The organism is Rhodococcus sp. 852002-51564_SCH6189132-a, from assembly GCF_001665495.1.
Taxonomy (GTDB): Bacteria; Actinomycetota; Actinomycetes; order Mycobacteriales; family Mycobacteriaceae; genus Rhodococcus; species Rhodococcus pyridinivorans.
Genome location: NZ_LZMJ01000057.1, coordinates 1 through 57550 on the forward strand (window position 1 = coordinate 1; position 57550 = coordinate 57550).

The following is a 57550-nucleotide window of genomic DNA, read 5'->3' on the forward strand; positions in this document are numbered from 1 at the left end:
ACCCCCGCGCTCGGGGGGCCCCCCCGGGCCGCCGCCGATGTGGTGTCGCGCGGGGGCCCCGGGGTGTCCGGTGGCCGCCGTCGTGCGTACTCGGGTCAGATGCTCTCGTCGTCCACCGGCGGGTGGCCCGTCGGAAGCGGACTGTCGATGTGGTCGGCCGCGACGAGACGATCCCCGCGCAGCGACAACACCCACATGCTCGCCTTCCGGTTCCGCGCCGGAGGCAGCGCGAGACCGTCGCGCTCGGCCCACCACTCCAGCAGCGGCGGGATCACCTTGCCCTGACTGCAGATCACGGGAGTGCCGGGACCGGACGCGATCTCCAACGCCCGCTTGCGGCCGCGGTCCGGATCGGCGCGGTACTCCTCCTCCGACAGGGACGGCGCGATCGCGATCTCGAGTCCGTGCCGGGAGGCGAACGGTTCGACCGTGGCGATGCACCGGGTGCGGTCGGCGGACACCACGCTGTCGCCGCCGAATGCCGTCAACTGCGGAACGAGAGCCTCGGCCTGCGCCCGTCCGGACGCATCGAGGGGCCGGTAACGGTCGTCGCCCTTGTACTTCTTCCGACTTCCGGCCTTGGCGTGCCGCACGATCAGCGCCGTGGTCGTGTCCAACGGCACCCGGCGGAACCGGCGCAGGACGCTGCGGTCCATCGGGTAGGACAACAGGTCGAATGCCTCTTCGGGGGACACCCAACGCAATTCGTCCACCTCGTCGTTGGGCGCGAACCGCCCGTCGAGGCAGCGCGCCGCCCAGTAGTCCACCCGCTTGAGTTTGCGGTGCCCTGGAACGGGGTAGACGACCTTCCCGAGGCTGCGGCCGAGCGCGGCGCGGAATCCGGTCTCCTCCTCGATCTCCCGCACCGCGGCGATCACGGCCGTCTCACCCGCGTCGAGTTTGCCCTTGGGGAAGGACCAGTCGTCGTAGCGCGGACGATGCACGAGCGCGACCTGCGCATCGTGCGGAGCGTCGTCCGCCGCAGGACGCCACAGGACGGCGCCCGCCGCGAAGATGTTGGCCTTCACGGGCTTGTCGCGTGATTCGGTCAACGTTCCCTCCACCTCAGGACGCGCGGCTACGCATGAGTTCGACCTGGTGGTCGCGGGCAGCGGTTCCCGGCTCCGGGGACGCCGTCCACGTGCCGTCGCCCTCGAGAGTCCAGCAGCGGGTGACCGGGTCGAGCGCGGAATCGAAGATGCCGTCCAACTGCGCTGCGAGCCGGGCGTTCTTCACCTGCACCATCACTTCGACGCGACGGTCGAGGTTGCGGTGCATCATGTCGGCGCTGCCGATCCAGTACTCGTCGCTGCCCCGGAAATGGAACAACCGCGAGTGTTCGAGGAACCGCCCCAGAATCGAGCGCACCGTGATGTTCTCGCTCAGGCCGGGCACACCGGGCTTGAGGGCGCAGATCCCGCGCACGACCACCTCGGTCCGTACCCCCGCCCGCGACGCGCGGTAGAGCGCGTCGATCACCTGCTCGTCGACGAGGGCGTTGGCCTTGAGCCGGATCCCGCTGGGGCGACCGGCCTCGTGGTGCTCGATCTCACGCTCGACGCGTTCGATGATGCCCTTGCGGACCCCGTGCGGTGCGACGAGCAGATTGCGGTACTGCGCCTTCCGGGAGTATCCGGTGAGGGTGTTGAACAGGTCGGTGAGGTCGGCGCCGATCTCGGGGGACGATGTCAGCAGGCCGACGTCCTCGTAGAGACGAGCGGTCTTCGGGTTGTAGTTGCCGGTGCCGATGTGGCAGTAACGGCGGATCGTCGAACCCTCGCGCCGCACGACCAGGCAGGTCTTGCAGTGCGTCTTGAGACCCACGAGTCCGTATACGACGTGGACACCGGCCTGTTCGAGTTTGCGTGCCCACTTGATGTTGGCCTGCTCGTCGAAGCGCGCCTTGATCTCCACGAGCGCGACGACCTGCTTGCCCGCTTCGGCAGCGGCGATCAGGGCGTTGACGATGGGGGAGTCGCCCGACGTCCGGTACAGCGTCTGCTTGATGGCGAGGACCTGGCTGTCGGCTGCGGCCTGCTCGATGAACCGTTGCACGCTCGTGGAGAACGAGTCGTACGGATGGTGGACGAGGATGTCGCCTTCGCGCAGGGTGGAGAACACGCTCTTCGGTGTCTCACGCTCGCCGAAGGCGGGATGGGTCGCCGGCACGAAGGGGGCGTCCTTGAGATCCGGCCGGTCGACGGCGTGCACCTGCCACAGCGACGACAGATCGAGCAGGCCGGGCAACTGGACGACATCCACCCGATCGACGTCGAGTTCGCGCAGCAGGAGGTCGAGCATGTGTTCGGTCATGTCGTCCGACACCTCGAGGCGCACGGGAGAACCGAAGCGCCGCCGGGCGAGTTCGCGTTCGAGGGCCTGGAGGAGATCTTCGTCGCGGTCCTCCTCGACCTCGAAGTCGGCGTTGCGGGTGACGCGGAAGGCGTGGTGCTCGACGATCTCCATACCCGGGAACAACACGTCGAGGTGCGCGGCGATCAGCTCTTCGAGAGGGAGGAAGGCCGGCAGCCCGTGCGACGAACCCGCGCGATCGACCCGGACGAACCGGTCGACGTTGTCGGGCACCTTCACACGCGCGAAGTGTTCACCGGACGACTGTGAATCCTTGACCGTGACAGCGAGGTTGAGGGACAGGCCGCTGATGTAGGGGAAGGGATGGGCGGGATCGACCGCGAGCGGCGTCAGGACCGGGAAGACCTGCTCGGCGAAATACTGTGTCAGCCGTCGACGTTCGTCCTCGGTCAGATCCGCCCATCGGATGATCGAGATGCCCTCGGCCGCCAGGGCGGGCATGACCGAGTCGAGGAAGACCTGCGCCTGGCGCCCGGCGAGTTCGCGCGTGCTCGACGCGATGAGCGCGAGCTGGGCCCGCGGGGACAGGCCGTCCGCGGACCGGACCGACAACCCCGTCTCGGCGCGACGTTTCAGCCCGGCGACCCGCACCATGTAGAACTCGTCGAGATTCGACGCGAAGATCGCGAGGAACTTGGCGCGTTCGAGCAACGGCTGCGAGGTGTCCTCCGCGAGCGCGAGAACGCGGGCGTTGAAATCGAGCCAGCTCTGTTCGCGGTTGAGATAGCGGTCGACGGGAAGCGTGTTGTCGTGATCGGTCCTCGACTGCAGTCCCGTCGCGGCCGGAGGGGCGCTGGTGGCGGTCGCTACGCGACCGGCGGGTCGTGCGGCACCGGATGGTGCCGCGTGCTCGGAACTCGTGGGATCGGGGGAATCGCCGTTGGTCACGAGTTCATTGTTGCAGAGCGACGGCTCCCTGCAGCGCTGTCGCACGGGTGGCACAGGGGGAACTCGACCGTGTCGAGCACGGCCGCGGTGGCCGGTCCGACGCCGAGTTGCAGTGCGGCGGCAAGATCGTCCGGTGTGTCCACATCGAGTCGCAGTCCGGGGAGGGCGTCCGGTACCGGGTACGCACCGGCATCGATGTGGCGACCGGCCGATCCCGGACCGAACGACAGTGGCGGCAGGGTGCCGCTCACGCAGTGCAGCAACGCCGTCGTACCGCTCGCCGTGTGGTCGACGACCACGGCCGTTCCGGTCCGCCGCGCAGTCTCGCGTGCGAGCACGAAATCCTCGGGCCGCAGGGACGGAAGGTCGGCCTGCAACGCCACGAGTTCGGCGCCGGGTGCGTGCTCCCGCGCCCGGCGGGCCGCTGCGAGCAGTGCGGAGTTCAGTGGGTCGGGGGAGTCGGGACGCACCGGATCGGGGAGGACGTCCGCGCCGCAGTCCAGCGCCGCGGCCGCGACCCGCTCGTCGGCGGTGACGACGGTGACCGTCACGTCTCCGGCGGACAGCGCCGCCGTCACGGTGTCCTGCAGCATCGCAAGCACCAGTGATTCCCGTGCTGCCGGGTCGAGGACGTGCGAGAGCCGCGACTTCGCCAGGCCGAGGGCCTTGACGGGAACGAGCACGTGCGTCGCGGGCATTGCCCGATTGTGCCATCAGTATCGAATCGCACGGTCGCGCCAGGTGACGAACCGCACGACCGCCCGGTGCGACCGGGTCGTGTGCGGTCCGTCCTCCGACCCGGCGCGGTGTCGGTGGAGCCTGCGCGATACTGGGTGCGACCGTGGGTGGTGACCGCCCGGACCGAACCGGTCGCGACCGCCCGCTCCAGGCCGATCGCGAGCGTGAGTGCCGGGCATCGGATGAGAGTGAGGATGGCGTGACCACAGCAGCAGTTCTGGGCGCGGGTTCGTGGGGGACGGCGTACGCCAAGGTGCTGGCCGACGCCGGAACGGACGTGACGATCTGGGCGCGGCGCGAGGAGGTGGCGCGCGGCATCGCGGAGCGGCACGAGAACTCCGACTATCTGCCCGGTGTGGAACTGCCGCACTCGCTGAAGGCGACGGCCGATCATCGGGTGGCCCTAGAGGGCGCCGATTTCGTGGTCCTCGCCGTCCCGAGCCAGACCCTGCGCACCAATCTCGAGGCGTGGAAGGCGGATATCGGACCGGACGTGACACTTCTCAGTCTCGCCAAGGGAATCGAGAGCGGCACCCTGATGCGCATGAGTCAGGTGATCGGTCAGGTCACCGGCGCCGAGCAGAATCGCATCGCCGTGCTGTCCGGCCCCAACCTCGCCCGTGAGATCGCCGAGGGACAACCGGCCGCGACCGTCATCGCGTGCCCCGATTCCACCCGCGCCATGGAGATCCAGAAGTCCTGCGCCACAAAGTATTTTCGACCGTACACCAATTCCGACGTCATCGGCTGCGAGGTCGGCGGCGCCTGCAAGAACGTCATTGCCCTCGCGTGCGGCATGGCCGCCGGGGTCGGGCTCGGTGAGAACACCGTCGCGAGCATCATCACCCGCGGTCTCGCCGAGATCACCCGGCTCGGAACCGCCCTCGGGGCCAAGCCGGCCACGCTCGCCGGTCTCGCCGGTGTCGGCGATCTCGTCGCCACATGTACGTCCCCGTTGTCCCGCAACCGTTCGTTCGGCGAACGACTCGGCCGCGGTGAGTCCCTCGAGAGCGCGCAGGAGGCCACCCACGGTCAGGTGGCCGAAGGGGTCAAGTCGTGCACCTCGGTCCGCGCCCTCGCAGCGAGTTACGACGTCGAGATGCCGCTCACCGACGCCGTGCACCGCGTGTGCCACGAAGGCATGTCGGTGCAGGACGCGATCGGGCAGCTGCTCGGACGCCGGATCAAGCCGGAATGAGTGGCATGACGGGCGATTCGACTCGCTGTGTGAAGGCAGTTGCACACGAGGGTGTTCCGGGCTCCCCGCTGCAGGCGGGACCGGTCTTCGCGGCGCCGTATCTCCTCGGGGAGGACGAGCGCGACGACGTCGACACCTATGCGCGGGCCTCGAATCCCGGCTGGCGCGCACTCGAATCGGCGCTCGCCGACCTCGAGCACGCCTCGGCCGCCCGCGTCGTCGGCTCGGGAATGTCGGCGATCACGGTCGCCCTGCGATCCCTCGTGGCCCCGGGCGGCACGGTCGTCGTCCCCTCCGACGGTTACTACCAGGTGCGCGCGTACGCGCAGGAATTCCTGGCGCCGCACGGAGTGAAGGTCGTCGAGATGTCGGTCGCGGAGTTCGGTGACGGCACCCTGACCGACGTTCTGGTGACCGCTCCCGACAATTCCGTCGTATTGGTCGAGACCCCGTCGAATCCAGGCCTCGACACTGTCGACCTGCGCGCGATCGCGACCGCGTGCCACGTCTCCGACGCGCTCCTGCTCGTCGACAACACCACCGCCACACCCCTGGGCCAGCTGCCCCTCGACCTCGGCGCCGACGTCGTGGTGGCCAGCGGGACGAAATCGCTCAGCGGACACAGTGACCTGCTGTTCGGATACATCGCCGTCGCCGATCCCGAACTGCTGCCCGCGATCGACCGGGAACGACTGTTGTCGGGAACCGTGCTGGGACCCTTCGAGACCTGGCTCGCGCACCGCAGCCTCGGCACCGCCGGACTGCGCTTCGAACGGCAGTGCGCCAACGCGCTCGCCGTCGCCGGGATGCTGCTCGAGCACGCCGCTGTCACGGACGTCCGCTATCCCGGACTCGCCGGCGACCCCGCCCACGCCGTGGCGGCCGGCCAGATGAGCCGCTTCGGCCCCCTCGTCACCTTCCGGCTACCCGGCCGCGACGAGGTGCACCGCTTCGTCCGCGCGGCCACGCTCGTCGCACCCGCCACCAGCTTCGGCGGTATCCACACGACAGCGGATCGTCGCGCACGATGGGGCGATGCGGTGCCGGAGGGATTCGTCCGGTTGTCGTGCGGAATCGAGGACACCGCGGATCTGCTCGCCGATCTCGACGCGGCGCTGAAGGAGACGACCCTCCACCGAGGGAGACCGGAGCCCGCGGAGACATAGCAGGGTGTCCGGCCCCACCCGCGTAGGACTCGCTCGACACGCGGAGATCGCCACCCGGTACGGTTCGACACGTGAGTACGCCCCGAACCCGGGTGGCCGTCGTCTTCGGTGGTCGCAGCAACGAACATTCCGTCTCCTGCATCTCGGCAGGGAGCATCCTGCGCAACCTGGATCCGGAGAAGTACGAGGTCGTGCCCATCGGCATCACTCCCGAGGGCGCATGGGTCCTCGGCGACGCGGACCCCGCCGGCCTCGCCGCGGCCGGTCGCGAACTGCCCGTCGTCGCCGGCGACGGCTCCGATCTCGTCCTCACCGCGGATCCGACCCGCGGTGGCGACATCGTCGCCCTCGACGAGGGCTCCTACGGCCGGGTGCTCGCCTCGGTCGACGTGGTGTTCCCGGTCCTGCACGGCGCCTACGGCGAGGACGGCACCATCCAGGGTCTGCTCGAACTCGCGGACATCCCGTACGTCGGTCCCGGGGTTCTTGCCAGCGCCGCCGGGATGGACAAGGAGTTCACCAAGAAACTGCTCGCAGCCGAAGGCCTGCCCGTCGGCTTCCAGATCGTCCTGCGTCCCGGCACCGCGACCCTCACCGAGGAGCAGAAGACCCGCCTCGGCCTGCCCGTCTTCGTCAAGCCCGCCCGCGGCGGATCGTCCATCGGCATCAGTCGCGTGGCCGACTGGGCCGCCTTCGACGACGCCGTCGCGAAGGCCCGGCAGCACGACCCCAAGGTCATCGTCGAGTCCGCGATCATCGGCCGCGAGGTGGAGTGCGGCGTGCTCGAGTTCCCGGACGGCGACGTCCGCGCGAGTGTCGTCGCCGAGATCCGCATGCCCGACACCTCCGGCGACCACGAGGCGTTCTACGACTTCGACACGAAGTACCTCGACGACGTCTGCGAGTTCGACGTCCCGGCCAAGCTCGACGAAGAGACCTCCGACCGGATCCGCGAACTCGCGGTCCGGGCGTTCCGCGCCCTCGACTGCCACGGCCTGTCCCGCGTCGACTTCTTCGTCACCGAGGACGGACCGGTGATCAACGAGATCAACACGATGCCCGGATTCACCTCCATCTCGATGTATCCGAGGATGTGGGAGGCCACCGGAGTGGAGTACGCCGAGCTGCTGTCGATCCTGGTGGAGACGGCGCTGGCGCGGGGCACCGGCCTGCGCTGACGGCACACGGCCTGTCGGCTTCCGCGAGGACCCGACTAGGCTGGATACATGACTGCCGTGACCCCCGACTCAGCTGCGACCGACGCCGGCACGGACACCCGTGAGGCCGTCCACGAAGCCGCGCGTCGCGCCCGCGTGGCCTCCCGTCGTCTCGCGTTGCTCACCACCACCGAGAAGGACGCGGCTCTGCACGCCGCGGCCGACGCTCTGCTCGCCGCCGCCGACACCGTCCTCGCCGCGAACGCGGAGGACATCGAGGCCGCCCGCGCCGGTGGCACCGAAGAGGCCATCCTCGACCGCCTGCGCCTGACCTCCGCCCGGATCGACGGGATCGCCGCCGGCCTGCGCCAGGTGGCCGGACTGCCCGACCCGATCGGCGGCGTCGTCCGCGGCTCGACGCTGCCGAACGGTCTCGAGCTGCGCCAGGTGCGCGTCCCGCTCGGCGTGGTCGGCATGGTCTACGAAGCACGGCCCAACGTCACGGTCGACGCATTCGGTCTCGCCCTGAAGTCCGGCAACGCCGCGCTGCTGCGCGGCTCGTCGTCCGCGGCCCGCTCCAACGCCGCGCTCGTCGAGGTGCTGCGCGCCTCGCTCGAGAGCCGGGGCATCCCCGCCGATGCCGTGCAGCTGCTGCCGAGCGCCGACCGCTCGTCCGTCACGCATCTGATCCAGGCCCGAGGCCTGGTCGACGTCGTGATCCCGCGCGGTGGCGCCGGTCTGATCGCCGCGGTGGTGCGCGACGCGACCGTCCCCACGATCGAGACGGGCACCGGCAACTGCCACGTCTACGTCCACTCCGCGGCCGATCTGGAGATGGCGGAGAAGATCGTGATCAACGCGAAGACCCGCCGGCCCAGCGTGTGCAACACCGCCGAGACGATCCTCGTCGACAAGGCGATCGCCGACACCGCCGTCCCGAAGCTCCTGCAGGCATTCCAGCAACACAGCGTCACGGTCCACGGCGACCTGCCCGGCCTCGTGCCCGCGACCGAACAGGACTGGTCGGACGAGTACCTCTCGCTCGACGTCGCCCTCGCCGTGGTCGACGACCTCGACGCCGCCGTCGACCACATCGACCGTTACGGCACCGGTCACACCGAGGCGATCGTCACCTCGGACCTCGCTGCTGCGCGGGAGTTCACGACGCGCGTGGACGCCGCAGCCGTTATGGTCAACGCTTCGACGGCGTTCACGGACGGTGAGCAGTTCGGATTCGGCGCGGAGATCGGGATCTCCACCCAGAAGCTGCACGCCCGCGGTCCGATGGGTCTGCCCGAGCTGACGTCGACGAAGTGGGTGGTGTGGGGCGACGGCCACACCCGCCCCGCCTGATCGAGACCGGCCCGACGAAAGGAACCAGCGTGGATCGTGCGCTGCCCACCACCCCGCCGATCTTCGCGGACGTCCAGGACGTCGTCGATCGTCTGGCCGGTACCGGTTATCTCGCCGACAAGTCCACCGCGACCGCGGTGTTCCTCGCCGATCGCCTCGGCAAGCCGTTGCTGATCGAGGGACCCGCGGGCGTGGGCAAGACCGAGCTCGCCCGTGCCGTCGCCGAAACCTCCGAGGCCGAACTCGTGCGCCTGCAGTGCTACGAGGGCGTCGACGAATCCCGCGCGCTGTACGAGTGGAACCACGCCAAGCAGATCCTGCGCATCCAGTCGGCAGGAGCGACCGCCGCGGCGGGCGAGTCGTGGGACCGCACCAAGGAGGACGTCTTCTCCGAGGAGTTCCTGCTGTCGCGGCCGCTGCTCACCGCGATCCGCCGCGAGGATCCGACCGTGCTGCTCGTCGACGAGGTCGACAAGGCCGACGTGGAGATCGAAGGCCTGCTGCTCGAGGTGCTCAGCGACTTCGCGGTCACGGTGCCCGAGCTCGGCACCATCCGGGCCACCCGCAAGCCGTTCGCGGTGCTCACCTCGAACGCCACCCGCGAGTTGTCCGAAGCGCTCAAGCGCCGGTGCCTGTTCCTGCACCTGGACTTCCCCGACGCCGACCTCGAACGACGCATCCTCGCCAGCCGGGTCCCCGATCTGCCCGACGCGCTCGCCGACCAGCTCGTGCGCACGGTCCGCGTGCTCCGCGGCATGCAGCTCAAGAAGGTGCCGTCGGTGGCCGAGACGATCGACTGGGGTCGCACCCTGCTCGCACTGGGGCTCGACACCCTCGACGACACCGCGCTGCGCAGCACGCTCGGCGTGATCCTCAAGCACCAGTCCGACCAGATCCGCGCTGCCGCCGAGCTCCGGTTGAACTGACATGGCCGCCGCGCACCTTCCCGGATCCGAGGCGCCCCCGGCACCCCACGGACTGCCCGGGCACCTGGTCGGATTCGTCGAGGCGCTGCGCCGCCGCGGCATCGCGGTCGGGCCGTCCGAGACGGTCGACGCCGGACGGGTCATGACGGTGCTCGATCTCCTCGATCGGGAGGCCCTCCGCGAAGGCCTCGCGTGCACCCTGCTCCGCCGGTCCACACACCGGCCGACCTTCGACGCCCTGTTCGACCTGTGGTTCCCGCCAGCGATCGGACGCCGCGAGTCCACCGACCCTCAGGTGAGCATCCCGCGCACCCCGACGGGGGAGGTCGACTTCGAAGCCCTGCGCGACCTCATCGCCGAGCTGCTGTCCGACGAGTCGCCGGAGGCACTCGAGGCCTCCGAGATGCTCGTCTCCGCCATCGTCGAGGAACTCGGCCAGTATGCGTCGTCGAACGGCCCTTCCTTCTCGGCCTATCAGGCGCTGCGCGACGTCTCCCCGGACACCCTGCTCACGAAGATCCTCGAGGGACTGCTCGGCAACAGCACCCGCGAGGAACGCGACGACGCCGCCTACGAGAGCGAGGTCGCGCGGCGCACCGCCGCCCAGCGCATCGCCGATTTCCGGGCGATGGTCGAACGGGAGACCCGCCGACGCACCGCCGAGCAGCTCGGCCGCGAACGCGTCGAGAAGTACGGGGTGCCCAAGCTCGCCGAGGAGGTCGACTTCCTGCGCGCGTCCGACGCGGAACTCGTCGCGCTGCGCCGCAGCGTCATGCCGCTCGCGCGTCTGCTCGCGAGCCGTCTCGCGGCGCGCCGCCGGCGCGCTCGTGCCGGCGCCATCGACCTGCGGCGCACACTGCGCAAGTCCATGTCGACCGGTGGCGTGCCCATCGACCTGGTCAACCGCAAGCCCCGTCCGGCGCGTCCCGAACTCGTCGTGCTCTGCGACGTCTCCGGTTCCGTCGCCGGCTTCTCGCACTTCACGCTGCTGCTCGTGCACGCCCTGCGCGAGCAGTTCTCCCGAGTGCGCGTGTTCGCGTTCATCGACACCGCCGACGAGGTCACCCACTATTTCGCCGCAGGGTCCGATCTGGGCGAGTCCATGTCGCGGATGCTGAAGGAAGCGGAGCTGATCACCTACGACGGTCACTCCGACTACGGACACGCCCTCGGCAGCTTCGCGGATAACCATGCGCATGCCCTCACCAGCCGTAGCTCGCTGCTGATCCTCGGCGACGGCCGCACGAACTACCGCAATCCGAACCTCGAGGTCCTCGAACATCTCGTGTCCGTCGCACGGCACGCGCACTGGCTCAATCCCGAGCCGAAGGGACAATGGGGTTCGGGGGATTCGGCCGCCAGGGTCTACAGCGAGGTCGTCACGATGCACGAGTGCCGGTCGGCGCAGCAGCTCGCAACGGTGGTGGCGAGTCTGCTCCCCGTGTGAACCCGTAAGCTGGACAACCGTGCATCAGCCAACGGATCGGCCCTCGGCCCCCAGGCGCCGCCTGGGCGTCATGGGTGGAACGTTCGACCCGATCCACCACGGACACCTCGTGGCGGCCAGCGAGGTCGCCGCGAGCTTCGACCTGGACGAAGTGATCTTCGTGCCCACCGGGCAACCCTGGCAGAAGACCGGACGCGACGTCAGCCCCGCCGAGGACCGCTACCTGATGACGGTGATCGCGACCGCATCCAACCCGCGGTTCTCCGTCAGCCGTGTCGACATCGATCGACGCAAACCCACCTACACCGTCGACACGCTGCGAGATCTCAGCAAGCAGTATCCCGACGCGGAGCTGTACTTCATCACCGGCGCGGACGCCCTGGGATCGATCCTGTCCTGGCAGGACTGGCAGACCCTGTTCGACCTCGCCCGCTTCGTCGGGGTGTCCCGGCCCGGATACGACCTGCACGCCGAACACCTGGCACCGCATCTGGACGAACTCCCGGCCGAGGCGGTGAGCCTGGTCGAGATCCCCGCACTGGCGATCTCCTCCACGGACTGCCGCAGGAGGGCTCGCGAGAACCGGCCGGTCTGGTACCTGGTGCCCGACGGAGTGGTGCAGTACATCAGCAAACGCCGGCTCTACCGCACGAATACGCACCCCGACGGAGATCCCGTCCCGGTGTTCGACGGAAACACCCCCGGCACCATCGAGAGAAAGAGCACGCAGTGAGCGCAACGGCAGAAGCCACGGAGATGGCCCGAATCGCAGCCCTGGCCGCCGACGAGAAACTCGCCACCGACGTCGTGGTGCTCGACGTGTCCGAGCAACTGGTGATCACCGATTGCTTCGTCATCGCGTCCGCACCCAACGAGCGTCAGGTCAACGCCATCGTCGACAACGTCGAGGAGAAGCTGCGCGAGGCCGGCCACAAGCCCGTCCGCCGCGAGGGCACCCGCGAGGGACGGTGGACGTTGCTCGACTACGTCGACGTCGTGGTGCACATCCAGCACGAGGACGAGCGCAACTTCTATGCCCTCGACCGCCTGTGGAAGGACTGCCCGACCATCGAGGTCGATGGTGTGGGTGGCCCCCGTTCGGCGATCGACGCCGCCGACTCGCCGGAGGACGTGTGAGTCGTCCGGAGGAGGGTTCGCAGAGCCCGCGGGTGCGGCAGCTGGTGCTGCTGCGCCACGGCCAGACCGAGTACAACGCCACGCGGCGGATGCAGGGCCAGCTCGACACCGACCTCTCCGAGCTCGGCCGGCAGCAGGCGCTCGCCGTCGCCGACGCGATCGCCCGGTTCGATCCGCTCGCCGTCGTCTCGTCCGATCTGCGCCGCGCCTACGACACGGCGACCGCGCTCGGCGATCGCATCGGGCTGCCGGTCGCGATCGACACGCGGCTGCGCGAGACGCATCTCGGCGAATGGCAGGGCCTGACCCACACCGAGGTCGACGCCGTGGCCCCGGGCGCGCGCAGCGCGTGGCGCGCCGACGCGACCTGGGCACCGCCGGGAGGCGAGAACCGGATCGACGTCGCGCGGCGCAGCATGGCCGTCGTCGGCGAACTGCTCGACAAGTACGAGGACTGGAGCGATCGGCCCATCGTGCTGGTCGCACACGGGGGTCTGATCGCCGCGCTCACCGCCGCCCTGCTCGACCTGCCCGTCGATCGGTGGTCCGTCCTCGGCGGTCTCGGGAACACCGGATGGGTGCAGCTCAGCGGATACGGCGAGGTGCCGTCCTGGCGCCTCGACGTCTGGAACGCGTCGGCCACGGTGGCGCCCGATGACGTCCTCTGAACCCACGCCGATCGGAACCGACGCCGCCCCGCAGCGCCCGGTCCTGCTGGTGATCGGTGACTCCCTGAGCTACTACGGCCCGAAGGGCGGCCTGCCCGCCGACCATCCGCAGATCTGGCCCAACCTGGTCGCGGCCGAACTCGGATGGGACGTCGAGCTCGTCGCTCGGATCGGGTGGACCACACGCGACGCGTGGTGGGCCATGACCCAGGACCCGCGGGTGTGGGCCGCGATCCCGCACGCCGGAGCCGTCGTCCTGGCCGTGGGCGGGATGGACACCCTCCCGTCCCCGCTGCCCACCGCACTGCGGGAGGGCCTGCGCTACATCCGCCCGCCGGCCTTGCGTCGCGCGGCGCGTAACGCCTACGGGTGGTTGCAGCCGCGACTGTCACCGCTCGGGCGACCGGTGGCGCTCCCACCCCGGGTCAGCGTCGAGTACCTCGAAACGATCAGGGACGCATTGGCATACATGCGCCCCGATCTGCCCGTCATCGGCACCATGCCGTCGGTGCACCGCAGCGAGCAGTACCGGTCGGTGCATGCCGGCCGGCTCCCCGCGGCACGCGCGATCACCCGCTGGGCGGCCGAGAAGTCGGTTCCCCTCGTCGATCTCGCCGAAGCGGTGCGGGAGAACGTCTTCTCCGACGACGCCAATCCCGACGGGATCCACTGGGGTTGGGAAGGACACCGCCGTGTCGCCGCCGCTGTCGGCGACGCGGTCCGGATCGTGCATCGGGATGCGGAAGTCCCGGTGGAGGGCCTACGGTAGGCGTCGTGTCCGTCGTCGTCGTCACAGATTCGTCGAGTTGTATCGACCCTGAACTGGTCCGTCGGTACGACATCCGTGTTGTGCCACTGCACATCATCGCGGGCGGACGCGACCTCCGCGAGGGCGTCGACGAGTTGCCGGAGGACCTGTCGACCGTGACGACCTCCGGTCCGTCTCCCGCAGAACTGACCGACGCCTATACCGAGGCGCTCGAGGACAGTGGAGGAGACGGCGTCGTAGCCGTGCACCTCTCGCGGGTGCTGTCCGGGACATGGGACGCAGCCCGGCACGCCGCCGAATCGCTGGGCGACCGGATCCGGCTCGTCGATTCGCGGAACACCGCCATGGGTTCGGGTTTCGCCGTCCTCGAAGCGGTGCGCGCCGCACGGGCCGGAGAAGACCTGGCCCGGGTGTACGAGCGGGCCGTGGAGGTCGCGGCGTCCGCCCGGACCCTGCTCGTCGTCGACCGGCTCGACCACCTCCGTCGCGGTGGTCGGATCGGCACGGCCACAGCGCTGTTGGGTACCGCGCTCGCGATGAAGCCCGTGCTGCACATCTCCGACGGCAAGCTCGTCCTGCGGGAGAAGACCCGCACGATGACCAAGGCGATGGCCAAGCTCGTCGACGGAGCCGCGACCGATGTGGGCGACGAACCGCTCGTCGCGGTGCACCACCGCGGGGCACCCGAGCGGGCGCGCAGCCTCGTCGATCAGCTCGCACAGCGCCTTCCGGAAGGCACCGAGATCGTCGTGTCCGAACTCGACGCGGTTCTCGGCGCGCACGTCGGGCCGGGTGCGGTCGGTGTGGTCGTCGCCTCCGCGGCGACCGGTGTCTCCGAGGACTGACCACCTACACCACCTCCCGGCCCGGATGATGCCGGTGGAGGCCCCATCCGGGCATTCATCCACAGGGGTGCGGGTCATCCACAACCCCGTCCGGATCGGTGCAGGCACGGAATCCGGCGGTCGCGGCCGCGGTTAGCGTCGCGGCATGGCGAGCAGTGACCATCGTGATCTCGCGCGCACCCGCCTCGGCGCGATCACGCGTTCCTCGGCGATGCCCGCGGAACCGCCCTGGACCGACGACAGGTCGGCGAACGACCACCCCTGGGCGGATCCGGACAACGGCGACGAACCCCTCCACAGCGGTCCCGGCCGGGAACGATTCGTCGATCGGCTGACCGCCGCGCGATGGGACACGGGACGACGGGGAACCGCTGCTCTCGCCGCGATCGGAGTGCTCGCCGCCGCAGTGGCACTCGTCGTCGTGTGGCGCGACCGGCCGGTCCCCGAACCGGTACCGCCGCTGCCGAGAGTCGAAGTCGTGGACACGGCAGAGCCGTCCGCCGCGAGGGAGACGGACACGGCACAGCCGGATTCCGCTGAGTTCGTCGTCAGCGTCGTGGGTGCGGTGACACGTCCCGGGCTCGTGCGGCTGCCGGCGGGATCCCGTGTGGCCGACGCGCTCGACGCTGCCGGTGGTGCTGCCGACGGCGCCGACCTCATCGGCCTGAATCTGGCCCGGCGGGTCGCCGACGGTGATCAGATCGTCGTGGGAATCGCCCCGCCCCAACCTGTTCCGCAGGCCAGTGGAATCGTCGGGGCGCAGACACCGGGCGATGCTCCACCGGAGGCAGGCGGGCTGGTGGATCTCAACACCGCCGACGAGACTGCGCTCGACGCGCTGCCGGGCGTCGGTCCCGTCACGGCAGCGGCGATCGTCTCGTGGCGCGATACCAACGGACCGTTCACGGACGTCGAACAACTCGGTGAGGTCGACGGGATCGGACCGGCGCGACTCGCGAGGCTGCGTGAACTGGTGACGGTGTGACCGGACGGAACGACGGGTCCGACGCCGCAACGGTTCTCGATGCCCGGCTGGTGCCGTGCGCGCTGGCCGCGTGGGCCGTGACGCTTCTGGGCTTGTACACGGGATGGCGGATCGTGATCGTCGTGGCGGTCGCGGCCGTCGTCGGGTGCTCCGTGACGGTCCGTCTCGTCGCGACCGGTCGCATCCCACGCGGAGGTGCGCGGATCCTCCTCGCCGCACTGGCCGTCGTCGCGGGATTCGGACCGGCCGCCGGCCTCCGGATGTGGGCCGCCGACCAGCACCCGATCGCCTCCGCAGCGGAGAAGGGATCCTGGGCCGGCGTCGTCCTCCTCCCCACCGACGACCCGCGGCACATCCGGGCTGCGGCATTCGACGACACACCCCGGGTACGCATCCCGGCCAGGCTCGAGCACGTGACGGTCGGTGGGCGATCCATGGACACCGGGGGATCGGTGGTGGTGCTCGCCCCGGCCGACTCGTGGGGAGATCTCCTGCCCGGGCAGTCGGTCACCGCACGCGTGCGGGCGGCGCCGCACACCGGGCCGGGCACCACGGTGGCGGTGCTCCACGCGGAGAACGCACCCATGGTCGTCGGCCCGCCCCCGGTGTGGCAGCGATGGGCTGGCACGGTACGCGACCGGCTCGCGCACGTGGGTTCCGCGGTGCTTCCCGCCGACCGGGCCGGCCTGCTACCCGGTCTCGTGGTGGGCGACACCACGGCGCTGACCGACGAGGTGCGGGAGGACTTCCGGGTGGCCGGACTGACGCATCTGACGGCCGTGTCCGGAGCCAACGTCAGCATCGTCCTCGGAGCGGTACTGCTCCTCGTGCGCGCGGTAGGACTCGGACCGCGTTCCGGGACCATCCTCGCCGCGACGGCTCTCGTCGCCTTCGTCGTCGTGGTCCGTCCGTCGGCGAGTGTGGTGCGCGCGGCCGCGATGGGATCGATCGGGTTACTGGCATTCGTGACGGGTCGTGAGCGACAGGCACTTCCCGCCCTGTGCACCGCGGTGGGCGTACTGCTCGTACTCCTGCCCGACCTCGCCGTCGACGTCGGGTTCGCGCTGTCGGTGTCCGCGACGGCGGCACTGATCGTCGCCGCGCCACCTGTCGTGACCCGGCTCGTGGATCGCGGGTGGCCGCGTCCCATCGCGGAGGTCGCGGCAATGTCGCTGGTCGCGTTCGTGGCGACCGCACCTCTCGTCGCGGCGGTGAGCGGGACCGTGAGTGTCGTGTCGGTCGCGGCCAATGTCCTCGTCGCCCCGGTACTTGCGCCGCTGACGGTCCTCGGTTCGCTGGTCGCGGTGGGCGCCTCCGTCGTCCCGTGGGTTGGGGAGGTGCTCGCGCGCGGCACCGGGCCGTTCCTGTGGTGGCTGATCACGGTGGCCGACCGGGCGGCATCGTTGCCGTCGGCCGAGCTCGAGGTGCCGGACGGGCCGGTGGGGGCAGTGGTCGCGGCGGTGCTGGTCGCGGTGGCGTGGTCGGTGGCTCGTCACCGGCGGGTGCGGATCACGGCTCTCGTGATTGCGGTGGCCGTCGCGGCGGTGTGGCTGCCGGTGCGGATGCTGCGACCGGGCTGGCCCGGAGCCGAATGGGTACTCGTCGCATGCGATGTCGGTCAGGGCGATGCTCTGGTGCTGGCGACGGGGGACGGGCGCGCGGTCGTCGTCGACACCGGACCCGAACCGGAACCCGTCGATCGGTGCCTGCGCCGGTTGAGGATTCGCCGTATCGCACTGCTCGTCGTGTCGCACCTGCACGCCGACCACGCGGGTGGGATCCGCGGTGTCCTCACCGGGCGCTCGGTCGAGATGGTCGTGGTCGGGCCGGGTGCTGCCGGTGACGACGCGGCGGGTGTGCTCGACGCGGCGACCGGGACCGGTGTCGTGGTGCGGGAAGTGGGTGCCGGTGCGACCCTGCGTGCGGGCGATCTCGACATCCGGGTGCTGGGCCCGGCCGGGCGACGGACAGGCGGTTCCGAGAACGACAACTCGCTCGTCCTGGCGGTCGACACCGTCGTGGGCCGGGTCCTGTTGCCGGGAGACGCGGAGGAGGCCGCGCTCGACGCACTCGTGCGGTCGGGCACCGACGTGCGTGCGGACGTGTTGAAGGTGCCGCACCACGGCTCGCGCACCACACCCGCACGCTTCCTCACCGCTGTGCGGCCGAGCGTCGCCCTCGTCAGCGCCGGGCGAGACAACCTGTTCGGGCATCCCCATCCCGAGATCGTCTCCACCCTGACCGGAATCGGGGCGCGGGTCCTGCGGACCGACCTGCACGGCGACGTTGCAGTGCTCCGTGCCGCCTCCGGGGCGCTCGCGGTGGTGTCGGACGTGCGTGGCACGATCGAACCGTGAGCGACGCGTCCCTGCATCTGATCCTCGGTGAGGAAGAACTGCTCGTCGACCGTGCCGTCGCGAAGATCGTGTCCGATGTCCGCACGCGCAGCGAAACTCCCGGCGATCTCCCCGTCTCCAGGCTCCGCGCCGGCGACGCGGGCGTACCCGAACTCGCCGAGCTGCTGAGTCCGTCGCTGTTCGCGGAAGAACGCATCGTGATCCTCGAATCCACCGCCGACGCCGGGAAGGACGCCGCGGCGCTGATCCTCGATGTCGCGGGCGATCCGCCTCCGGGCGTGACACTGGTGATCCTCCACAGCGGCGGGGGACGCACCAAGGCGATGGTGCCCGCGCTGCGCAAGCGCGGCGCCGAGGAGCACATGTGTGCCGCTCCCGCGAAGGCGGGGGAGAAGGCGGCGTGGGTGCGGACGTTCGTCCACAAGGAGTTCCAGGCCGCAGGGGTGCGAGTCTCGGGCGATGTCGAACAGCTCGTCATCGAGGCGGTGGGTTCCGACCTGCGCGAACTCGCTGCGGCGTGCAGCCAGCTCGTGGCCGACACCGGCGGCAAGATCGATGCTGCGGCCGTGCGACGCTACTACTCGGGCAAGGCCGAGGTGTCGGGATTCGACGTAGCCGAGAAGGCCGTGGCCGGCGATACGGCCGGTGCGCTCGAAGCGCTACGGTGGGCGATGCACCGCGGTGTCGCCCACGTGCTGCTCGCCGATGCTCTCGCCGACGCCGTGCACACGATCGCCCGGGTCGGCTCGGCCGGTCGCGGCGACCCGTTCTCCCTCGCGTCGTCGCTGGGTATGCCGCCGTGGAAGGTGAAGAAGGCGCAGGCGCAGGCGCGCACGTGGGCGCCGGCGTCGATCGGGACCGCACTCACGGTGGTCGCTGCGCTCAACGCCGACGTCAAGGGAGCCGCGGCCGATCCGGACTACGCCCTCGAGCACGCCGTGCGGATCATCTCCGAGCTGGCGGCCTGAGGCTTCTCCGCCGTGCCCGTGCCCGTGCTCGTGCCCGCGGCCGATTCCGGGCGGGCGGCATCATTTCTGTCGTTCAACGCCACGAAGGCCGTCCCCGGCGGGGGACGGCCTTCGTGAAGCAGAGCCTGCGTCTACTACCTCGGAGCGATGAACTCAGAGCTTGTTGGCAAGCTTCGCGAGAGCAGACTTCTTGTTGGCAGCCTGATTGGGGTGGATGACACCCTTGCTGGCAGCCTTGTCGAGCTGACGGCTCGTGGCGACGAGGAGCTCGTTGACCTTGTCCTTGTCGCCAGCGGCCGCAGCCTCGCGGAACGAACGGATCGCCGTACGAAGCGACGACTTCACCGACTGATTCCGGAGTCGGTTGCGCTCGTTGGTGCGAATCCGCTTCACCTGGGACTTGATGTTGGCCACGCGTAAAATCCTGTCGTCTTGCTGGTAGCTGGTAGGAAAGCTCTGGGTGCATCTGAGCACCGATGGACAAGGTTACCAAGAACGGATCGCAAAGCCCAAACCGGCGGTCGAATCACCCTTCTCACCGGCCTGATCGTTTCGGCCAGGACTACGCGCACCTGACTGTTGTTGTTGCGTGCCGCCGCGGGAGGGCATCTACATGGGCGGACACGCCACGGTGCACGATGTCGTTGTCGAGGTCACGGCGCATGCGTAATCTCCCTCACAGCGCGAACGACGAGTTCGCGGCTGCGGTGCATCGACTCGAAGTGTTCTACCACCGGGTTCCGCCTGCGAGCGGGACCGCGAACATCGAGGTGACCCATGGAACCCCCACGCGATCCCGAGTCCCGAATCGACGAAGATCTCGCACGCCAGACCTCCCTGGAAATCAGAGACCCCGGTGAGTTCTCCGACCTGCGGAAGTACGTGGCGGAGGCGATCGGAACCTTCCTCCTGGTGTTCTCCGCGGTGGGTACCGCGGTGTTCGCCGGAACCTATGTCGGTCAGCTCGGCGTCGCACTGGCGTTCGGCCTGACCCTGCTGTTCCTCGTGTACACCATCGGCCCGATCTCCGGGTGTCACGTGAACCCGGCGGTGACGCTCGGGCAGCTCATCGTCGGTCACGTGACGCCGGTGCGCGCCGTGGGTTACTGGATCGCGCAGGTCGTCGGCGGTCTGGTCGCCGGTCTGACGCTCTACGCGGTGGCGTCGTCGTTGCCGAGCTACGACCGTGCCGCCGACGGCCTCGGGGCGAACGGCTGGGGCGCGCACAGCCCCTCGGCGGTGCACGGTCCGCTCGGCGGCGTGCTCGAGAACGGCTACGGCATCGGCGCGATGATCGTCGTCGAGGTCCTGCTCACGGCCGTGCTCGTCTTCGTGGTGCTGGGTGCGACCGATCAGGTGGCCGACGCGCCGATCGCCGGCATCGCCATCGGCTTCACTCTCGCGGTGATCCACCTGATCTCGATCCCGATCGACAACACGTCGGTCAATCCCGCCCGTAGCCTCGCCGTCGCCTTCTACCAGGACGGTGCGCTCGGGCAGCTGTGGGCATTCATCGTGTTCCCGCTCATCGGCGGAGCGCTCGGAGCGCTCGTCTACACCTTCCTCTTCGGGCGGCGGTACGGGCTCCGGGCCTCCTGAGGGCCTGCGGTCAGGGCGCGGCCCGATTCAGCTCCAGCCGAAATCGGTACGGAGCCGGGTCGCGACCTGACCGAATCGAGCGCGGGGGAGGATCGCGCCTTCGCGGCGGATGCTGTCCTCGGGGACGTCGAGCACGCGATCGAGGCGCACCCAGCTCGGGCGGTTCTCCGCGTCCCACGGTCCGGAGCCGATTCCGAGCCAGTCGCGGTGACCGTCGCGGTCGGAGTTCGACGAGAGCATCAGCCCGAGCAGCGTCCTGTCGTCGCGGCCCACGACGAGCACCGGGCGGTCCTTGCCCTCCGTCGGATCTTCTTCATAGGCCACCCAGGTCCACACGATCTCGCCCGGATCGGCGCGACCGTCGAGGTCGGGGGAGTACTCGAGGCGGCGGGCACGCTGCGCCGTGGGCGTGGTGCGCGACGCCACCGGGCGACCGGGGGCCGGACGCTTCGTGCCGGACTGGGTCTTCGCGGCACCTGGCTTCGGCGCCGTGGTCCCGGACGCGCCGGGCTTCGGTGCCGCAGTGGTACCGCTCCCCGAGGTTCCGCTCGCTGCGCCGGTCCGGCCGGCCGCGTTCAACGCGGCGCGCGCCTTGTCGAGCGCCCCGGACTGCTGCAACTGCTGGTAGATCTTCGGACCCTGGTCGACGGCGAGACGCCCCAGCTGCCTGCCCAACTTCTTCCATGTACCGGCCACGGGAACCGAGCTTAACCGGACCTGACCCGGGCGAAATCCCGGCCGTCGCCCGACTTGGATATTCTGCAGGGTGACCGCGGTCTGCTGGCCGCTGCCAGTCCGAGTCAGGAGCACGACATCAGCACCTTCGCCGACACCACGTTCACGGACCCCGCAAAGATCCGGAACTTCTGCATCATCGCGCACATCGACCACGGAAAGTCGACGCTCGCGGACCGGATGCTGCAGCTCACCGGGGTGGTCGAGGAGCGGCAGATGCGCGCCCAGTACCTCGACCGCATGGACATCGAGCGCGAGCGTGGCATCACGATCAAGGCGCAGAACGTACGTCTGCCGTGGAAGCTCGACGGCGAAGACTATGTGATGCACCTGATCGACACCCCGGGCCACGTCGACTTCACCTACGAGGTCTCCCGCGCGCTCGAGGCGTGCGAGGGCGCGGTCCTGCTCGTCGACGCCGCGCAGGGCATCGAGGCGCAGACCCTCGCCAATCTCTACCTTGCGCTCGACAAGGACCTGACGATCATCCCGGTCCTCAACAAGATCGACCTGCCCGCGGCCGATCCCGACCGCTATGCCGGTGAGATCGCGAACATCATCGGCTGTGAGCCGTCCGACGTGCTCCGGGTCTCCGGCAAGACCGGCGAGGGCGTCCCCGAACTCATCGACGCCGTGATCCGCCAGGTGCCGCCGCCGGTCGGTGACGCCGACGCGCCCGCCCGCGCCATGATCTTCGACTCCGTCTACGACACCTACCGCGGCGTCGTGACGTACGTGCGTGTGGTCGACGGCAAGATCGTGCCCCGCGAGAAGATCAAGATGATGTCGACGGGCACGACCCACGAACTGCTCGAGGTCGGCATCGTCTCGCCCGAACCCAAGGCCACCGCCGGTCTCGGCGTCGGCGAGGTGGGCTATCTCATCACCGGCGTGAAGGACGTGCGCCAGTCGAAGGTCGGTGACACCGTCACCACCGCCCGCCACGGTGCGGAGGAGCCGCTCACCGGCTACCGCGAACCGCGCCCGATGGTCTACTCCGGTCTGTACCCGGTCGACGGCTCCGACTACCCGGTGCTGCGCGACGCGCTCGACAAGCTCCAGCTCAACGACGCCGCGCTCACCTACGAGCCCGAGACGTCCGTCGCTCTCGGGTTCGGTTTCCGCTGCGGCTTCCTCGGTCTGCTGCACATGGAGATCACCCGCGAGCGCCTCGAGCGCGAGTTCGGCCTCGACCTGATCTCCACGGCTCCCAACGTCGTCTACCGCGTCGTGCTCGAAGGCGGCCAGGAAGTCGTCGTGACGAACCCGTCCGACTGGCCCGAGGGCAAGGCTCGCGAGATCTACGAACCGATCGTCAAGTGCACCATCATCGCGCCGAGCGAGTTCATCGGTTCGATCATGGAGCTGTGCCAGTCGCGGCGCGGTGAGCTCGGCGGTATGGACTACCTGTCCGAGACCCGCGTCGAGCTGCGGTACACGCTGCCGATGGCCGAGATCATCTTCGACTTCTTCGACTCGCTGAAGTCGCGCACCCGCGGCTACGCCTCGATGGACTACGAGGAGGCCGGAGAGCAGGAGGCCGCGCTGGTCAAGGTCGACATCCTGTTGCAGGGCGAGGCCGTCGACGCATTCAGCGCGATCGTCCACAAGGACGCCGCGGCCGCCTACGGCAACAAGATGACGACCAAGCTCAAGGAACTCATCCCGCGGCAGCAGTTCGAGGTGCCCGTCCAGGCCGCGATCGGCTCGAAGATCATCGCCCGCGAGAACATCCGGGCGATCCGCAAGGACGTTCTCGCCAAGTGCTACGGCGGCGACATCAGCCGTAAGCGCAAGCTGCTCGAGAAGCAGAAGGAAGGCAAGAAGCGGATGAAGACCATCGGCCGCGTCGACGTTCCGCAGGAGGCGTTCGTCGCCGCGTTGTCGTCCGAGGCCTCGTCCGACAAGCCGAAGAAGTAGTCGCTCCTGCTGCGACGCCCACCGGAAGGATTCGCGTGCTCGACACCTGGCTCACCCGTGAACTCGGAATCTCCGTTCCTCTGCTGGGTGCGCCCATGGGTGGCCGGGCCGGTGGGCGGCTCGCCGGCGAGGTGACGCGGGCCGGCGGACTCGGCCTGATCGGTGCCGCCCGGTACAACACCGCCGAGTGGATCGAGGGCGAGGTGCGCACCGCCCGCGAGATCGGTGGTGGGGCCGTAGGATTCGGTCTGATGACTTGGGCGCTTGCCGACGACGACAGCCTCCTCACCGCGGTGCTCGAGTACCGCCCGCAACTGGTCACGCTCTCGTTCGGCGATCCCGCTCCCTACATCGAGCGCGTCCACGAGGCCGGGGCCGTCGTCCTCTCGCAGATCAACACGGTCGACGATCTGCGCGTGGTCGAGGCAGCGGGTGTCGACGCGGTGATCGCGCAGGGCCATGAGGCCGGTGGGCACACGGGACGGATCGGTACCCTCCCGTTGCTGCAGGAGGTGCTCGAGTCGACGTCGCTGCCCGTGCTCGCCGCAGGTGGCATCGCCACGGGTCGCGGTCTGGCAGCGGTGCTCGCAGCCGGTGGGCAGGGCGCCCTGGTCGGGACGGCGCTGCTCGCCAGCCCGGAGACCGTCGGCCCCGACTACGCCCGTGGCCGGCTCGTGGAGGCCGGCAGCGCCGACACCGTCTACACCGACGTCTTCGACAAGGCCCGGCACCAGCCGTGGCCGGCGCGCTGGGGCGGACGCGCCCTGCGCAATGCGTTCACCGAGGAGTGGCACGGCCGGGGCGCCGACGAGGACACCCTCGCCGCGGCGTACACCGGTGACGATCCCGACATCGGGGTGGTCTACGCGGGGGAGGCCGCCGGTCTGGTGCGCTCCGAGCGACCCGCGGGCGAGGTGATCCGGGGTATCGCCGAACAGGCGGAGACCCTGCTGTCCCGCTTCCGTTGAGCACTGCGCCGGCACACGGACGTCCACATTCGAGCTGAGGTGAGCCTCACCTGAAGTGGAGGTCGCCCATGCGCCGAGTCGTTCTCTCCGCGGTAGCGCTCGTACTGTTCGTTGCCCCGACCCTCGTGGCGTGTTCGTCGGACACCGATGACACCGCGACCGCCGGCGGCGAGACCGTCACCGTCGAGCACTCCTACGGCACGACGACGATCGAGGGCACACCCGAGCGGATCGTCGCGACCTCCAGCCAATGGCTCGACGCTCTCGTCGAACTCGGGGTGCAGCCCATCGCGTACTACAGCGCCGGCTCGTACGGCGACGAGCGCGGCCTCGATCCGTGGCAGACCGACGTCTCCCCGGATGCGGTGGCGCTGAGTCGCCTGAGACCGGCTCACGGTCCGAGATGCGCGGGCCGGAAGTTGCCCGCTCCGATCTCCCGCTCTGCGCGGATGACATGGACGACGGCATTGATGAGCGCCAGGTGGGTGAACGCCTGCGGGAAGTTCCCCAGATGACGTCCGCTCTCGGTGTCGATCTCCTCGGCATAGAGCTTCAGGGGGCTCGCGTAGTCGAGCAGGCGCTGGCACAGTGCGGCGGCCCGCTCGACCTCGCCGATCTCGACGAGCGCCGAGACCAGCCAGAACGAGCAGATGGTGAACGAGCCCTCCTTGCCCGCGAGCCCGTCGTCGGTGGTCTCCACCCGGTAGCGCAGCACCAGCCCGTCCTCGGTGAGTTCGTCGGCGATCGCCAGCACCGTGGCCCGCACCCGGGGGTCGTCTGCGGGCAGGAAGCGCAACAAGGGGATCAGCAGAGCCGACGCGTCGAGTGACGGGTGGCCGTACCGCTGGGTGAAGACGCCGCGTTCGTCGACGCCGTGTTCGAGGACGTCGGCCTTGATCTCGTCGGCCATCGCCGCCCACTTCCGGGCGTAGTCGGGACGACCCTGCAGTTCGGCGAGTTTCGCGCCGCGATCGAGTGCCACCCAGCACATGACCTTCGACGACACGAAGTGCTGGGGTTCGCCGCGCACCTCCCAGATGCCGCGATCGGGCTTGCGCCAGTTGGCCGCTGCCTCCTCGACCTGCCGGCGCAGGGTGTGCAACAGCGTCTGGGGGAAGTGCCCGCGGGACTTGACGTGCAGGTACACCGAGTCGAGCAGTGTGCCCCAGATGTCGTGTTGCTGTTGGTGATAGGCGTCGTTGCCGATGCGGACCGGGGTGGCGCCGTCGTAGCCGCTCAGATGATCGAGGGTCGACTCCGGCAACTCGCGCTCACCGCCCACCCCGTACATCACCTGGAGCGGATAGCGGACGCCGTCCGCGTCGCGCGAGACGTCGAGGATGAACGAGAAGAAGTCGTCGGCCTCCCGGTCGAACCCGAGGGTGTACAGACCCCACAGTGCGAAGGTCGAATCGCGTACCCACGCGTAACGGTAGTCCCAGTTACGTTCTCCGCCAGGTGTTTCGGGGAGTGAGGTCGTCGACGCTGCGAGCAGCGCCCCGGTCGGGCTGTAGGTCAGTCCCTTGAGCGTCAGAGCGCTGCTCTGCAGGTAGGTGCGCCACGGGTGATCCGGGAAGCGGCCCGTCGTGATCCACTCACGCCAGTAGTCCTGGGTGGCGGTCATCTTGACGGCGGCCTCGTCGAAGGTGTGCGGCATCGGGCGGTCCGACCACGACAATGCGACGAAGGCCGTGTCGCCCTTGTGGAGTCGACGTCGCGCGCGGACCTCGCGGTCCTCGATTCCGAGGCGCAGATCCGTCGTCATGCGCAGCGTCGGATGTTCGTCCGGCGCGTTCCGGCACACCGCGGTGGCCTCCTCGTAGACCTTGCCGGTATAGCTCCATTCGGTGCGGCCGCGGTGGTAGTCGAAGGCGGGTTCGCAGCTGACGTACAGGTCGACCGTCCCGTTCACGCAGCGCACCGTGCGCAACAGCATGTGCTCGGCCTCCCAGTCGGACGGGGTCCGGCGATGCGTGGTGGAGCGTTCCTCGACGTCGTACCAGGGTGACATGACCAGCGCGTCCCGCACGATCATCCAACCCGTGTCGGTCTGCCAGGTCGTCTCGAGCACCAGACCGCCCGGCAGGTACCGGCGTGCCGCAGGAACGGTGCGGTCGTGCGGCGACAACCGGAAATGTCCCGCGCTGCGGTCCAGCAGCGACCCGAACACACTCGGCGAGTCCGGACGGGGCACGCACATCCACTCCACGGTGCCGTCACGTGCGATCAGGCAGGTGCTCTCGCAATCCGAGAGGAATGCGTAGTCGTCGATCGGCGGGAACGGACTCCGTCGGAAGGGTGCCCCCGACAGCGGTGAGGAGGAGTGGTAGTGGTCCATCCCTCCATGATCACCGCGGGCCGGGCGGATCGCAGCGCGGTTGCCGAACCTACTAGGGTGTAGGCAATGGATCGGGTGGCTTCGTGGTGGGACGGCTTCGAGCTGTGGCTCGCGGGCCTGCCCTTCGTCCCCCAGGTGGCCCTGGTGCTCGCAGTGCTGGTGCCGGCCTGCTCCGGGGTCGCATGGCTGCTCGATCGGGCGATGGCCGGTGTCTTCGGACTGCTCGGCCGCGGAGAGACGGACTCGCCCGCCACGACGACGGAGGATTGCTGACATGCCGCGTTCGCGCGTAACCCTGGCGCTGATCGCGCTGCTGATCATCGTCGTCGTCGCATGGCTCGTCTCCATGTGAGCACGCCGCTCGCGCATCCGGTTCGGTGCTCGACGTCCGGTGTCCGAATCGTCGATTTCGGTCGACCCTCGACCTCTGCTAATCTCTGCCGCGTGTCCGCGACCACTCTGCCCCGCCTCCGCCACGAGTTGGCGTTGATCGCTGTGGGCATGCCATCGGTCGCCGACATCGACTGTTGTCGCTGAATCCTCCTTCTCTCCGCGGTCCCCGTCTTCCGGATCCTCTCGTCCGTCGGTGCCGCATCCTCGCGAATCCCGGCCGGTCCGATTCCGGCAGCCCCTCGTCCGGTGCCGGTCGCGTTCATCCCCCTCGAAACAGCCCCTCAGGAGGCTCGTCATGAAACGTTCCAGGTTCGCTGTCGCGGCGTTCGCCGCGGTCACCGCACTCTCCCTCACCGCCTGCTCCGGTGGTTCGAGCGACACCGTCGGAGCCGAGAGCGGCGGCGACGGATCCGGCGGGACGGTCAACCTCTACGCCTACGCCGTGCCCAAGGTCGGATTCGACTCGCTGATCCCCGCCTTCCAGGAGACCGAGGAAGGCGAGGGCGTCGTCTTCCAGCAGTCCTACGGCGCCTCCGGAGACCAGGCCCGCAAGGTGCGCGACGGCGCCGAGGCGAACTTCGTGAACTTCTCCGTCGAGCCCGACATCACCCGTCTCGTCGACGCGGGACTCGTCGACGAGAACTGGAACGACAACGCCTACAACGGGATACCGTTCGGATCGGTCGTGACCATCGTCGTCCGTGAGGGCAACCCGAAGAACATCCGGGACTGGGACGACCTGCTCCGGCCGGATGTCGAGGTCGTCACCCCCAACCCGTTCAGCTCGGGTTCGGCGAAGTGGAACCTGCTTGCGCCGTACGCCGCGAAGAGCAACGGCGGCGCCGACCCGCAGGCCGGCATCGACTACGTCACCGCACTGGTCACCGACCATGTGAAGGTGCAGCCGAAGTCCGGTCGCGAGGCCACCGAGACCTTCCTGCAGGGCACCGGCGACGTGCTGCTGAGCTACGAGAACGAGGCACTGTTCATCGAGCGCAACGGCGACCCCGTCGAGCACGTCACCCCGCCCGTCACCTTCAAGATCGAGAACCCTGCGGCGGTACTGAAGAACGCGAAGGACGTCGAGGTCGCGCAGGCGTTCAACGACTTCCTGTACACCCCCGAGGCCCAGCGCCTGTGGGCCGAAGCCGGTTTCCGGCCCGTCGATCCGACCGTCGCCGAGGAATTCGCCGATGAGTTCCCGCAGCCGGAGAAGCTGTGGACCGTCGCCGATCTCGGCGGCTGGGAGACCGTGAACGAGGAGCTGTTCGCCGACAGCACCGGCACCATCGCGGTGATCTACGACAACGCAACGAAGTAGAGCACGCGCGTGACCGTTTCGGAACACACCGCCGGGTCGGGAGGTTCGTCTCCCGCCCCGGCGGGTTCGCGTCGCCGGCCGTCCGCCACGGCCCCCGCCCGACCACAACGCCGGATGTTCACCGGCGCCGTCGGGCCCCTCGGTATCGGCATCGCCACACTGTGGTTGAGCCTGATCGTCCTGCTTCCCCTCGCGGCCCTGGCCTTCCACTCCGTCTCGGACGGTCTCGGGACGTTCGTCGATGCGATCACCGCTCCGGCCGCCCTGGCGACCCTACGGATCACCGTCGTCGTCTCGCTGGTCGTCGCGGCGATCAACGCGGTGATGGGCACGGTGATCGCCTGGGTGCTCGTCCGCGACGAGTTTCCGGGCAAGAAGTTCGTCAATGCCCTGATCGACCTGCCCTTCGCGCTACCGACGATCGTCGCGAGCATCGTGCTGCTCTCGCTGTACGGGCCGCAGAGCCCGATCGGTGTGCAGCTCAACGCGACCGAGCCGGGACTGGTGGTGGCGCTGGCGTTCGTCACGCTGCCGTTCGTGGTGCGCTCGGTGCAGCCGGTGCTCATCGAGGCCGACCGTGAGGTCGAGGAGGCCGCCGCCTCGCTCGGCGCCGGCAACTTCACGATCTTCCGCACGGTCGTGCTGCCCGTGCTCGCGCCGGCGGTCCTCGGCGGCACCGGCCTGGCATTCGCCCGCGCCATCGGTGAGTACGGCTCGATCGTGCTCATCGGCGGCAACATCCCGTACAAGACCCAGGTCGCGTCGCAGTACATCCAGCAGCAGATCGAGATCGACCGGCCGGTCAACGCCGCCGCGGTCTCCGTCGCGCTGCTGGTGATCGCCTTCGTCGTGCTGTTCGTCCTGCGCCTGGTCGCGAATCGGGGGTTGCGCCGAGAGGAGGACGACCGGTGAAACCGTCCCTCGCATCCCGACTGTCGCTGCGCTTCGTCGCGCTCGCCTACCTGTTCGTACTGTTGCTCGTCCCGATCGGGGTGATCCTCTACCGCACCTTCGAGAACGGCATCGTGGCGTTCGCCGAGTCGATCAGCACCCCGGCGGCGATCTCGGCTCTGAACCTGTCGCTGCTCATCGTCGCGATCGTCGTGCCCGTGAACGTGATCTTCGGCATCGTCGTCGCGCTGGCGCTCGTCCGCGGCAGATTCCCGGGGAGGGGACTGTTGCAGGCCGTCGTCGACCTGCCCTTCGCGGTCTCGCCGATCGTCGTGGGTGTCGCCCTGATCATGTTGTGGGGCGCCAACGGCTGGTTCGGTGCCGTCGAGGATCTCGGCTTCAAGGTGATCTTCGGCCTGCCGGGCATGGTGCTCGCGACGATCTTCGTGACGCTGCCGTTCGTCGTGCGCGAGGTCGAACCGGTGCTGCGCGAGATCGGTGAGGAGCAGGAGCAGGCCGCCGCGACCCTCGGCGCGAACACCTGGCAGACCTTCTGGCGGATCACGTTGCCGGCGATCCGCTGGGGCCTGACCTACGGCATCGTCCTCACCGTCGCGCGGGCCCTCGGCGAGTTCGGCGCCGTCATCATGGTCTCGTCCGGCTTCCCCGGCGTCTCCCAGACCCTGACGCTGCTCGTGCACGCCCGGTACATCGACGACCACAACACCTTCGGCGCCTACAGCGCCGCGACCCTGCTCATGGCCATCGCGGTGATCGTCCTGCTGCTGATGACCCTGCTCGACCGGAAGAGGACCACCGAATGATCACTGTTACCGGGGCGCGCAAGAACTACGGAGATTTCGCCGCACTCGCCGACGTCGACATCGACATCCCGTCCGGCTCGCTCACCGCCCTGCTCGGACCCTCGGGTTCGGGGAAGTCGACGCTGCTGCGTTCGATCGCCGGCCTCGAGACCCTCGACGCGGGCACCGTCCACATCGCCGGTAAGGACGTCACCGGCGTCACCCCGCAGAAGCGCGACATCGGTTTCGTCTTCCAGCACTACGCCGCGTTCAAGCACATGACCGTGCGCGAGAACGTCGCCTTCGGACTCAAGATCCGCAAGCGGCCCAAGGCCGAGATCACGAAGCGGGTCGACGACCTGCTCGATATCGTCGGGCTCGGCGGGTTCCAGCGACGCTATCCGGCGCAGTTGTCCGGTGGCCAGCGTCAGCGCATGGCGCTCGCCCGTGCTCTCGCCGTCGACCCGCAGGTGCTGCTGCTCGACGAGCCGTTCGGTGCCCTGGACGCGAAGGTGCGCGCCGACCTGCGGACCTGGCTGCGCCGCCTGCACGACGAGGTGCACGTGACCACCGTGCTCGTCACGCACGACCAGGAGGAGGCGCTCGACGTCGCCGACCGCATCGCGGTGATGAATGCCGGACGTATCGAACAGGTCGGAACGCCGGAGGAACTCTACGATCGCCCGTCGAACAGCTTCGTGATGTCGTTCCTCGGGACGGTGTCCAAGCTCAACGGCGTGCTGGTGCGGCCGCACGACATCCGGCTCGCCCGGCAACCTGCGCTCTCCGACACCTCCGGCGGCTCGGTCGGTGTCACGCGGGCGACCGTCGAGCGTGTGGTCCGGCTGGGCTTCGAGGTGCGCGTCGAACTGCGCAACGACGCGACGGGTGAGCAGTTCACGACGCAGATCACCCGCGGCGAAACCCACGACCTGGGGCTCGTCGCGGGCGACACCGTCTACGCGCACGCTCCGGCCGCGTCGGAGACCGCCCCGCTCGGTACCGCCGCACAGTAACCGAGCGGGGGACTCGAGGGTCACGCGGGTCGGCTCAGTGGGCCTCGGTTTCCGATCGGTGGTGGGCGCGGCAGATCATGACCGGACAGCAACTGTGATGGATGAGTCCCTGACTGCTCGAGCCGACCACCGCAGCGGCCAGCGGGCTCCGGCCGTGGCTGCCGACCACCACGAGCTGGGCACTCTTGGATTCCTCGAGCAGGACGATGTCGGGCTTGCCCCGCTCGACCCGGTAGGAGATCGCGACGTCGGGGAACCGTTCGGTGTGCCCGGAGGTATGCGACTTCATCTCCTCCCTCCGGTGCTCGACGTAGGCCGTCCAGTCCGTGAACCGTGACCCCTCGCCGTAGGTGAGCGTGGACTGCTCCGTCCAGGTGTGGATCGCGACGAGGGGTGCCTCGAGCGCCGCGGCGGTCGCGAACGCATGCTCGACGGCGGACTCGCTGACCTCGGTGCCGTCCACTCCGACGACGACCGGGCGCCCGTCGGGCGGTTGGAATCCGTCGCGGCTGCGCCACGTCACCACCGGGCATTCCGCGTGGTTGGCCACCGACACGACGTCGGAGCGCCGGATCATCGACTCCCACTCCGTGGTGGTCGTGTGGCCGAGGACGATCATCCGTGCCTCGCGCGACAGGTCGGTGAGCACTCGATCCGGCTTGCCCGACGGAGTGGACCGCCGGACCTCGACCCGGTCGACCGCGCCCCGAACTGCCGCTTCCGCGGCGGTCAGAACGGCTTCCTCCGACGGGTCGGTCCCGTCGCCGGAGGTGGGGGGATGAACGTGGACCAGGTCGATCGGTTCGCCGAGACGTCGGGCGACGCAGGCGGCCCACCGGGCCGCATCGAGTGCGCTGTCCGATCCGTCGATGCCGACGACGATTCCGTGACCGACATTGGCTGTGCCCATGCTGCCTCCTCGCGTCACCATCCAGTGTGGTACGGATCACAGTCTGGGCGCCAGTCCTGCGCACCTCGGCACGCCCGGAGCACGACCTCCCGGCAGCTAGTCGCCGACGGCGTCCTTGCCGCGCTGCACGATCCTCGGGTCGGCCGGGAAGACGATCTGACGGTCCTTGTCGTCGTACTCGAACTGGTTGAGGAAGAACCGCATCGCGTTGACCCGGGCCCGCTTCTTGTCGTTGGACTTGATGGTCGTCCACGGCGCCCAGTCGGTGTCGGTGCGCCGGAACATCTCTTCCTTCGCGTCGGTGTACTGGTCCCACTTGTCGAGCGATTCGAGGTCCATCTCCGACAGCTTCCACCGCCGCACCGGATCGAGCTGGCGGATGGCGAAGCGCGTGCGCTGCTCCCTCCGGGTGACGGAGAACCAGAACTTCGTCAGGGTGATGCCGGCGTCCACGACGAGCTTCTCGAACAACGGGACGTGCTCCATGAAACGTTCGTACTCGTCGTCGCTGCAGAAACCCATGACCCGTTCGACGCCGGCTCGGTTGTACCAGGAGCGGTCGAACAGTACGAGCTCACCGGCGGTGGGGAAGTGCTGGATGTAGCGCTGCATATACCACTGGCCCTGCTCACGGTCGGACGGCTTGTTCAGCGCGACGGTCCGGGCGTGCCGGACGTTGATGTACTCCTGGAACCGCTTGATCGTGCCGCCCTTGCCGGCGGCGTCGCGACCTTCGAACACGATGATGTGCTTGGAGCCGTTGTCCTTGGCCCACGACTGGAACTTCAGCAGTTCGATCTGCAGGAGATACTTCTCGACCTCGTAGGTGGCGCGGTCCATCCGGGTGTCGTACGGATAGTTCTCCCGCCAGGTGTCGACGGCCCGGCCCTCGATGTCGATCAGATCGGGGTCCTCACCGTGGTCGTCGCGCACCGAATAGCCCTCCGTGCGGAGCCGATCGATGTAGCGCCGAAGTTCGTTCTGCACGTGAGGCCCTCCCGGATCACCGATGTCGTCGGACGACGACCGTGACTCCGTTGTAGCGGAGGAATGCAAATCGTGCGTGAACTCGGGTGGAGATCCGGAAGTGACTCAGGCCACGCGCAGTCCGCGCCGCCGGTGCACGGCCTCGGTGTAGCGCTCGGTGATCACCCGCGCGACGGCATCGTGCCGGGTGAGGGTCTGCGCGACCCGCACGTGCCCGAGGCTGTCGGCCTCGGCGCAGGCACGGTCCCACAGCAGTCCGGGGGCGAGGATCCACGGTGTCAGCACGACGGTGCGGGCACCGCGGGAGGTGAGGTCGGCGAGGGTCGTCCCCACGGACGGACCGGTCGTGGCGAAGCACGCCGCGGCCTGCGTCCACGCCGTGCCGACGAGAATGCGGGGCACGACCAGCCCGGTCGCCCGGTTCGCTTCGGGGCGTCGCGATCCCACCGCGCACACTGCGATACCGACGGACGGATCGTCGGCCGACACCCCCGTGGCCGTGATGAGATCGCGAGCCGCGTCGACGAGGAGATCGTCGTCGCCGAGGATCGGCGAGCACAGCACCTCGAGCAGCGGATGACGTTGCTGCGCTTCGTGCAACAGGGCCGGCAGATCGACCCGCGCGTGGAAGACGCTGCCGAGCAGCAGCGGCACCACCGCGACCTGCCGGTGCCCGTCCGCGGCGAGCGCGTCGAGAGCCTGACCGACCGACGGGGTGTTCAGGTCGAGGAACGCGAGTCGCACGTCCAGACCAGGGTTCTCGGCCCGGACGGTGTCGAGCGCGGCAGCCACGGCCTGCGCCGAACGCGGGTCGCGACTGCCGTGCGCGACGGCGACGAGCGGCATCATGCCGGGACGCGGTCCCCGAGCTCGATGTCGGCGAGTCCGTCGCCCACGAGACCCGCGGCGAGGGTGTTGCCCCCGGCCGGATCGATCAGCAGGAAGCTGCCGCTGCGGCGGTTGATGCGGTAGTCGTCCGCGGCGATCGGCTCGGCCACACGCACCGTGATGCGCGCGATCTCGTTGAGCTCGATGCTCTCCGGGCTCGGGACGGAGGAGAGATCCTGCTCGTCGAACCGCTCGTCGATCGTCCCGACGATGGCCTGCGTGATGCGGGTGCCGTGCTTGAGCAGCAACCGGGCGCCCGGGCGCAACGGCTTCTCGGCGAGCCAGCACACGGTGGCCTCGAACTCCGACAGCGGCTCGGGTGCCGCCTCCGGGGTGGCGATGATGTCGCCGCGGGAGACGTCGACGTCGTCGGCGAGCACGAGGGTCACCGACCGGCCGGCGTGCGCGACATCGAATGCGCCGTCGGCACTGTCGATGCGCTCGACGGTGGTGCGGACACCGGACGGCAGCACGACGACCTCGTCACCGGGGCGCACGGACCCTGCCGCGACCTGACCGGCGTAGCCGCGGTAGTCGGGGAACTCGGCGGTGCGGGGACGGATCACGTACTGCACCGGGAAGCGCAGACCGGTCTCGTGCCGGCCGTGCACATCGGCGTCGACGGGAACCGACTCGAGGTGCTCGATGAGCGTCGGGCCGTCGTAGTAGGGGGTGCTCTCGCTGCGCACGGCCACGTTGTCGCCGTGCAGCGCGGAGACCGGGATCTCCTGCACGTCCTCGGGTGCCCAGCCGAGCGAACTCGTCAGTTCCCCGAACTCGGCGGAGATCTGCGCGAACACCGAGGCCGGATCCTCGACGAGGTCGATCTTGTTGACCGCGAGGACGAGCTTCGGCACACCGAGCAGGGCCAGCACGGCGGCGTGCTTGCGGGTCTGCGAGACGACACCCTTGCGCGCGTCGACGAGCAGGACGACGAGCTGCGCGGTGGACGCACCCGACACCGTGTTGCGGGTGTACTGGACGTGACCCGGGGTGTCCGCGAGGACGAAGCTGCGCTTCGGCGTCGCGAAGTAGCGGTACGCCACGTCGATGGTGATGCCCTGCTCACGCTCGGCGCGAAGGCCGTCGACGAGCAGCGAGAGGTCGGGGGTGTCGAGGCCGCGGTCGACCGACGCGCGGGTGACGGCGTCGATCTGGTCGGCGAGTACGGACTTGGTGTCGTAGAGCAGTCGTCCCACCAGGGTGGACTTGCCGTCGTCGACCGAACCGGCGGTGGCGAGGCGCAGCAGCTGCGTGTCGCTCTGCACGCTCTGCTCGTGAAGGTCGCTCATGATCAGAAATAGCCCTCTCGCTTGCGGTCTTCCATCGCCGCTTCGGAAACCCGGTCGTCGCCGCGGGTGGCGCCGCGCTCGGTCAGTCGTGACGCCGCGACCTCGGCGAGGATCTCCTCGTTCGTGGAGGCCTCGGACAGGATCGCGCCGGTGGTCGATCCGTCGCCGACGGTGCGGTAGCGTACCGAACGCGTCTCGAGCTCTTCGCCCTCGGCCGGACCGCCCCAGACACCCGGGGTCATCCACATGCCGTCGCGGCGGTAGACGGTGCGCTCGTGCGCGTAGTAGATGCTCGCCAGTTCGACGTTCTCGCGGGCAATGTAGCGCCAGATGTCGAGCTCGGTGAAGTTGCTCAGCGGGAAGACACGCACGTGCTCCCCGGGTGCGTGCCGCCCGTTGTACAGATTCCACAACTCCGGACGCTGACGCTTCGGATCCCACTGGCCGAATGCGTTGCGCAGCGAGAAGATCCGCTCCTTGGCGCGCGAACGCTCCTCGTCGCGGCGGCCGCCACCGAAGACGGCGTCGAACCGGTTCTCCGAGATCGCGTCGAGCAGCGGCACGGTCTGCAGCGGGTTGCGGATGCCGTCGGGACGCTCGGTGAGCCGGCCGTCGGCGAGGTAGTCCTCGACACTCGCGACGTGCAGTCGGAGGTTGTACTTTTCGACGACGTGGTCGCGGAACTCGAGGACCTCGGGGAGGTTGTGGCCGGTGTCGACGTGCAACAGCGCGAAGGGCAGCGGCGCGGGCCAGAACGCTTTGATGGCGAGGTGCAGCAGGACGGTGGAGTCCTTGCCTCCCGAGAACAGGATGACGGGGCGTTCGAACTCGCCCGCGACCTCGCGGAAGACGTGGATCGCTTCCGACTCGAGGGCGTCGAGGGTGTCGAACCGGTTGCCGTCCAGCAGCGTCCGGGTCTCGGTGGGATTCGTATCGGTGAGTGTCATGAGGCGTGCAACCCGCATTCGGTCTTGGCTCGGCCGGCCCAGCGCCCGCTGCGCGGATCGGCTCCGGGAAGTGGTTTGGTGGTGCACGGGGCGCACCCGATGGACGGGTAGCCCTCGTCGACGAGCGGATTGACGAGGATCCCGTGTTCGTCGATGTAGTTCTGCATGTCCTCGTCGGACCATGCCGCGATCGGATTGATCTTCACCAGTCCGAACGCGTCGTCGAACGAGATGAGCGGTGAGTTCGCGCGGGTGGGCGCCTCGACACGGCGGATTCCGGTCACCCAGGCGCGGTAGCCCTTCAGGCTCTCCTTCAGCGGCACCACCTTGCGCAGGCGGCAGCACTCGTTCGGGTCGCGGGCGAACAGATCCTTGCCGAGCAGGGCGTCCTGCTCCGCGACGGACTGCTGCGCCCGGGCGTTGACGATGTTCACGCCGTACACCTGCTCCACCGCATCGCGCGTGCCGAGCGTCTCGGCGAAGTGGTAGCCGGTGTCGAGGAACAGCACGTCCACGCCGGGGCGCTGCTGCGCGGCCAGATGGACCAGGACACCGTCCTGCATGTTGGACGCGACGATGTACCCGCTACGTCCACCGTCGGTGGTGGGGGTACCGAAGGTCTCGTCCGTCCACCGCAGGAGTTCCTGCGCCGACGCACCTTCGAGTTCTGCCGCCCCCTGCGCGGCAATACTCCGGAGCTCGTCGATGTTCGTATCGATCGTCATCGCGTCCCTTCCCGATCCGTCTTCGTGTCGACCGCTGCAGCAGTGCCCGTCATCGCAGGTCTGCCTCCTCGGCGCGGACGACCCATTCGCCGAAGCGCTCGCCGGGCGTGCGCTCCTTGACGAAGGTGCGCACCACCCGCTCGATGTAGTCGCCGAGCTCGGCACTGGTGACCTTGTGCTGGCGCAGCTTGCGTCCGAACTTCGCGTCGAAGCCCAGCGCACCGCCGAGGTGCACCTGGAAACCTTCGACCTGGTTGCCCTCACCGTCGTCGACGAGTTGACCCTTGAAGCCGATGTCGGCGATCTGGGAGCGCGCACACGAGTTCGGGCAGCCGTTGATGTTGATCGTCACCGGGACGTCGAGCTGCGCGTTGATGTCGGCGAGACGCTCCTCGAGCTCGGGCACGAGGGCTTGCGAACGCTTGCGCGTCTCGACGAAGGACAGCTTGCAGAACTCGATTCCCGTGCACGCCATGAGATTCTTGCGCCACGGCGACGGCGAGGCCGGCAGACCCAGCGCCTCGAGCTCGGTGACGAGCTGCTCGACCTTGTCGTCGGCCACGTCGAGCACGATCAGCTTCTGGTATGGGGTGAACCGGATCCGGTCGGAACCCGCACGTTCGGCGGCGTCGGCGACCTTCGACAGGATCGTGCCCGAGACACGACCGGCGATCGGCGCGACACCCACGGCGTTGAGGCCGTTGCGCAGCTTCTGGATACCGACGTGATCGATGGGACGCTCCGGTGCGGCCGGGGCCGGGCCGTCGATGAGCGGACGCTTGAGGTACTCGGTCTCGAGCACCTCGCGGAACTTCTCGATGCCCCAGTCCTTGATGAGGAACTTCAGGCGTGCCTTGGACCGCAGCCGCCGGTAGCCGTAGTCGCGGAAGATCGCGACGACGCCTTCCCACACATCGGCGACCTCCTCGAGCGGCACCCAGGCGCCGACCCGCTGCGCGAGCATCGGGTTGGTGGACAGGCCGCCGCCGACCCACAGGTCGAAGCCGGGGCCGTGCTCGGGATGCTCGACGCCGATGAAGGCGACGTCGTTGATCTCGTGCACGACGTCCTGCTGGCCGGAGATCGCGGTCTTGAACTTGCGCGGCAGGTTCGAGTACTCGGGGTTGCCGATGTAGCGGCGCACGATCTCGTCGATCGCGGGGGTGCCGTCGATGATCTCGTCGAGGGACTCACCGGCGAGCGGCGAACCGAGCACGACGCGAGGGCAGTCGCCGCACGCCTCGGTGGTCTTCAGGCCGACCGATTCGAGACGACGCCAGATCTCGGGGACGTTCTCGACCTCGATCCAGTGGTACTGGACGTTCTCGCGGTCGGACAGGTCGGCGGTGTCGCGACCGAACTCGGTGGAGATACCGGCGATCGTCCGCAGCTGCGCGAGATTCAGGGCGCCGGCGTCGCAGCGCACCCGCATCATGAAGTACTTCGCCTCGAGCAGGTCGATGTTCTCGTCACCGGTGTAGGTGCCGTCGTAGCCCTGCTCGCGCTGGGTGTACAGACCCCACCAGCGGAAGCGGCCGCGCAGATCGCTCTTGTCGATTCCGTCGAAACCGGTTTGCGCATAGATGTTCTCGATACGCTTGCGGACGTTGAGCGGGTTGTCGTCCTTCTTCGTCTGCTCGTTGGCGTTGAGCGGCTCCCGGTAGCCGAGGGCCCACTGGCCTTCGGCGCGACGCTTGGCGGGACGCGCGCGGCGGGCGGGAGTGGCCGACTCGTCGGCGGGCGTGACGTCGGTGATCGACGACATACAGGGTCTCCTGATACTCGCTGGAACCGGATCGACGAGCGCAGGAGGGAGCTGACCTCGTGCACGCATGCTTCGACCCGGCGGGATCTGGGATGTGCCGGGGAGTGCCGACTAGAGACAGTCGGCGCAGAGACAAGCGGCGCAAGGCAGACAACAGGATGCGCAGACGCGCTTGAAGTCGACGTGGCGTCGCGCCACGAGTCGCACTCCGTGTCCTGTCATGCGGACCATTGTGCCATGTCACCGGGGCGATTCCGAATTGCGGGCGGTATTTCCACCCGATTTTCGGGAAATGTCGAGGTAGGGGCGTCGCGCGCGGAGCCGCCCTTCAGGTCTCTGGAACACTGGAGGGCGTGAACAGCACTGAGATCGGTCGACGCACCGGCACGGAAATCGGTATCGCGGGTCGTCCGGCCGGTCTCGAACTTCCCGCTTCGGCACTCGCAGGAGTGGGGACGCGACCGTTCGGTGTGTACGTGCACGTGCCCTTCTGCGCGACCCGCTGCGGCTACTGCGACTTCAACACCTACACGGCCGGGGAACTCGGCAGCGCGGCGTCGCCGCAGTCCTGGCTGGAGGGTCTGCGCCGCGAACTCGACGCCGGTGCCCGGCTGCTGTCCGAATCCGGACGACGGACTCCCGCTGCCGAGACGGTCTTCGTCGGCGGCGGAACACCCTCGCTGCTCGGCGCGGACGGTCTCGCGCAGGTGCTCGACGCGATCCGCGACTCGTTCGGGCTCGCTCCCGGCGCCGAGGTGACCACCGAATCGAACCCGGAGTCGACCTCCACGGAGTTCTTCTCGTCGATCCGCGAGGCCGGATACACCCGCGTGTCGCTCGGCATGCAGTCCGCGGCGCCCCACGTGCTGGCGGTCCTCGACCGCACCCACACACCCGGGCGTCCCGTCGCGGCGGCGAAGGAAGCGCGCGCGGCCGGTTTCGGCCACATCAACCTCGATCTGATCTACGGTACTCCCGGCGAGCGCGACGCCGACCTCGACGCCTCCCTCGACGCCGTGCTCGAAGCGGGGGTCGACCACGTCTCGGCGTACGCGCTCATCGTCGAGGACGGCACCGCCCTCGCTCGCCGTGTCCGTCGCGGCGAGCTGCCGGCTCCGGACGACGACGTGCTCGCATCGCGGTACGAGCGGATCGACGCGCGACTCGCCGACGCCGGGATGACCTGGTACGAGGTGTCCAACTGGGCGAAGGCCGATGATCCGTCGGCGCGCTGCGCCCACAACCTCGGTTACTGGGACGGCGGCGACTGGTGGGGCGCCGGGCCGGGCGCGCACAGCCACGTCGGTGGCGTGCGCTGGTGGAACGTCAAGCATCCCGCCCGTTACGCGTCGACCCTCGCCGACGGAGTCCTGCCCGTCGGGGGCAGCGAACACCTCACGGCCGAGGACCGGCACACCGAACTCGTCATGCTCACCGTCCGGCTGCGCACGGGCCTGCCGTTGTCGGAGCTCGACGACGGTGAGCGCGAGGCAGCAGAGACGGTGGTCGCCGACGGGCTCGCCGTGGAGCGCGACGATCAGCTCGTGCTGACCGACCGGGGCCGGCTGCTCGCCGACGCGGTGGTCCGCACCATCCTGCTCGGCGCGGACGACTGACCGTCCGGTCGCGTCATGCTGCTCCGACCGACCGGTCGCGTCATGCTGCTCCGATGCGCTCCGAGTCGTAGACCGACAGCCGCCCACGGTTCTCGACCACCGACACCTAGTACTTATCCGACTCGGTCCGGCCGTCGACGGTGACGAACGTGAGGGTGACGATCACACTCGACACATCGCGGGGCTCCACGGTATCCACCCCTGATCGGGCTATGCGGGCGACGGGCCCCGAACCTCGGCGCCCGGGTCGGGCACGCCACCGGGAATCAGCACGTCGTACTCGAAGACACGCACGTGCAGCACCGTCCGGTTCCGCAGCGCAGACTGCACGGCACGGTGGAGTCCGTCCTCGAGGTACAGCACGCCCTGCCACTGGACGGCGTGTGGGAACAGATCGCCGTAGAACGTCGAGTCCTCCGACAACAGCCGGTCGAGTTCGAGCACCTTCGTCGTCGTGACGATCTCGTCGAGGCGCACCTGGCGGGGCGGAATCCTCGACCAGTCGCGCAGAGACAGTCCGTGATCGGGATACGGCTTGCCGTCCCGGACGCCCTTGAAGATCATGTGAACACATTACGGGGGACGCGCCGAAGGCGTCGCTTCCGGTTCGGGGTGGTATCGCACACGTGCCCGACACCTTCGAGGTCGTCGCGCGATTAGACTGACAGGGTACGGCCCCGAGAGGTGCAGTCCTGCAGGCGGCGGAAACGGAGGTGGCGGGTTGTCGAGTACCGAGGAGCGGAGATTCACGGTCTTGCGCGCCATCGTGGCGGATTACGTGTCCACCAAGGAGCCGATCGGCTCCAAGACTCTCGTCGACCGGCACAATCTCGGAGTGTCCAGCGCCACGGTCCGCAACGACATGGCTGTGCTCGAAGCAGAGGGATACATCACACAGACCCACACGAGCTCGGGACGCGTGCCCACCGACAAGGGCTACCGCCAGTTCGTCGACAGGATCGCGGAGGTCAAACCGCTCTCGTCGGCCGAGCGCCGCGCAATCCTGCAGTTCCTCGAATCGGGCGTCGACCTCGACGACGTGCTGCGCCGCGCGGTGCGGTTGCTCGCGCAGCTCACCCGCCAGGTCGCGGTCGTGCAGTACCCGACGCTCTCCGCGTCGTCCGTGCGACATCTCGAGGTGGTCGGGCTGACACCGGCGCGGCTGCTGCTCGTGCTCATCACCGACTCGGGCCGCGTCGATCAGCGCATCGTCGAACTCGGCGACGTGATCGACGAGGACGGCCTGTCGCGGTTGCGTGAGCTGCTCGGCGGGGCATTGACCGGCAAGCGGCTCGCCGCGGCCTCCGTCGCAGTGACCGAGCTCGCCGACAACGCACCGGACGATCTGCGCGACGCGCTCATCCGGTGCACCACCGTGTTGGTGGAGACCCTCGTCGAGCACCCCGAGGAGCGTCTCGTGCTCGGCGGCACCGCCAATCTCACCCGCAACGCCGCCGACTTCGACGGCCACGGCATGCTGCCGGGCTCGTTGCGTACGGTCCTCGAAGCCCTCGAGGAGCAGGTCGTGGTGCTCAAACTGCTCGCGTCCAGCCAGGACGCAGGCCGGGTCACCGTCCGCATCGGTGAGGAGACCCAGTTCGAGGAGATGCGCACCACCTCGGTCGTGTCCACCGGCTACGGGGCCGCGGGTACGGTCTTCGGTGGTCTGGGAGTGCTCGGCCCCACCCGGATGGACTATCCGGGAACCATCGCATCGGTCGCCACCGTTGCGAGATATATCGGTGAGGTGCTCGGCGAACGCTGAGCACCGTCCATTTTTGCTCTGTAGAACGACGTAAGGACGAGAACCAAACGTGGCACGGGACTACTACGGGACGCTCGGCGTGTCCAAGAACGCGACCGACCAGGAGATCAAACGGGCGTACCGCAAGTTGGCGCGCGAGCACCACCCGGATGTGAACCCCGACGAGTCGGCGCAGAAGCGTTTCCAGGAGATCTCGGCCGCCTACGAGGTGCTGTCGGATCCCGAGAAGCGACGCATCGTCGACCTCGGCGGCGACCCGCTCGAACCCGGTGGCGGCGGTGCGGGCGGCTTCGGCGGCGCCGGCTTCGGTGGCGGCCTCGGTGATGTCTTCGAGGCGTTCTTCGGTGGTGGGGCCGGCGGTTCCCGCGGTCCGCGCGGCCGCGTCCAGCCCGGCGCCGACTCGCTGCTCCGCACCCGCCTGACCCTCGAGGAATGCGCTCGCGGCGTCACCAAGACGGTCACGGTCGACACCGCGATCCTGTGCGACGCGTGCACCGGTTCCGGCACCCACGGCGATTCGAAGCCCGTGCGCTGCGAGACCTGCGGTGGCGCCGGTGAGGTCCAGTCCGTCCAGCGTTCCTTCCTCGGCCAGGTCATGACGTCCCGCCCGTGCCCCACCTGCCGCGGTGTCGGCGAGACGATCCCGGATCCCTGCCGCAAGTGCGGTGGTGACGGCCGCGTGCGCGCCCGCCGCGAGGTCACCGTCAAGGTGCCCGCCGGCGTCGGCAACGGGATGCGCATCCGCCTCGCGGCCCAGGGCGAGGTCGGCCCCGGCGGCGGTCCTGCCGGCGATCTCTACGTCGAGGTGCTCGAACAGCAGCACGAGGTTTTCGTGCGCGACGGCGACGACCTGCACTGCACCATCCGCGTGCCCATGGTCGACGCTGCGCTCGGCACCAAGGTGACGATCGAGACCATCCTCGACGGCCCCACCGAGATCACCATCGATCCCGGCACCCAGCCCGGTTCGGTCTCGGTGCTGCGCGGCCACGGCATGCCGAAGCTGCGCTCGGGTACGCGCGGCGACCTGCACGCGCATCTCGAGGTCGTGGTGCCGAGCAAGCTCGATCACAAGCAGACGAAGCTGCTCGAGGACCTGCGCCGGCACAGCGACCGGGAGCATGTCGAGGTCGTGACCACGGGTTCGCAGAACACCGGCGGCCTGTTCTCGCGCCTGCGCGACGCGTTCAGCGCCCGTTAGGTCGCTCGGGTGGCCGCGACACTGTTCTACCTCGACCCGCTGCCCGACGAGGGGCGGACGGCCGTGCTCGACGGCAAGGAGGGCCGGCACGCCGCGACGGTGCGCCGTATCGCGGTAGGCGAGCGGCTCGTGTTGTCCGACGGTGCCGGTGAGGTCGCCGACGTCGAGGTCACGGCGGTCGCGAAGGACCGGCTCGAAGCGCTCGTGCTCGGTCGTCGCGTTGTCGACCCGCCGCGTCCGAGCGTGACCGTCGTGCAGGCGCTGCCGAAGTCCGACCGGTCCGAACTCGCCGTCGAACTGGCCACCGAGGCCGGCGCCGACGAGTTCGTACCGTGGCAGTCGGTGCGCTGTGTTGCCCGGTGGGATGCCAAGGCGGACAAGGGTGTTGCCAAGTGGCAGGCGGTCGCGACGTCCGCGGCGAAGCAGTCGCGGCGCGCGCACGTGCCGACGGTCGCCGGGTTGCACCGCACACCCGAGGTCGTCGCACGGGTCCGCTCGGCCGTCGAGCGCGGCGACGTCGTCGCGGTGCTCCACGAATCCGCCACGATCCCCTTCGCCGATCTGCCCGTGCGCGACGTCGATTCGCTGACGCTGATCGTCGGTCCCGAAGGCGGACTCGACGACGCGGAGGTCGAGACCCTCGTCGACGCGGGCGCGGTGGCCGTCGGTCTCGGCCCCACGGTGCTGCGCACCTCGACCGCCGCGGCCGTCGCACTCGGCGCGATCGGTGTGTTGACCGACCGGTGGCGTACCAGGCCCCTGCACTAGGGATCGCTTGCGGGTCCCGATTCTCTGTGCTGAGGGATCGCTTGCGGGTCCCGATTCTCTGTGCTGCGGGATCGCTTGCGGGTCCCGACCATACGTATCGAAGGAATTTCCTCTCTTGGCTCGTACGAAGATCGCCTACGGCACCCACTCGCAGCAGTTCGGGCACGTCTTCCTACCAGACCCCGCGACGGTGACGGGGCCCGTTCCCGCCGTCATGGTCGTTCACGGCGGTTCGTGGCACGGCCGCTACCAGCTCACCCTCGGTACGGCGCTGTCCGTGGAACTCGCGCGTCGCGGTGTGGTGGCGTGGAACGTCGAGTACCGCCGTCTCGAGGCCGGTGGCGCGTGGGACGAGATGTCCGCCGATGTGGTCGCGGCGTACGAGACGATCTTCACCGAGGTCGTTCCGCACGCGCAGCGCGGCGGTGTCGAGGTCGATCTCGACCGTGTGCGGCTCGTCGGTCACTCTGCGGGAGGCCAGCTGGCGGTGTGGCTCGCGGGTGAGTGCACGTCGGTGCGACCGGAATTCGTGGTTTCGCAGGCGGGTGCGCTCGACCTCGTCACCGCCGGGGAGCGCGGTCGTCGCGTGGAGGCGTTCGAGGCGCTCTTCGGTGCGTCCTACGCGGAGGCACCCGAGTGTTATCGGTCGGCCTCGCCGACGCACCGGCCGCCGATCGGTGTGCCGGTCGCGGTGCTGCACGGCACCGCCGACGAGCAGGTGTCGGTGAGTGTCGCGCACCGTTACGTCGACGCGGCCGACGCGGCAGGAGATCCGGTGTCGCTGGAGCTGTTCGACGGTGAGGATCACGTCGCCTTCCTGAACCGGAGCACCCGGGCCTGGGCGCGATCGCTCGACCTGCTCACCGTCCGGTCAGTGGCCGATCTCGGCCTCGCTGCCGGTGCGGGTGTGGAGTCCGCGGGGGAGTAGCGTGGTGACCGCCGCGGCGCCGATGAGCAGGACGATGCCGGCGACGAGGCTCGCGGACGAGATCGCCTCGGCGAACGCTGCGGACGACGCGTCGAGCAGCGGTTGTGCGTACGACGCCGCGAATGGGTTCGCTGCGAGTTCCTCCGCGACGATCGCCGCACCGCCCACCGAATCGCCGGCCGCCTCGATCGCCATCGCGGCCTGATCGGCCATCGGACCTGTCAGGTCCGCCAACGGCAATCCGTCGAGGAACCCGGAGATCTCGCGGTGATAGGTGGTCGCGAGGATCGAGCCGAGCACGGCGATGCCCAGAGACCCGCCGAATTCCACTGCGGTGTCGTTCAACCCGCCCGCCGCTCCGAGGTCCGAGTCGGGGAAGCCGCCCATGATCAGGTCGGTGGACGGGGATGTGGCCAGGCCGATGCCCAATCCGAGCAGCAACAACGAGATCAGAAAGGGCGTGAAGCCGGAGGCGCCGGCCGTGACGGTCAAGGTGAGGATGCCTGCCGCAGCGGCGACCATGCCCGTGCCCACGAGGGCCCGCGCACCGAGTCGGGGCGCGAACCGGCCGCTCAGCGCCGCGCCGAGCGAGACCGTCACCGCGAGGGGAAGCAGACGCAGACCGGTCTCGAGCGGGCCGTAACCGAGCACGAACTGGAACTGCTGCGCGACGAAGTAGATGGCGCCGAAGGCGACGAGGAAGAGCAGTAACACCGACACGCACGCACCGCCGACGGTCCGGTCCGCGACCCGACGCACGTCCAGCAACGGCCGGGGGTGGCGAAGTTCCCACACCACGAAGAGCACCGCGGCGATCACCGAGCCGATCGAGGTGGCGATCACCCCGGTGCCCCAACCGAAGTGGAACCCCTCGATGATCGCGTAGACGATTCCGCCGAGAGCAGCGACCGACAGGGCGCCGCCGACCCAGTCGGTGCGGGTGAGATCGTCCGCCTTCGAGGCCGGCACGAGGATCAGGGCCGCGATCGCCGCGAATGCCGCGATCGGCACGTTGATGAGGAAGGTCGAACCCCACGAGTTCGATTCGAGGAGCCATCCGGCGAGCAGGGGACCGAGCGCAATGGCGAGTCCGGACGTGGCGGCCCAGGCTGCGATCGCGCGGGCACGCTCGTGCACGGGGAACATCGCGACGAGCAGCGACAGTGTCGCAGGCATGATCACGGCGGCGCCCACCCCCATGACGATGCGCGCGACGATCACGTCGCCGGCGCTGTCGGCGAACGATCCGTAGACCGCGCCGGCGGCAAAGACGACCAGGCCCGCCAGCAACGCGCGACGTCGTCCGTATCGATCGCCGAGCACGCCGAACAGCAGCATCAGCGCGGCATAGGGGACGGTGTAGCCGTCGATGATCCACTGCATGTCGGCGCTGGTGAGTTGCAGTTCGCGCAGCATGCCGGGTGCGGCGACGATGAGCGAGGTGTTGGCCATCACGACGATGAGCAGGCTCAGGCACAGCACCGCCAGTCCGGCCCAGCGCAGCCGGTAGGGTTCCTTCGCTGCGGTCCCTCCTGCGAGGGTCACGGCAGTGGGCATGGGCTCTCCTCGGGTGCGACACGGGCCGGGACCTGAGCCCCGATCTACACGGTGGTGTGCAAGTTACGCAGCTGCACATCCGTGTGCAACTAAAATGAAAGACAGATCACAGTCAGCGGAAGAGGGCGAGAACGTGGAGAACTCGGTCACACGACCGCGAACCCGATTCAATGCGAACCGCATGCGCATACTCGACGCTGCGGTGATGTGCTTTGCGGCCGACTCCGACGCGAGCATGGACGATGTCGCCAAAGCCGCGGGTGTCGTCCGCCGCACCGTCTATGCGCACTTCCCCAACCGGGAAGCCCTCGTCGAGGGGATCGTCGACGACGCCTCGACCGCACTCGCCGAGGCTCTCGACCACCCCGAGCCGGACGATCCCGCGGTCGCGCTCGCGGTCGTGGCGTTGCGGACCTGGCCCATCGGCGACCGCTACCGCGTGCTGCTCTCCTTCGCCCGCAAGGAGATGGGAGAGCAGCGCATCGCCGAGCTGGTCTCCCCGGTGCGCTCACGTGTCCTCGGGCACGTCGAACGCGGCCTCGCGCAGAGCCAGCTCTCCGACTACCTCCCGGCGCCCGTGCTCGTAGGGATGATGGAGGGCCTGACGATGGCCACACTCGAGCAGGCCAATCTCGGGCTGGTGGACGACTCGGGCGACACGATCGTCCTGGGCAATCTCGTGCTCGGTGGGGTCTCACCCGACCGGGCACCCGGGATCCTCGCCGAGGCACGGCGGTGGCTCGCGGAGGCGGGTTCTGGTGAAGGCGGAATCCAACCCCGCTGAAACTCCCTGTTGCGGGAGGGTGCGCTTCGTCCGGCGCTAGACTGGCACGAACACGACGACCGTCGTGCAGGAGCCGAACCGAAAGCAGGACGTACCGTCCACGTGAGTGAACCAGACCGACCCCACGAGCCCCCCGAATTCGAGCCGACCACGGTCAAATCGAGCCTCGACCTCCCCTCGGAGGCCGCAGCGCCCCTGCTCGGAGCCGCGGACGAGAATCTGATCGCCCTCGAAGCCCTCCTGGCGGCGGACATCCACGTGCGGGGCAACACCGTCACGCTGACCGGAGCGCCCGCCGACGTCGCCCTCGCGGAACGTGCGCTCGCCGAACTCGTCACCATCGTCCGTCGCGGACAATCGCTCGCGCCCGACGCCGTGCGTCGCACCGTGGGCATGCTCACCCAGGGGCTCTCCGAGTCGCCGGCCGACGTGCTCAGCCTCGACATTCTGTCGCGGCGCGGGAAGACGATCCGGCCCAAGACCCTGAACCAGAAGCGGTACGTCGACGCGATCGATGCCCACACCATCGTTTTCGGTGTCGGACCGGCTGGTACGGGCAAGACCTATCTCGCCATGGCAAAGGCCGTGCAGGCGCTGCAGACCAAGCAGGTCAACCGCATCATCCTCACGCGTCCCGCCGTCGAGGCAGGGGAGCGGCTCGGCTTCCTGCCGGGCACCCTGCACGAGAAGATCGACCCGTATCTGCGTCCACTGCACGACGCGCTGCACGACATGATGGATCCCGAGGCGATCCCGAAGCTCATGCAGGCCGGGGTCATCGAGGTCGCACCCCTGGCGTACATGCGTGGCCGCACCCTGAACGATGCGTTCATCATCCTCGACGAGGCGCAGAACACCACCGCCGAACAGATGAAGATGTTCCTCACGCGTCTGGGCTTCAATTCCAAGATCGTCGTGACGGGCGACATCACGCAGATCGACCTGCCCGGCGGCGCCCGTTCGGGTCTCGCCGCCGCCACCGAGATCCTCGACGGCATCGACGACATCCACATCGCGCGACTCGACAGCAGCGACGTCGTGCGGCACCGGCTCGTCTCCGACATCGTCGACGCCTACAGCCGTTTCGAGGCCACCCGCGACGGCGACGGGATCCCCGGCAACCGTGCTCAACGTCGCGCGCAGCGGGTGCAGCGTCGATGAACACCCTTGTAGATCAACCGAATACCGTCGTGCAGAAGGAACTCCAGTCATGAGCATCGAGATCTCGAACGAATCGGGAATGGACGTCTCGGAGGAGGAACTCCTCGACGTCGCCCGTTTCGTGATCGCCCGGATGGATGTGCATCCGGCGGCGGAGTTGTCGATGGTGCTCGTGGACCTCGACACCATGGCCGATCTGCACGTGCGGTGGATGGACCTTCCCGGCCCCACCGACGTGATGTCGTTCCCCATGGACGAACTCGAGCCCGGGGGGCGTCCGGACGCTCCCGAACCGGGACCGTCGATGCTCGGCGACATCGTGCTGTGTCCGCAGTTCGCCGCCGACCAGGCGGCGAAGGCCGGTCACCCGGTGGCCCACGAACTCGCCCTGCTCACCGTGCACGGCATGCTCCACCTCCTCGGCTACGACCACGCCGAACCGGAGGAGGAGAAGGAGATGTTCGGCCTGCAGAACCAGCTCCTCGCCGAGTGGTACGAGGAAATCCGCCGCGCCGAGCACGAGGCGCGGCTCGCCGCCCGCGACCGGAAGTTGCTGGGCAAGGCCGGTTTCGTCGACACCCCCGAATCATGAGCGGCGACAGTGCGAGCCATCGTGATCGGACGGCACCGATCGAGGGAGTGACGATCGCGTGAGTACCGTGCCCCTCGTCGTCCTGGCGGTCGTCCTGGTGGTGCTCGGCGGCCTGTTCGCCGCCGTCGATTCCGCGCTCAACACCGTATCCGCGGCGCGCGCCGAGGAACTCGCGAAGGAGGGCCGCCCCAGTGCGCGCCGCCTGCTCGGTCTGCTCGACGATCGGCCCCGCTACGTCAATCTGACGGTGCTGCTGCGCATCCTCTGCGAGATCACCGCCACCGTCGTGCTCGTCGGTGCGTTGCTCGCCGTGCTCGACCGCACATGGGCGCTCGTCGTGGGCGCTGCGGTGATGGTGATCGTCGACTACGTCGTGATCGGGGTCAGCCCGCGCACGCTCGGACGCCAGCACGCGTACCCGATCGCGCTCGCCGCCACCGGACCGCTGCGGGTACTCGGTGTCCTGCTCGGTCCGATCAGCCGAATCCTCATCAGCGTAGGCAATGCGGTCACACCCGGTCGCGGTTTCAGGAACGGCCCGTTCTCCAACGAGATCGAGCTGCGCGAACTGGTCGATCTCGCTCAGGAGAGCGGGGTCGTGGCCGACGAGGAACGCCGGATGATCCAGTCGGTGTTCGACTTCGGCGACACCACCGCTCGCGAGATCATGGTTCCACGCCCCGAGATGGTGTGGATCGAGGAGACCAAGACGGCCGGTCAGGCCACCTCGCTCGCCGTCCGCAGCGGGCACTCGCGGATCCCGGTGATCGGTGAGAACGTCGACGACATCCGCGGTGTCGTCTACCTCAAGGATCTCGTCCAGCAGACCTACTACCACCGCGACGGCGGACGCAGCGTCTCCGTCGCCGACGTCATGCGACCGGCGGTCTTCGTGCCGGATTCGAAGCGCCTCGACGATCTGCTCGCCGACATGCAGCGCGACCGCAACCACATGGCGATCCTCGTCGACGAATACGGCGGCATCGCCGGTCTCGTGACGATCGAGGACGTCATCGAGGAGATCGTCGGCGAGATCGCCGACGAGTACGACACCGGGGAGATCCCCGACGTCGAGGAACTCGGCGACGACACCTACCGCGTTTCCGCGCGACTTCCCGTCGAGGACCTCGGCGAACTGTTCGACATCGACATCGAGGACGACGAGGTCGACACCGTCGGCGGACTCCTCGGCTACGAACTCGGCCGAGTTCCTCTGCCGGGTGCGGAGGTACGGACCCACGGCCTGCTGCTCCGCGGCGAGGGCGGACCGGACGTCCGCGGGCGGGTGCGTGTGAGCACCGTCTTCGTGCAGCGCGTCAGCCCCGAAGAAGAACCCACCGATACCGATACGGCCACCACCGAGGAGCATGCATGACCGACACCGACTTCCGTTCCGGCTTCATCTGTTTCGTCGGCCGGCCCAACACCGGGAAGTCGACGCTCACGAATGCGCTCGTCGGCAGCAAGATCGCGATCACCTCGTCGCGCCCGCAGACCACCCGCCACACCATCCGCGGCATCGTCCACCGCGACAACGCCCAGCTCATCCTCGTGGACACCCCGGGACTGCACCGCCCGCGCACCCTGCTCGGCCAGCGGCTCAACGACCTGGTGCAGGACACCTACTCCGAGGTCGACGCGATCGGCATGTGCTTCCCCGCCGACGAGAAGATCGGCCCCGGCGACCGCTGGATCCTCGAGCAGGTGCGCCACATGGCGCCGAAGACCCCGGTCATCGGCATTGTCACGAAGATCGACAAGGTGGGCAAACAGCAGGTCGCCGCGCAGTTGCTCGCCGTGTCGAAGCTCCTCGGCGAGAACTGCGAGGTCGTGCCGGTCTCCGCGGCCTCGGGTGAGCAGGTCGAGGTCCTCGTCGACGTCCTCGTCTCGCACATGGAACCCGGACCGGCCTTCTATCCCGACGGCGAGCTCACCGACGAGCCGGAAGAGACCCTGATGGCCGAGCTCATCCGCGAGGCCGCCCTCGAAGGTCTCGGCGACGAGCTGCCCCACTCGCTCGCCGTCGTGATCGAGGAGATCACCGAACGCGAGGGTCGCACCGAGAAGCAGGGCGAGATGCTCGACGTGCACGCCCTGCTCTACGTCGAACGGCCGAGCCAGAAGGGCATCGTCATCGGCAAAGGGGGTGCGCGGCTGCGCGAAGTGGGCACCGCCGCACGCACCCAGATCGAGAAGCTCCTCGGCGTGAAGATCTACCTCGACCTGCACGTGAAGGTCGCGAAGGACTGGCAGCGAGACCCCAAACAGCTGGGCCGTCTGGGATTCTGACGCCGAGCCCTACGGGGTGGACGCGGTGATCGGCCGGGCGACCCACATCGACGCGAGGTAGGTCGGTGCCGACGAACGCGCTGAAGCGGTCGATCAGTTCCGCCGGCCGCGGTGTCATGGCGACGGCGGCGGAGACGTCGAAGCGGCGACAGCGGCGACGAGCAATCCGCTCACCACCGGGATCGCGAGTCGTCGCACGAGATCACCGACCGGGACGCGGCAGAAGCCCGCGACCACGATCAGCGACGACCAGATGACGCGGGTGCCGCCGCCGGTCCAGGTCGCGGCGTTCTGCGCAAGGGCGGCAAGCGTTGCGGTGTCCGTTCCGGCCTGCGGGGCGTGCGCGGCGGCGATACCACCGGTAAGCGGCAGACCGGCCCAGCCGGAGCCGTCCAGACCGATGAGCATGCCGATCAGGATCATGCTGAACGCGGCGAAGAGACCGTTGTCGGGAATGCGGGTCTGGATGCTCTCGACGGCGTCGAACAGGAAGGCCGGCCCGGTGCCGTCCTCGAGTCCCAGGATCGAACCGGAGTAGTCGGGGATGCCGGGGTACACGAATCCGGCCACCGGCAGGATGATTCCCATGGCCTTGAACGCGTGGACCAAGCCGTCGACGAAATGGGTGGCGCAATGTTCGAGTGCCACGCCCTGTCCGGAAATCGCGAGGGCGATCAAGGCCGAGCGGCGGCAGCCCGGCCTTGATCGCCGCCGGGAGCAGCACGGCACCGATGATCGCGAGAGCAGGTGTGGGCAGAAGAACAACGACAGCAGATAGGTGACGACGAACAGCACGACGTAGGCGATACGGCCGTTGATCATCCAGCGCCCGAAGGGACGCACCATGAGTTCGTCGGCGCCGATGGTGCAGCATCGCCGCGAGCATCGATGGGCGGCACCGCCGTCGTCGGCCGGAACATGTCGATCTCGAAGAGTCGGACAGGACTCGGCAATCGGCCGACGAACCACTCGCGACGCGAAAGTATTGTGCACACGGCATAATTCGTGACGGTGGTGTTTCGTCGCGGACGCGGATGTGAACGCGTCGTCACGCCGGGGCCGGTGACCGAAGGGAACTCAGCGACGCGTGGCCGCCGCGCCGTGCAGCAGCAGCAGAACGGCCTCCGACAGATCCGGCTCCGTACCCGTCGACAGGCGGCGCAGTTGCAACCCGGTGATGGTCGCGACGACCGTCGGGGCGATCGTCTCCGGATCCGGCACTCCCAGCGCGGAAAGGACGGAGGCAGTCAACGCGTCGTAGGCACGCCAGCAGCGTTCGGCGACCCGCCGCAGTTCCTCGTCGCGCCCCGCCTGCACATAGAGCTCGAAGGGGGCGATGCGTTCGGCCGTGAAGGTCAGGTCGTGGGCGACGCGTTCGGTGAGTTCGGCGGCCTCCGTCAGCGACAGGGCCCGGGATCGATACTGCTCGGCGAGTTCTCGCAGCCGCTCGGTCTCCTCGTCGACGAAGAACTCGAGCGCGGCGCGCAGCAGGTCGGCCTGGGTGGGGAAATGGTAGGTGATCGAACCGAGCGACACTTCGGCGCGCGCCGCGATGCGCCGGTTCGTCACCCCGGCGACCCCGTCGGTGCCGACGAGATACAGGGTGGCATGGACGATCCGCGAGCGGGCGTCGTCGCGCGTGGTCACCACCATCGCTCCGGGGTGTGTTCGTGCCAGCGCAGCACCGATTCGAGTTGGGAGGCGAGGGAAACCAGCAGCGGTTCGGAGTTCGCCGCGCCGAGTAGCTGGGCACCCACCGGCAGTCGCTCCTCGGTGAAACCCGCGGGGACGTTGATCGCGGGCCAGCCCAGCACGTTCCACGGCCACGCGTAGGGGCATGCGCCGGTGATGACCTTGTCGGTCGCCCAGCCGCCGATGCCGTCGATCGCCGTCACCGGCAGCGGCGGTGTGGCAGTGGTGGGGGCGAGTACGACGTCGAACCGGTCGAAGATGCGGCCGACCCGACGGTGCAGTCGCGGTTCGACCGCGCGCGCCGCCCGCAACGGATAACCGTGCAGGAACCGGCCGGTGCGGGCGTTGGCGCGGGTGCGCACGTCGGCGAGGGACGGGTCGGGCAGGCGGTACAACCAATCCTCGATACCGGCCATGGATCGAGGGAGGAAGGTGAGACCGAACGTCATTCCGTAGTCGGGATCGGCGAGCGTCACCTCGTGGCCGAGATCGCGCAGTACCGCGGCGAGTGCGGCGATGCGGGTGCGGACGCGGGCGTCGAGGCTGGTGGGTGTCGCGGTGAACGGGATCTTCAGCGACAGAGCGATGTTCAGCCTGCCGGGATCTCGTCCCACGGCGTCGGAGACGGTCAGCGGCGCGCACGCGTGCCGGTCGCCGGGGTGGTTCCCGGACACGACGTCGAGGAGCAGGGCCGCGTCGGCGACCGTGCGGGCGAGTGGGCCGTGCGTGGTGAGTCCGTTGAAGGATTCGGCGTCGGGCCACATGGAGATCCGGCCGCGTTGGGGCTTGATGCCGACGAGATTGGACCACGAGGCGGGGATGCGGACCGATCCGGCGCCGTCGGATCCCAGGGCGGCCGGCACGAGTCCCGCCGCGACGGCCGCGGCGCTGCCACCCGACGAGCCGCCGGGGGTGTGGTCGCGCGACCACGCGCTGCGGGTGTGCCCGAAGGCGTCGCCGCCGGTGAGCGGCCACTGGCCGAGTTCGGGGGAGTGGGTCTTGCCGACGATCACCGCGCCGGCGGCCCGCAGGCGACGCACCACCTCGGCGTCGGTGTCCTTCGGGGCGAAGGTGCCGGCGCAGCCGAACATCGTCGTCTCGCCGACGATGTCGGTGTCGTCCTTGATCGCGATGGGGACACCCAGCAGGGGGAGGCGTTCGCCGTTCGCGCGGCGCCGGTCGGCCTCGCGGGCCTCGTCGAGTGCGGTGGTGCGGCGCACGACGCGGAAGGCGTTCAGGTGCGGTTGCGATTCGTCGATCCGGTCGAGGCTCGCACGGACGAGGTCCGTGGAGGTGGTCTCGCCGCGGTCGAGTGCCTCGACGGTCGCCTTCAGGTCGCGCAGGTCGGTTCGAGCGTCCATTCGTTCCCCCGTTCGTTCGAACGAACAATAACGCGTTCCCGTTCTGGGTGTCGAGTCCCTTCGTGGACCGTCCCGTGTCACCGCGACATGACAGACTCGGGGAGTGAGGCTTTATCGGGACAACGCGGTGGTGCTGCGCCAGCACAAGCTGGGCGAGGCCGACCGCATCGTCACCCTGCTGACGCGTCGGCACGGTCTCGTGCGGGCCGTCGCGAAGGGCGTGCGCCGGACACGCTCCAAGTTCGGCGCACGGCTCGAACCGTTCGCCCACATCGACGTCCAGCTCCACCCGGGCCGCAGTCTCGACGTCATCACCCAGGTGCAGACCCTCGACGCCTTCGCGGTGGGTATCGTCGACGACTACCCCCGCTACACCACCGCGTGCGCGATCCTCGAGACCGCCGAACGCCTCGCCGGTGAGGAACGCGCGCCCGTGCCGCGCCTGCACGCACTCACCGTCGGCGCCCTCCGCGCGGTGTGCGACCGCACCCGGCCACCCGAACTCGTACTCGACGCCTATCTGCTGCGGGCCATGGCCTACGCGGGATGGGCGCCGGCGATCACCCACTGCGCGCGCTGCGACCGTCCCGGCCCGCACACCGCCTTCCACGTCGCCGCCGGTGGTGCGGTGTGCGTGCACTGCCGTCCGCCGGGGGCGGCCACCCCGGCCCCGGGTGTGTTGGCGCTGCTCGACGCGCTCAACCACGGACGCTGGGCCGACACCGAGGCCGCCGACACGGCGGTGCGTCGCCAGGCCAGCGGGCTCGTCGCCGCGCACCTGCAGTGGCATCTCGAACGGCAACTGCGTTCGCTGCCCCTCGTCGAGCGCGGTCGCACCGAACCTGCGACGGGGAACCGGGTTGATGACGTCGCCCGGGGTGTCCGGCAGGATGGGGACCGTGATTCGACGACGTACCACGCCCCCATCGCCTGAGCGGGTGATCCGGCCGCCCGACCCGCATCCGTCGGGCGCGCGACCTCCCGTGCTGCAACCCGAGCTGATCCCCCAGCACGTGGCGCTCGTGATGGACGGCAACGGTCGCTGGGCGCAGGAGCGCGGTCTGCCGCGCACCGCCGGCCACGAACGCGGCGAGGCCGTGCTGATGGACACGGTGTGCGGATGTATCGAGATGGGCGTCGAGTGGCTCTCGGCCTACGCCTTCTCCACCGAGAACTGGAAGCGCAGCCCCGACGAGGTCCGCTTCCTCATGGGCTTCAACCGCGACGTGATCCGCCGCCGCCGCGACGAGATGCACGAGATGGGGGTGCGCGTCCGGTGGGCCGGTCGCCGTCCCCGCCTGTGGCGCAGCGTGATCAAGGAACTCGAGATCGCCGAGGAACTGACGAAGGACAACGACGTCATGACTCTCACGATGTGCGTCAACTACGGCGGTCGCGCCGAGATCGCCGACGCCGCACGGGAGATCGCCCGCCGGGTCGCGGCAGGGGAACTCGATCCCGAACGGATCACGGAGTCGACGATCGCGCGGTATCTCGACGAGCCCGACATGCCCGACGTCGACCTGTTCCTGCGGCCCTCGGGCGAGCAGCGCACCTCGAACTTCCTGCTGTGGCAGTCGGCCTACGCCGAACTCGTCTTCCAGGACACGATGTTCCCCGATTTCGACCGGCGCGATCTGTGGGCGGCGTGCGTCGAATACGCCTCCCGCGACCGGCGGTTCGGTGGTGTGAAGTGACCTCGCTGCGCGAGCGGATCGCGGGCGCGCTGACGCCCTTCGTCGACGTCCGCACCCCGTCGTCCGCCGCCGACGGCGACGGCTCGTTCGGATTCGACTACGGCGCCGTGCCCTTCGCGCTGCAGGTCGTCACGCTCACCGAAGGACTCGACGTGGTCTCCGTCACCGGAGTGCTCGCGTGGGATCTTCCGCTCGACGACGCCGTGCGCGGTCGGGTCGCGGCCGCCGCCGACGCCCTGCAGTTCGGCTCGGTCCACCTCATCGAACGCGAGACCGACGCCGACGTCGTGCTGCGGTACTCGTTCCCCGCGACCGGGCTCGACGACACGGCGCTGACCACCATGCTGTTGCTCGTGCTCGACGGTGCCGCCGACGCGCGTGGCGCCGTGGCCGGCACCCCCGATCCCAAGGAGAATTCGTGACCACCACCGACATCGACGCCGAGACCACCACCGAGGAGGTCGTCGCCGCCGACGGGACGCACGCCGTCGCGATCCCCACCGAGGACGACGACATGCTGCGCGCCGCTGTGGTGGAGACGCTGTCCGAGATTCTCGAGGAAGCGCCCGAGCCCGACGAGGACGGCGAGATCCCGATCTGGATCGACGACGTGCTCACCTACGCGACGGTCGACGCCGAGGGCGGCTTCGTGCTGCTCACCACCTACCTGGTCGAGGGCATCACGGGCCGCACCCGCGCCGCCGAGGTCCTCGGCGACCTGCAGGTCGAGTTCCCCGAAGTCAAGTTCGTCCTCGACAAGGACCGAGTCACCGTCGAACTGCGGGTCGCGGCGTCGCCGCTCGTCCCGATCCATCTCGTGCGGGCCGTCGCGTCGCTCGTGCCGGTCGTCGAGCAGGCACGCGCATTGGCGCAGCGTCTCGGCGGAGAAGCGTCGGTCTTCGACGGTGAGGCCGAGGACGACGAGGAGAACCTGCTCGCCGACGGCTGCGGCTGTGATGACTGCGATTGCGGCTGACGGCCGCGGGCCGTCGGTTCAGCCCTGAGCGAGGGCGCACTCGCGGCAGTTGCCGAAGATCTCCACGGTGTGGCTGACGTCGACGAAGCCGTTCGACTCGGCCACCTCGTGCGACCAGCGTTCGACCTCCGGGCCGTCCACCTCGACCGTGAAGCCGCAGTGGCGGCACACGAGATGGTGGTGGTGCCCGGAGGAACACCGCCGGAACAGCGACTCGCCGCTGTCGGTGCGCAGCACGTCGACGCTGCCGACCTCGGCGAGCGACTGCAGGGTGCGGTAGACGGTCGTCAGGCCGATGCCCTCGCCGCGCTTGCGCAGCTCGTCGTGCAGGTCCTGGGCGGACCGGAACTCCTCGGTGTTGTCGAGCAGGTCGACGATGGCGCTGCGTTGACGGGTCGAGCGGACCCCCACGAGAGGTTTGCGGGCGGAGGTCACTGCGATCGTCCTTCCTGGGCGTGAGCGACGGCGTCGACGACGATGCGGGCGAGATGGTCGTCGGCCAGGTGGTAGAGCACTTCGCGTCCCGAGCGTTCGCCGCGCACGACGCCCGCAGTCTTGAGCACGCGGAGATGCTGGCTGATGAGCGGCTGGGTGACGCCGAGGGCGCCGACGAGCTCGTGCACGCAGCGGGCCGACTCGCGCAGTTCGAGCACGATCGAGATGCGGACGGGTGCCGACAGTGCGCGCAGC

At 69.0% G+C, this 57550-nt stretch carries 57 protein-coding genes (1 of these 57 cut by a window edge); 37 read left to right on the forward strand and 20 right to left on the reverse strand.

The features are described from left to right. Positions 1-95: 95 nt before the first annotated feature. Genes A5767_RS13415 through cofC form a run of 3 tightly spaced genes read right to left on the reverse strand, consistent with a single transcriptional unit; the run spans position 96 to position 3959 of the window. Positions 96-1052, reverse strand: a complete 957-nt coding sequence (locus A5767_RS13415) for an NUDIX hydrolase (protein ID WP_064852519.1) — start codon at positions 1050-1052, stop codon at positions 96-98. Positions 1053-1065: 13 nt separating this feature from the next. Further along, positions 1066-3261 carry an RNA degradosome polyphosphate kinase gene (locus tag A5767_RS13420; RefSeq protein ID WP_064852494.1) on the reverse strand — a complete coding sequence of 732 codons (2196 nt, stop codon included), beginning with the start codon at positions 3259-3261 and terminating at the stop codon, positions 1066-1068. Continuing rightward, positions 3258-3959 carry a 2-phospho-L-lactate guanylyltransferase gene (cofC, locus tag A5767_RS13425; protein WP_064061348.1) on the reverse strand — a complete coding sequence of 234 codons (702 nt, stop codon included), beginning with the start codon at positions 3957-3959 and terminating at the stop codon, positions 3258-3260. The genes A5767_RS13420 and cofC overlap by 4 nt, the downstream gene beginning before the upstream one ends. Positions 3960-4198: 239 nt before the next feature. On the opposite strand from cofC, the gene A5767_RS13430 reads away from it, so the two are divergent. From A5767_RS13430 to holA, 14 genes are all read left to right on the forward strand, one after another. Then, complete coding sequence (locus tag A5767_RS13430) at positions 4199-5197, forward strand: NAD(P)H-dependent glycerol-3-phosphate dehydrogenase (protein WP_064852495.1); 999 nt, start codon at positions 4199-4201, stop codon at positions 5195-5197. A gap of 5 nt (positions 5198-5202) precedes the next feature. After that, positions 5203-6363: a cystathionine gamma-lyase gene (locus A5767_RS13435; protein WP_006554517.1), complete on the forward strand. Its 1161-nt coding sequence runs from the start codon at positions 5203-5205 to the stop codon at positions 6361-6363. 71 nt (positions 6364-6434) lie between these two features. After that, entirely contained in the window at positions 6435-7541 is a 1107-nt protein-coding gene (locus A5767_RS13440; protein WP_064852496.1) for a D-alanine--D-alanine ligase family protein, read from the forward strand. 48 nt (positions 7542-7589) lie between these two features. Next, positions 7590-8873, forward strand: a complete 1284-nt coding sequence (locus tag A5767_RS13445; RefSeq protein ID WP_064852497.1) for a glutamate-5-semialdehyde dehydrogenase — start codon at positions 7590-7592, stop codon at positions 8871-8873. Positions 8874-8902: 29 nt separating this feature from the next. Continuing rightward, the gene (locus tag A5767_RS13450) at positions 8903-9799 is read left to right on the forward strand and encodes an AAA family ATPase (RefSeq protein ID WP_006554514.1); all 897 of its coding nucleotides are present in this window, start codon (positions 8903-8905) and stop codon (positions 9797-9799) included. A 1-nt stretch (position 9800) separates the two neighbouring features. Beyond that, entirely contained in the window at positions 9801-11246 is a 1446-nt protein-coding gene (locus tag A5767_RS13455) for a vWA domain-containing protein (protein WP_059380803.1), read from the forward strand. A gap of 70 nt (positions 11247-11316) precedes the next feature. After that, entirely contained in the window at positions 11317-11979 is a 663-nt protein-coding gene (gene nadD / locus A5767_RS13460; protein ID WP_064852498.1) for a nicotinate-nucleotide adenylyltransferase, read from the forward strand. Then, positions 11976-12383, forward strand: a complete 408-nt coding sequence (gene rsfS / locus A5767_RS13465) for a ribosome silencing factor (RefSeq protein WP_024101369.1) — start codon at positions 11976-11978, stop codon at positions 12381-12383. Before nadD ends, rsfS begins: the two co-directional genes overlap by 4 nt. A gap of 89 nt (positions 12384-12472) precedes the next feature. After that, positions 12473-13051, forward strand: coding sequence for a histidine phosphatase family protein (locus tag A5767_RS13470; protein ID WP_230810365.1), 579 nt, complete (start codon positions 12473-12475; stop codon positions 13049-13051). Continuing rightward, a complete protein-coding gene (octT, locus tag A5767_RS13475; RefSeq protein WP_006554509.1) occupies positions 13038-13820 on the forward strand; it encodes a diglucosylglycerate octanoyltransferase in 783 nt (260 codons plus the stop codon). Before A5767_RS13470 ends, octT begins: the two co-directional genes overlap by 14 nt. A 5-nt stretch (positions 13821-13825) precedes the next feature. Next, the gene (locus A5767_RS13480) at positions 13826-14665 is read left to right on the forward strand and encodes a DegV family protein (protein ID WP_006554508.1); all 840 of its coding nucleotides are present in this window, start codon (positions 13826-13828) and stop codon (positions 14663-14665) included. 145 nt (positions 14666-14810) lie between these two features. Continuing rightward, complete coding sequence (locus tag A5767_RS13485; protein ID WP_064852499.1) at positions 14811-15650, forward strand: ComEA family DNA-binding protein; 840 nt, start codon at positions 14811-14813, stop codon at positions 15648-15650. Further along, positions 15647-18007: a DNA internalization-related competence protein ComEC/Rec2 gene (locus tag A5767_RS13490; protein ID WP_064852500.1), complete on the forward strand. Its 2361-nt coding sequence runs from the start codon at positions 15647-15649 to the stop codon at positions 18005-18007. The genes A5767_RS13485 and A5767_RS13490 overlap by 4 nt, the downstream gene beginning before the upstream one ends. Then, complete coding sequence (holA, locus tag A5767_RS13495) at positions 18004-18975, forward strand: DNA polymerase III subunit delta (protein ID WP_064852501.1); 972 nt, start codon at positions 18004-18006, stop codon at positions 18973-18975. Before A5767_RS13490 ends, holA begins: the two co-directional genes overlap by 4 nt. A gap of 153 nt (positions 18976-19128) precedes the next feature. Here holA and rpsT read toward each other — a convergent pair whose 3' ends face one another. Next, on the reverse strand, positions 19129-19389 hold the full coding sequence (gene rpsT / locus A5767_RS13500) for a 30S ribosomal protein S20 (RefSeq protein WP_006554505.1): 261 nt from the start codon (positions 19387-19389) through the stop codon (positions 19129-19131). A gap of 363 nt (positions 19390-19752) precedes the next feature. On the opposite strand from rpsT, the gene A5767_RS13505 reads away from it, so the two are divergent. After that, on the forward strand, positions 19753-20574 hold the full coding sequence (locus tag A5767_RS13505; RefSeq protein ID WP_006554504.1) for an aquaporin: 822 nt from the start codon (positions 19753-19755) through the stop codon (positions 20572-20574). Between the two features lie 27 nt (positions 20575-20601). Here the strand turns inward: A5767_RS13505 and A5767_RS13510 are convergent, their stop codons facing one another. Continuing rightward, positions 20602-21270 carry a type II toxin-antitoxin system PemK/MazF family toxin gene (locus A5767_RS13510; protein ID WP_064852502.1) on the reverse strand — a complete coding sequence of 223 codons (669 nt, stop codon included), beginning with the start codon at positions 21268-21270 and terminating at the stop codon, positions 20602-20604. A 63-nt stretch (positions 21271-21333) separates the two neighbouring features. Between A5767_RS13510 and lepA the strand changes: the two genes are divergently transcribed. Both lepA and A5767_RS13520 read left to right on the forward strand, forming a co-directional pair. Beyond that, the gene (gene lepA, locus A5767_RS13515) at positions 21334-23229 is read left to right on the forward strand and encodes a translation elongation factor 4 (protein WP_259443777.1); all 1896 of its coding nucleotides are present in this window, start codon (positions 21334-21336) and stop codon (positions 23227-23229) included. A 35-nt stretch (positions 23230-23264) separates the two neighbouring features. Then, complete coding sequence (locus tag A5767_RS13520; protein WP_006554501.1) at positions 23265-24197, forward strand: NAD(P)H-dependent flavin oxidoreductase; 933 nt, start codon at positions 23265-23267, stop codon at positions 24195-24197. A gap of 391 nt (positions 24198-24588) precedes the next feature. Here the strand turns inward: A5767_RS13520 and A5767_RS13525 are convergent, their stop codons facing one another. Next, positions 24589-26535 carry a glycoside hydrolase family 15 protein gene (locus A5767_RS13525; RefSeq protein ID WP_019288358.1) on the reverse strand — a complete coding sequence of 649 codons (1947 nt, stop codon included), beginning with the start codon at positions 26533-26535 and terminating at the stop codon, positions 24589-24591. Positions 26536-26601: 66 nt separating this feature from the next. Here A5767_RS13525 and A5767_RS13530 point away from each other — a divergent pair, with 66 nt between their 5' ends. The 6 genes from A5767_RS13530 (at position 26602) to A5767_RS13550 (ending at position 30959) form a co-directional block, all read left to right on the forward strand. Continuing rightward, positions 26602-26808, forward strand: coding sequence for a hypothetical protein (locus A5767_RS13530; protein WP_064852503.1), 207 nt, complete (start codon positions 26602-26604; stop codon positions 26806-26808). Between the two features lie 171 nt (positions 26809-26979). Next, positions 26980-27072, forward strand: coding sequence for an Ms4533A family Cys-rich leader peptide (locus tag A5767_RS24020; protein ID WP_309568822.1), 93 nt, complete (start codon positions 26980-26982; stop codon positions 27070-27072). A 151-nt stretch (positions 27073-27223) separates the two neighbouring features. Further along, positions 27224-28249 (forward strand): sulfate ABC transporter substrate-binding protein, encoded by a 1026-nt coding sequence (locus tag A5767_RS13535; protein WP_064852504.1) that lies wholly within the window; start codon positions 27224-27226, stop codon positions 28247-28249. 114 nt (positions 28250-28363) lie between these two features. Then, positions 28364-29161 (forward strand): sulfate ABC transporter permease subunit CysT, encoded by a 798-nt coding sequence (gene cysT, locus A5767_RS13540; protein ID WP_016694104.1) that lies wholly within the window; start codon positions 28364-28366, stop codon positions 29159-29161. After that, positions 29158-29964 carry a sulfate ABC transporter permease subunit CysW gene (cysW, locus tag A5767_RS13545; protein ID WP_019288355.1) on the forward strand — a complete coding sequence of 269 codons (807 nt, stop codon included), beginning with the start codon at positions 29158-29160 and terminating at the stop codon, positions 29962-29964. Before cysT ends, cysW begins: the two co-directional genes overlap by 4 nt. Next, entirely contained in the window at positions 29961-30959 is a 999-nt protein-coding gene (locus tag A5767_RS13550) for a sulfate/molybdate ABC transporter ATP-binding protein (protein WP_064852505.1), read from the forward strand. Before cysW ends, A5767_RS13550 begins: the two co-directional genes overlap by 4 nt. Before the next feature lie 34 nt (positions 30960-30993). Here A5767_RS13550 and A5767_RS13555 read toward each other — a convergent pair whose 3' ends face one another. The 7 genes from A5767_RS13555 to A5767_RS13585 form a co-directional block, all read right to left on the reverse strand. Next, positions 30994-31869, reverse strand: a complete 876-nt coding sequence (locus tag A5767_RS13555) for a universal stress protein (protein WP_064852506.1) — start codon at positions 31867-31869, stop codon at positions 30994-30996. A 96-nt stretch (positions 31870-31965) separates the two neighbouring features. Beyond that, a complete protein-coding gene (gene ppk2, locus A5767_RS13560; protein ID WP_006554492.1) occupies positions 31966-32856 on the reverse strand; it encodes a polyphosphate kinase 2 in 891 nt (296 codons plus the stop codon). Between the two features lie 105 nt (positions 32857-32961). Continuing rightward, the gene (locus tag A5767_RS13565) at positions 32962-33705 is read right to left on the reverse strand and encodes a sirohydrochlorin chelatase (protein ID WP_064852507.1); all 744 of its coding nucleotides are present in this window, start codon (positions 33703-33705) and stop codon (positions 32962-32964) included. Beyond that, the gene (locus tag A5767_RS13570) at positions 33702-35036 is read right to left on the reverse strand and encodes a sulfate adenylyltransferase subunit 1 (protein WP_006554490.1); all 1335 of its coding nucleotides are present in this window, start codon (positions 35034-35036) and stop codon (positions 33702-33704) included. The genes A5767_RS13565 and A5767_RS13570 overlap by 4 nt, the downstream gene beginning before the upstream one ends. Before the next feature lie 2 nt (positions 35037-35038). After that, the gene (gene cysD / locus A5767_RS13575) at positions 35039-35983 is read right to left on the reverse strand and encodes a sulfate adenylyltransferase subunit CysD (RefSeq protein WP_064852508.1); all 945 of its coding nucleotides are present in this window, start codon (positions 35981-35983) and stop codon (positions 35039-35041) included. Continuing rightward, positions 35980-36708 (reverse strand): phosphoadenylyl-sulfate reductase, encoded by a 729-nt coding sequence (locus A5767_RS13580; RefSeq protein WP_006554488.1) that lies wholly within the window; start codon positions 36706-36708, stop codon positions 35980-35982. The genes cysD and A5767_RS13580 overlap by 4 nt, the downstream gene beginning before the upstream one ends. Positions 36709-36757: 49 nt before the next feature. Beyond that, entirely contained in the window at positions 36758-38473 is a 1716-nt protein-coding gene (locus A5767_RS13585) for a nitrite/sulfite reductase (RefSeq protein WP_019288351.1), read from the reverse strand. Positions 38474-38865: 392 nt separating this feature from the next. Between A5767_RS13585 and hemW the strand changes: the two genes are divergently transcribed. Further along, a complete protein-coding gene (gene hemW / locus A5767_RS13590; protein WP_174556243.1) occupies positions 38866-40089 on the forward strand; it encodes a radical SAM family heme chaperone HemW in 1224 nt (407 codons plus the stop codon). Positions 40090-40299: 210 nt separating this feature from the next. Here the strand turns inward: hemW and A5767_RS13595 are convergent, their stop codons facing one another. After that, a complete protein-coding gene (locus A5767_RS13595) occupies positions 40300-40653 on the reverse strand; it encodes a type II toxin-antitoxin system VapB family antitoxin (RefSeq protein ID WP_006554485.1) in 354 nt (117 codons plus the stop codon). 157 nt (positions 40654-40810) lie between these two features. Between A5767_RS13595 and hrcA the strand changes: the two genes are divergently transcribed. From hrcA to A5767_RS13615, 4 genes are all read left to right on the forward strand, one after another. Then, on the forward strand, positions 40811-41854 hold the full coding sequence (hrcA, locus tag A5767_RS13600) for a heat-inducible transcriptional repressor HrcA (RefSeq protein WP_006554484.1): 1044 nt from the start codon (positions 40811-40813) through the stop codon (positions 41852-41854). Positions 41855-41903: 49 nt separating this feature from the next. Then, positions 41904-43055: a molecular chaperone DnaJ gene (dnaJ, locus tag A5767_RS13605; RefSeq protein ID WP_006554483.1), complete on the forward strand. Its 1152-nt coding sequence runs from the start codon at positions 41904-41906 to the stop codon at positions 43053-43055. 9 nt (positions 43056-43064) lie between these two features. Then, positions 43065-43823 (forward strand): 16S rRNA (uracil(1498)-N(3))-methyltransferase, encoded by a 759-nt coding sequence (locus A5767_RS13610; protein ID WP_064061337.1) that lies wholly within the window; start codon positions 43065-43067, stop codon positions 43821-43823. Positions 43824-43938: 115 nt separating this feature from the next. Further along, positions 43939-44751 carry an alpha/beta hydrolase family protein gene (locus A5767_RS13615; RefSeq protein ID WP_033097763.1) on the forward strand — a complete coding sequence of 271 codons (813 nt, stop codon included), beginning with the start codon at positions 43939-43941 and terminating at the stop codon, positions 44749-44751. On the opposite strand, the gene A5767_RS13620 is transcribed toward A5767_RS13615, so the two are convergent. Next, positions 44695-46308: an MFS transporter gene (locus tag A5767_RS13620; protein ID WP_052040097.1), complete on the reverse strand. Its 1614-nt coding sequence runs from the start codon at positions 46306-46308 to the stop codon at positions 44695-44697. The two genes, A5767_RS13615 and A5767_RS13620, sit on opposite strands and share 57 nt — an antisense overlap. 181 nt (positions 46309-46489) lie before the next feature. On the opposite strand from A5767_RS13620, the gene A5767_RS13625 reads away from it, so the two are divergent. The 5 genes from A5767_RS13625 (at position 46490) to era (ending at position 51134) form a co-directional block, all read left to right on the forward strand. Then, entirely contained in the window at positions 46490-47092 is a 603-nt protein-coding gene (locus tag A5767_RS13625) for a TetR/AcrR family transcriptional regulator (protein ID WP_170318574.1), read from the forward strand. 102 nt (positions 47093-47194) lie between these two features. After that, positions 47195-48253: a PhoH family protein gene (locus A5767_RS13630; RefSeq protein ID WP_006554479.1), complete on the forward strand. Its 1059-nt coding sequence runs from the start codon at positions 47195-47197 to the stop codon at positions 48251-48253. A gap of 49 nt (positions 48254-48302) precedes the next feature. Continuing rightward, positions 48303-48845 carry an rRNA maturation RNase YbeY gene (gene ybeY / locus A5767_RS13635; protein WP_006554478.1) on the forward strand — a complete coding sequence of 181 codons (543 nt, stop codon included), beginning with the start codon at positions 48303-48305 and terminating at the stop codon, positions 48843-48845. 58 nt (positions 48846-48903) lie between these two features. Next, positions 48904-50220, forward strand: coding sequence for a hemolysin family protein (locus tag A5767_RS13640; protein WP_006554477.1), 1317 nt, complete (start codon positions 48904-48906; stop codon positions 50218-50220). Then, positions 50217-51134 (forward strand): GTPase Era, encoded by a 918-nt coding sequence (gene era / locus A5767_RS13645; protein ID WP_024101353.1) that lies wholly within the window; start codon positions 50217-50219, stop codon positions 51132-51134. Before A5767_RS13640 ends, era begins: the two co-directional genes overlap by 4 nt. A 114-nt stretch (positions 51135-51248) precedes the next feature. Here the strand turns inward: era and A5767_RS23750 are convergent, their stop codons facing one another. The 3 genes from A5767_RS23750 to A5767_RS13660 all read right to left on the reverse strand — a co-directional run bounded on the left by A5767_RS23750 (position 51249) and on the right by A5767_RS13660 (position 54187). Then, complete coding sequence (locus tag A5767_RS23750) at positions 51249-51980, reverse strand: hypothetical protein (RefSeq protein WP_064852509.1); 732 nt, start codon at positions 51978-51980, stop codon at positions 51249-51251. Between the two features lie 231 nt (positions 51981-52211). Further along, positions 52212-52787, reverse strand: coding sequence for a TetR/AcrR family transcriptional regulator (locus tag A5767_RS13655; protein ID WP_033097766.1), 576 nt, complete (start codon positions 52785-52787; stop codon positions 52212-52214). Then, the gene (locus tag A5767_RS13660; protein ID WP_064852510.1) at positions 52778-54187 is read right to left on the reverse strand and encodes an amidase; all 1410 of its coding nucleotides are present in this window, start codon (positions 54185-54187) and stop codon (positions 52778-52780) included. Before A5767_RS13660 ends, A5767_RS13655 begins: the two co-directional genes overlap by 10 nt. A gap of 103 nt (positions 54188-54290) precedes the next feature. Here A5767_RS13660 and recO point away from each other — a divergent pair, with 103 nt between their 5' ends. The 4 genes from recO to A5767_RS13680 are packed head-to-tail and all read left to right on the forward strand — an operon-like array spanning position 54291 to position 56860. After that, positions 54291-55121 (forward strand): DNA repair protein RecO, encoded by an 831-nt coding sequence (gene recO / locus A5767_RS13665; RefSeq protein WP_072740431.1) that lies wholly within the window; start codon positions 54291-54293, stop codon positions 55119-55121. Then, positions 55078-55884: an isoprenyl transferase gene (locus A5767_RS13670; RefSeq protein ID WP_050993415.1), complete on the forward strand. Its 807-nt coding sequence runs from the start codon at positions 55078-55080 to the stop codon at positions 55882-55884. The genes recO and A5767_RS13670 overlap by 44 nt, the downstream gene beginning before the upstream one ends. Beyond that, positions 55881-56306: a hypothetical protein gene (locus tag A5767_RS13675; protein ID WP_006554470.1), complete on the forward strand. Its 426-nt coding sequence runs from the start codon at positions 55881-55883 to the stop codon at positions 56304-56306. Before A5767_RS13670 ends, A5767_RS13675 begins: the two co-directional genes overlap by 4 nt. Continuing rightward, on the forward strand, positions 56303-56860 hold the full coding sequence (locus A5767_RS13680) for a T3SS (YopN, CesT) and YbjN peptide-binding chaperone 1 (protein WP_024101349.1): 558 nt from the start codon (positions 56303-56305) through the stop codon (positions 56858-56860). The genes A5767_RS13675 and A5767_RS13680 overlap by 4 nt, the downstream gene beginning before the upstream one ends. Positions 56861-56878: 18 nt before the next feature. On the opposite strand, the gene A5767_RS13685 is transcribed toward A5767_RS13680, so the two are convergent. Together A5767_RS13685 and A5767_RS13690 are read right to left on the reverse strand one after the other, a co-directional pair. Further along, positions 56879-57295, reverse strand: coding sequence for a Fur family transcriptional regulator (locus tag A5767_RS13685; RefSeq protein ID WP_006554468.1), 417 nt, complete (start codon positions 57293-57295; stop codon positions 56879-56881). Next, positions 57292-57550, reverse strand: partial view of an ArsR/SmtB family transcription factor gene (locus tag A5767_RS13690; RefSeq protein ID WP_006554467.1) — the 3' portion only. Its footprint extends 125 nt past the window's final position; only the last 259 of its 384 coding nucleotides appear in the window; its start codon lies off the right edge, out of view; its stop codon occupies positions 57292-57294. Before A5767_RS13690 ends, A5767_RS13685 begins: the two co-directional genes overlap by 4 nt.

Bases quoted from the DNA above. Each gene is read 5' to 3' on its own strand.
- cofC (WP_064061348.1), bottom strand. From the start codon at position 3,959: ATGCCCGCGACGCACGTGCTCGTTCCCGTCAAGGCCCTCGGCCTGGCG.
- A5767_RS13435 (WP_006554517.1), top strand. From the start codon at position 5,203: ATGACGGGCGATTCGACTCGCTGTGTGAAGGCAGTTGCACACGAGGGT.
- A5767_RS13445 (WP_064852497.1), top strand. From the start codon at position 7,590: ATGACTGCCGTGACCCCCGACTCAGCTGCGACCGACGCCGGCACGGAC.
- A5767_RS13455 (WP_059380803.1), top strand. From the start codon at position 9,801: ATGGCCGCCGCGCACCTTCCCGGATCCGAGGCGCCCCCGGCACCCCAC.
- nadD (WP_064852498.1), top strand. From the start codon at position 11,317: ATGGGTGGAACGTTCGACCCGATCCACCACGGACACCTCGTGGCGGCC.
- A5767_RS13470 (WP_230810365.1), top strand. From the start codon at position 12,473: ATGCAGGGCCAGCTCGACACCGACCTCTCCGAGCTCGGCCGGCAGCAG.
- octT (WP_006554509.1), top strand. From the start codon at position 13,038: ATGACGTCCTCTGAACCCACGCCGATCGGAACCGACGCCGCCCCGCAG.
- A5767_RS13485 (WP_064852499.1), top strand. From the start codon at position 14,811: ATGGCGAGCAGTGACCATCGTGATCTCGCGCGCACCCGCCTCGGCGCG.
- A5767_RS13505 (WP_006554504.1), top strand. From the start codon at position 19,753: ATGGAACCCCCACGCGATCCCGAGTCCCGAATCGACGAAGATCTCGCA.
- A5767_RS13525 (WP_019288358.1), bottom strand. From the start codon at position 26,535: ATGGACCACTACCACTCCTCCTCACCGCTGTCGGGGGCACCCTTCCGA.
- A5767_RS13530 (WP_064852503.1), top strand. From the start codon at position 26,602: ATGGATCGGGTGGCTTCGTGGTGGGACGGCTTCGAGCTGTGGCTCGCG.
- A5767_RS13535 (WP_064852504.1), top strand. From the start codon at position 27,224: ATGAAACGTTCCAGGTTCGCTGTCGCGGCGTTCGCCGCGGTCACCGCA.
- cysT (WP_016694104.1), top strand. From the start codon at position 28,364: ATGTTCACCGGCGCCGTCGGGCCCCTCGGTATCGGCATCGCCACACTG.
- A5767_RS13550 (WP_064852505.1), top strand. From the start codon at position 29,961: ATGATCACTGTTACCGGGGCGCGCAAGAACTACGGAGATTTCGCCGCA.
- A5767_RS13555 (WP_064852506.1), bottom strand. From the start codon at position 31,869: ATGGGCACAGCCAATGTCGGTCACGGAATCGTCGTCGGCATCGACGGA.
- A5767_RS13565 (WP_064852507.1), bottom strand. From the start codon at position 33,705: ATGATGCCGCTCGTCGCCGTCGCGCACGGCAGTCGCGACCCGCGTTCG.
- A5767_RS13570 (WP_006554490.1), bottom strand. From the start codon at position 35,036: ATGAGCGACCTTCACGAGCAGAGCGTGCAGAGCGACACGCAGCTGCTG.
- cysD (WP_064852508.1), bottom strand. From the start codon at position 35,983: ATGACACTCACCGATACGAATCCCACCGAGACCCGGACGCTGCTGGAC.
- A5767_RS13580 (WP_006554488.1), bottom strand. From the start codon at position 36,708: ATGACGATCGATACGAACATCGACGAGCTCCGGAGTATTGCCGCGCAG.
- A5767_RS13585 (WP_019288351.1), bottom strand. From the start codon at position 38,473: ATGTCGTCGATCACCGACGTCACGCCCGCCGACGAGTCGGCCACTCCC.
- A5767_RS13595 (WP_006554485.1), bottom strand. From the start codon at position 40,653: ATGATCTTCAAGGGCGTCCGGGACGGCAAGCCGTATCCCGATCACGGA.
- A5767_RS13620 (WP_052040097.1), bottom strand. From the start codon at position 46,308: ATGCCCACTGCCGTGACCCTCGCAGGAGGGACCGCAGCGAAGGAACCC.
- A5767_RS13625 (WP_170318574.1), top strand. From the start codon at position 46,490: ATGCGCATACTCGACGCTGCGGTGATGTGCTTTGCGGCCGACTCCGAC.
- ybeY (WP_006554478.1), top strand. From the start codon at position 48,303: ATGAGCATCGAGATCTCGAACGAATCGGGAATGGACGTCTCGGAGGAG.
- era (WP_024101353.1), top strand. From the start codon at position 50,217: ATGACCGACACCGACTTCCGTTCCGGCTTCATCTGTTTCGTCGGCCGG.
- A5767_RS23750 (WP_064852509.1), bottom strand. From the start codon at position 51,980: ATGGTGCGTCCCTTCGGGCGCTGGATGATCAACGGCCGTATCGCCTAC.
- A5767_RS13655 (WP_033097766.1), bottom strand. From the start codon at position 52,787: ATGGTGGTGACCACGCGCGACGACGCCCGCTCGCGGATCGTCCATGCC.
- A5767_RS13660 (WP_064852510.1), bottom strand. From the start codon at position 54,187: ATGGACGCTCGAACCGACCTGCGCGACCTGAAGGCGACCGTCGAGGCA.
- A5767_RS13670 (WP_050993415.1), top strand. From the start codon at position 55,078: ATGGGGACCGTGATTCGACGACGTACCACGCCCCCATCGCCTGAGCGG.